General features: G+C 39.8%; 55 protein-coding genes (1 of these 55 running past the window's edge). 25 read left to right on the plus strand and 30 right to left on the minus strand.

Going from position 1 to position 57,671, the window contains the following annotated elements; genetic code table 11:
• The first annotated feature begins 175 nt into the window (after window positions 1–175).
• The 3 genes from EHO58_RS19080 (at window position 176) to EHO58_RS19090 (ending at window position 2,743) form a co-directional block, all read left to right on the plus strand.
• Window positions 176–1,336 (plus strand): glycosyltransferase, encoded by a 1,161-nt coding sequence (locus EHO58_RS19080; RefSeq protein WP_135680987.1) that lies wholly within the window; start codon window positions 176–178, stop codon window positions 1,334–1,336.
• Window positions 1,337–1,470: 134 nt separating this feature from the next.
• Window positions 1,471–2,013 (plus strand): DJ-1 family glyoxalase III, encoded by a 543-nt coding sequence (locus tag EHO58_RS19085; RefSeq protein WP_135680988.1) that lies wholly within the window; start codon window positions 1,471–1,473, stop codon window positions 2,011–2,013.
• Between the two features lies 1 nt (window position 2,014).
• Entirely contained in the window at window positions 2,015–2,743 is a 729-nt protein-coding gene (locus EHO58_RS19090) for an SIR2 family NAD-dependent protein deacylase (protein WP_135680989.1), read from the plus strand.
• Here the strand turns inward: EHO58_RS19090 and EHO58_RS19095 are convergent.
• Genes EHO58_RS19095 through EHO58_RS19105 form a run of 3 tightly spaced genes read right to left on the minus strand, consistent with a single transcriptional unit; the run spans window position 2,731 to window position 5,834 of the window.
• A complete protein-coding gene (locus tag EHO58_RS19095; RefSeq protein ID WP_135626323.1) occupies window positions 2,731–3,825 on the minus strand; it encodes a DUF1574 domain-containing protein in 1,095 nt (364 codons plus the stop codon). The two genes, EHO58_RS19090 and EHO58_RS19095, sit on opposite strands and share 13 nt — an antisense overlap.
• Window positions 3,826–3,838: 13 nt before the next feature.
• Entirely contained in the window at window positions 3,839–5,338 is a 1,500-nt protein-coding gene (locus EHO58_RS19100; protein ID WP_135680990.1) for an MBOAT family O-acyltransferase, read from the minus strand.
• A 4-nt stretch (window positions 5,339–5,342) separates the two neighbouring features.
• Window positions 5,343–5,834, minus strand: coding sequence for an NYN domain-containing protein (locus EHO58_RS19105; RefSeq protein WP_207797647.1), 492 nt, complete (start codon window positions 5,832–5,834; stop codon window positions 5,343–5,345).
• A 74-nt stretch (window positions 5,835–5,908) separates the two neighbouring features.
• Here EHO58_RS19105 and EHO58_RS19110 point away from each other — a divergent pair, with 74 nt between their 5' ends.
• Window positions 5,909–6,757 carry a hypothetical protein gene (locus EHO58_RS19110; protein WP_135680991.1) on the plus strand — a complete coding sequence of 283 codons (849 nt, stop codon included), beginning with the start codon at window positions 5,909–5,911 and terminating at the stop codon, window positions 6,755–6,757.
• Window positions 6,758–6,760: 3 nt separating this feature from the next.
• On the opposite strand, the gene EHO58_RS19115 is transcribed toward EHO58_RS19110, so the two are convergent.
• The gene (locus tag EHO58_RS19115; protein WP_100707290.1) at window positions 6,761–7,222 is read right to left on the minus strand and encodes a PaaI family thioesterase; all 462 of its coding nucleotides are present in this window, start codon (window positions 7,220–7,222) and stop codon (window positions 6,761–6,763) included.
• 97 nt (window positions 7,223–7,319) lie between these two features.
• On the opposite strand from EHO58_RS19115, the gene EHO58_RS19120 reads away from it, so the two are divergent.
• Together EHO58_RS19120 and EHO58_RS19125 are read left to right on the plus strand one after the other, a co-directional pair.
• A complete protein-coding gene (locus tag EHO58_RS19120; protein WP_135680992.1) occupies window positions 7,320–8,327 on the plus strand; it encodes a patatin-like phospholipase family protein in 1,008 nt (335 codons plus the stop codon).
• Between the two features lie 105 nt (window positions 8,328–8,432).
• Entirely contained in the window at window positions 8,433–9,011 is a 579-nt protein-coding gene (locus EHO58_RS19125) for a TetR/AcrR family transcriptional regulator (protein WP_020771550.1), read from the plus strand.
• A gap of 213 nt (window positions 9,012–9,224) precedes the next feature.
• On the opposite strand, the gene EHO58_RS19130 is transcribed toward EHO58_RS19125, so the two are convergent.
• From EHO58_RS19130 to EHO58_RS19140, 3 genes are all read right to left on the minus strand, one after another.
• Window positions 9,225–11,138, minus strand: coding sequence for an AMP-dependent synthetase/ligase (locus EHO58_RS19130; RefSeq protein WP_135680993.1), 1,914 nt, complete (start codon window positions 11,136–11,138; stop codon window positions 9,225–9,227).
• 80 nt (window positions 11,139–11,218) lie between these two features.
• Window positions 11,219–12,331 (minus strand): helix-turn-helix domain-containing protein, encoded by a 1,113-nt coding sequence (locus EHO58_RS19135; RefSeq protein WP_135680994.1) that lies wholly within the window; start codon window positions 12,329–12,331, stop codon window positions 11,219–11,221.
• A 46-nt stretch (window positions 12,332–12,377) separates the two neighbouring features.
• Window positions 12,378–14,012, minus strand: coding sequence for a glycerol-3-phosphate dehydrogenase/oxidase (locus tag EHO58_RS19140; protein ID WP_135680995.1), 1,635 nt, complete (start codon window positions 14,010–14,012; stop codon window positions 12,378–12,380).
• Between the two features lie 158 nt (window positions 14,013–14,170).
• Here EHO58_RS19140 and EHO58_RS19145 point away from each other — a divergent pair, with 158 nt between their 5' ends.
• Entirely contained in the window at window positions 14,171–16,180 is a 2,010-nt protein-coding gene (locus EHO58_RS19145) for a SpoIIE family protein phosphatase (protein ID WP_135680996.1), read from the plus strand.
• Window positions 16,181–16,314: 134 nt separating this feature from the next.
• On the plus strand, window positions 16,315–18,009 hold the full coding sequence (locus EHO58_RS19150; protein ID WP_135680997.1) for an FAD-binding oxidoreductase: 1,695 nt from the start codon (window positions 16,315–16,317) through the stop codon (window positions 18,007–18,009).
• 63 nt (window positions 18,010–18,072) lie between these two features.
• On the opposite strand, the gene EHO58_RS19155 is transcribed toward EHO58_RS19150, so the two are convergent.
• Genes EHO58_RS19155 through EHO58_RS19165 form a run of 3 tightly spaced genes read right to left on the minus strand, consistent with a single transcriptional unit; the run spans window position 18,073 to window position 21,697 of the window.
• The gene (locus EHO58_RS19155) at window positions 18,073–18,837 is read right to left on the minus strand and encodes an enoyl-CoA hydratase/isomerase family protein (RefSeq protein ID WP_135680998.1); all 765 of its coding nucleotides are present in this window, start codon (window positions 18,835–18,837) and stop codon (window positions 18,073–18,075) included.
• Between the two features lie 17 nt (window positions 18,838–18,854).
• Window positions 18,855–19,664 (minus strand): hypothetical protein, encoded by an 810-nt coding sequence (locus EHO58_RS19160; RefSeq protein WP_135626313.1) that lies wholly within the window; start codon window positions 19,662–19,664, stop codon window positions 18,855–18,857.
• 17 nt (window positions 19,665–19,681) lie between these two features.
• Window positions 19,682–21,697 carry a tetratricopeptide repeat protein gene (locus tag EHO58_RS19165; protein ID WP_135680999.1) on the minus strand — a complete coding sequence of 672 codons (2,016 nt, stop codon included), beginning with the start codon at window positions 21,695–21,697 and terminating at the stop codon, window positions 19,682–19,684.
• Window positions 21,698–21,812: 115 nt separating this feature from the next.
• On the opposite strand from EHO58_RS19165, the gene EHO58_RS19170 reads away from it, so the two are divergent.
• Entirely contained in the window at window positions 21,813–23,261 is a 1,449-nt protein-coding gene (locus EHO58_RS19170) for a hypothetical protein (RefSeq protein WP_135681000.1), read from the plus strand.
• Window positions 23,248–24,360 (plus strand): cysteine desulfurase family protein, encoded by a 1,113-nt coding sequence (locus EHO58_RS19175; RefSeq protein WP_135681001.1) that lies wholly within the window; start codon window positions 23,248–23,250, stop codon window positions 24,358–24,360. The genes EHO58_RS19170 and EHO58_RS19175 overlap by 14 nt, the downstream gene beginning before the upstream one ends.
• Before the next feature lie 18 nt (window positions 24,361–24,378).
• On the opposite strand, the gene EHO58_RS19180 is transcribed toward EHO58_RS19175, so the two are convergent.
• Entirely contained in the window at window positions 24,379–25,527 is a 1,149-nt protein-coding gene (locus tag EHO58_RS19180) for a deoxyguanosinetriphosphate triphosphohydrolase (protein WP_135681002.1), read from the minus strand.
• Window positions 25,528–25,649: 122 nt separating this feature from the next.
• Between EHO58_RS19180 and EHO58_RS19185 the strand changes: the two genes are divergently transcribed.
• From EHO58_RS19185 to EHO58_RS19195, 3 genes are read left to right on the plus strand one after another with little or no spacing between them, the layout of a single operon-like run.
• Complete coding sequence (locus EHO58_RS19185; RefSeq protein ID WP_135626308.1) at window positions 25,650–26,279, plus strand: DedA family protein; 630 nt, start codon at window positions 25,650–25,652, stop codon at window positions 26,277–26,279.
• Between the two features lie 47 nt (window positions 26,280–26,326).
• Window positions 26,327–26,878: an HNH endonuclease gene (locus EHO58_RS19190; RefSeq protein ID WP_135626307.1), complete on the plus strand. Its 552-nt coding sequence runs from the start codon at window positions 26,327–26,329 to the stop codon at window positions 26,876–26,878.
• Between the two features lie 24 nt (window positions 26,879–26,902).
• Window positions 26,903–27,394: an LIC11661 family lipoprotein gene (locus EHO58_RS19195; protein WP_208728877.1), complete on the plus strand. Its 492-nt coding sequence runs from the start codon at window positions 26,903–26,905 to the stop codon at window positions 27,392–27,394.
• Here the strand turns inward: EHO58_RS19195 and EHO58_RS19200 are convergent.
• From EHO58_RS19200 to fliS, 3 genes are read right to left on the minus strand one after another with little or no spacing between them, the layout of a single operon-like run.
• Entirely contained in the window at window positions 27,391–27,873 is a 483-nt protein-coding gene (locus tag EHO58_RS19200) for a molecular chaperone DnaJ (protein ID WP_135626305.1), read from the minus strand. The genes EHO58_RS19195 and EHO58_RS19200 overlap by 4 nt on opposite strands.
• On the minus strand, window positions 27,852–28,286 hold the full coding sequence (locus tag EHO58_RS19205) for a hypothetical protein (RefSeq protein WP_135626304.1): 435 nt from the start codon (window positions 28,284–28,286) through the stop codon (window positions 27,852–27,854). The genes EHO58_RS19200 and EHO58_RS19205 overlap by 22 nt, the downstream gene beginning before the upstream one ends.
• 6 nt (window positions 28,287–28,292) lie before the next feature.
• Complete coding sequence (gene fliS / locus EHO58_RS19210) at window positions 28,293–28,745, minus strand: flagellar export chaperone FliS (protein ID WP_100724678.1); 453 nt, start codon at window positions 28,743–28,745, stop codon at window positions 28,293–28,295.
• Between the two features lie 86 nt (window positions 28,746–28,831).
• Here fliS and purN point away from each other — a divergent pair, with 86 nt between their 5' ends.
• The 5 genes from purN (at window position 28,832) to fsa (ending at window position 33,093) form a co-directional block, all read left to right on the plus strand.
• Window positions 28,832–29,458: a phosphoribosylglycinamide formyltransferase gene (gene purN / locus EHO58_RS19215; RefSeq protein WP_135681004.1), complete on the plus strand. Its 627-nt coding sequence runs from the start codon at window positions 28,832–28,834 to the stop codon at window positions 29,456–29,458.
• A gap of 1 nt (window position 29,459) precedes the next feature.
• The gene (purH, locus tag EHO58_RS19220) at window positions 29,460–31,001 is read left to right on the plus strand and encodes a bifunctional phosphoribosylaminoimidazolecarboxamide formyltransferase/IMP cyclohydrolase (protein ID WP_086446381.1); all 1,542 of its coding nucleotides are present in this window, start codon (window positions 29,460–29,462) and stop codon (window positions 30,999–31,001) included.
• 1 nt (window position 31,002) lies between these two features.
• A complete protein-coding gene (locus EHO58_RS19225; RefSeq protein ID WP_135681005.1) occupies window positions 31,003–31,635 on the plus strand; it encodes a hypothetical protein in 633 nt (210 codons plus the stop codon).
• A 32-nt stretch (window positions 31,636–31,667) separates the two neighbouring features.
• The gene (locus tag EHO58_RS19230) at window positions 31,668–32,378 is read left to right on the plus strand and encodes a hypothetical protein (protein ID WP_135626301.1); all 711 of its coding nucleotides are present in this window, start codon (window positions 31,668–31,670) and stop codon (window positions 32,376–32,378) included.
• Window positions 32,379–32,448: 70 nt separating this feature from the next.
• A complete protein-coding gene (fsa, locus tag EHO58_RS19235; RefSeq protein WP_100707267.1) occupies window positions 32,449–33,093 on the plus strand; it encodes a fructose-6-phosphate aldolase in 645 nt (214 codons plus the stop codon).
• 16 nt (window positions 33,094–33,109) lie between these two features.
• On the opposite strand, the gene EHO58_RS19240 is transcribed toward fsa, so the two are convergent.
• From EHO58_RS19240 to EHO58_RS19250, 3 genes are read right to left on the minus strand one after another with little or no spacing between them, the layout of a single operon-like run.
• The gene (locus EHO58_RS19240; RefSeq protein WP_135681006.1) at window positions 33,110–34,147 is read right to left on the minus strand and encodes a DUF1574 domain-containing protein; all 1,038 of its coding nucleotides are present in this window, start codon (window positions 34,145–34,147) and stop codon (window positions 33,110–33,112) included.
• A 7-nt stretch (window positions 34,148–34,154) separates the two neighbouring features.
• Window positions 34,155–35,564 carry an MBOAT family O-acyltransferase gene (locus tag EHO58_RS19245; protein ID WP_135681007.1) on the minus strand — a complete coding sequence of 470 codons (1,410 nt, stop codon included), beginning with the start codon at window positions 35,562–35,564 and terminating at the stop codon, window positions 34,155–34,157.
• Window positions 35,561–36,316, minus strand: a complete 756-nt coding sequence (locus EHO58_RS19250) for a pseudouridine synthase (RefSeq protein ID WP_135626298.1) — start codon at window positions 36,314–36,316, stop codon at window positions 35,561–35,563. Before EHO58_RS19250 ends, EHO58_RS19245 begins: the two co-directional genes overlap by 4 nt.
• Before the next feature lie 105 nt (window positions 36,317–36,421).
• Here EHO58_RS19250 and lipA point away from each other — a divergent pair, with 105 nt between their 5' ends.
• Together lipA and EHO58_RS19260 are read left to right on the plus strand one after the other, a co-directional pair.
• Window positions 36,422–37,327: a lipoyl synthase gene (gene lipA, locus EHO58_RS19255; protein ID WP_135626297.1), complete on the plus strand. Its 906-nt coding sequence runs from the start codon at window positions 36,422–36,424 to the stop codon at window positions 37,325–37,327.
• Complete coding sequence (locus EHO58_RS19260) at window positions 37,312–37,650, plus strand: hypothetical protein (RefSeq protein ID WP_135626296.1); 339 nt, start codon at window positions 37,312–37,314, stop codon at window positions 37,648–37,650. The genes lipA and EHO58_RS19260 overlap by 16 nt, the downstream gene beginning before the upstream one ends.
• A 64-nt stretch (window positions 37,651–37,714) precedes the next feature.
• Here the strand turns inward: EHO58_RS19260 and EHO58_RS19265 are convergent, their stop codons facing one another.
• Entirely contained in the window at window positions 37,715–38,896 is a 1,182-nt protein-coding gene (locus tag EHO58_RS19265; protein ID WP_135626295.1) for a lipoprotein LipL45, read from the minus strand.
• Window positions 38,897–38,996: 100 nt separating this feature from the next.
• The gene (locus EHO58_RS19270; RefSeq protein ID WP_208728873.1) at window positions 38,997–40,196 is read right to left on the minus strand and encodes a PQQ-dependent sugar dehydrogenase; all 1,200 of its coding nucleotides are present in this window, start codon (window positions 40,194–40,196) and stop codon (window positions 38,997–38,999) included.
• A gap of 98 nt (window positions 40,197–40,294) precedes the next feature.
• Here EHO58_RS19270 and EHO58_RS19275 point away from each other — a divergent pair, with 98 nt between their 5' ends.
• Window positions 40,295–41,626 (plus strand): radical SAM protein, encoded by a 1,332-nt coding sequence (locus tag EHO58_RS19275; protein ID WP_135681009.1) that lies wholly within the window; start codon window positions 40,295–40,297, stop codon window positions 41,624–41,626.
• On the opposite strand, the gene EHO58_RS19280 is transcribed toward EHO58_RS19275, so the two are convergent.
• From EHO58_RS19280 to EHO58_RS19290, 3 genes are read right to left on the minus strand one after another with little or no spacing between them, the layout of a single operon-like run.
• Window positions 41,623–42,306 carry a TIGR00266 family protein gene (locus EHO58_RS19280; protein WP_135681010.1) on the minus strand — a complete coding sequence of 228 codons (684 nt, stop codon included), beginning with the start codon at window positions 42,304–42,306 and terminating at the stop codon, window positions 41,623–41,625. The genes EHO58_RS19275 and EHO58_RS19280 overlap by 4 nt on opposite strands.
• 4 nt (window positions 42,307–42,310) lie before the next feature.
• Window positions 42,311–42,985 carry a TIGR00266 family protein gene (locus EHO58_RS19285; RefSeq protein WP_100724692.1) on the minus strand — a complete coding sequence of 225 codons (675 nt, stop codon included), beginning with the start codon at window positions 42,983–42,985 and terminating at the stop codon, window positions 42,311–42,313.
• A gap of 23 nt (window positions 42,986–43,008) precedes the next feature.
• The gene (locus EHO58_RS19290; protein WP_135626291.1) at window positions 43,009–43,674 is read right to left on the minus strand and encodes a TIGR00266 family protein; all 666 of its coding nucleotides are present in this window, start codon (window positions 43,672–43,674) and stop codon (window positions 43,009–43,011) included.
• Between the two features lie 101 nt (window positions 43,675–43,775).
• Between EHO58_RS19290 and EHO58_RS19295 the strand changes: the two genes are divergently transcribed.
• From EHO58_RS19295 to ptsP, 3 genes are all read left to right on the plus strand, one after another.
• Window positions 43,776–44,435 carry an SDR family oxidoreductase gene (locus EHO58_RS19295; protein WP_135626290.1) on the plus strand — a complete coding sequence of 220 codons (660 nt, stop codon included), beginning with the start codon at window positions 43,776–43,778 and terminating at the stop codon, window positions 44,433–44,435.
• 261 nt (window positions 44,436–44,696) lie between these two features.
• Window positions 44,697–45,602 (plus strand): UDP-3-O-acyl-N-acetylglucosamine deacetylase, encoded by a 906-nt coding sequence (lpxC, locus tag EHO58_RS19300; protein ID WP_135626353.1) that lies wholly within the window; start codon window positions 44,697–44,699, stop codon window positions 45,600–45,602.
• A 104-nt stretch (window positions 45,603–45,706) separates the two neighbouring features.
• A complete protein-coding gene (gene ptsP / locus EHO58_RS19305; RefSeq protein WP_135681011.1) occupies window positions 45,707–47,449 on the plus strand; it encodes a phosphoenolpyruvate--protein phosphotransferase in 1,743 nt (580 codons plus the stop codon).
• Here the strand turns inward: ptsP and EHO58_RS19310 are convergent.
• From EHO58_RS19310 to EHO58_RS19320, 3 genes are all read right to left on the minus strand, one after another.
• Window positions 47,430–48,107: an LIC11631 family protein gene (locus tag EHO58_RS19310; protein ID WP_135681012.1), complete on the minus strand. Its 678-nt coding sequence runs from the start codon at window positions 48,105–48,107 to the stop codon at window positions 47,430–47,432. The two genes, ptsP and EHO58_RS19310, sit on opposite strands and share 20 nt — an antisense overlap.
• Before the next feature lie 119 nt (window positions 48,108–48,226).
• Window positions 48,227–50,266 (minus strand): AMP-dependent synthetase/ligase, encoded by a 2,040-nt coding sequence (locus tag EHO58_RS19315; protein WP_135681013.1) that lies wholly within the window; start codon window positions 50,264–50,266, stop codon window positions 48,227–48,229.
• A 166-nt stretch (window positions 50,267–50,432) separates the two neighbouring features.
• Complete coding sequence (locus EHO58_RS19320; protein WP_135626286.1) at window positions 50,433–50,939, minus strand: TlpA family protein disulfide reductase; 507 nt, start codon at window positions 50,937–50,939, stop codon at window positions 50,433–50,435.
• 102 nt (window positions 50,940–51,041) lie between these two features.
• Between EHO58_RS19320 and EHO58_RS19325 the strand changes: the two genes are divergently transcribed.
• Window positions 51,042–51,461, plus strand: a complete 420-nt coding sequence (locus EHO58_RS19325; protein ID WP_135681014.1) for a hypothetical protein — start codon at window positions 51,042–51,044, stop codon at window positions 51,459–51,461.
• On the opposite strand, the gene EHO58_RS19330 is transcribed toward EHO58_RS19325, so the two are convergent.
• The 5 genes in view from EHO58_RS19330 to EHO58_RS19350 are tightly spaced (at most 60 nt apart) and all read right to left on the minus strand, a layout consistent with a single transcriptional unit that may run on beyond the window.
• A complete protein-coding gene (locus EHO58_RS19330) occupies window positions 51,438–52,574 on the minus strand; it encodes a glycosyltransferase family 4 protein (protein ID WP_135681015.1) in 1,137 nt (378 codons plus the stop codon). The genes EHO58_RS19325 and EHO58_RS19330 overlap by 24 nt on opposite strands.
• Window positions 52,575–52,602: 28 nt before the next feature.
• On the minus strand, window positions 52,603–53,454 hold the full coding sequence (locus tag EHO58_RS19335; protein ID WP_135681016.1) for a 3'(2'),5'-bisphosphate nucleotidase CysQ: 852 nt from the start codon (window positions 53,452–53,454) through the stop codon (window positions 52,603–52,605).
• A gap of 9 nt (window positions 53,455–53,463) precedes the next feature.
• Entirely contained in the window at window positions 53,464–53,904 is a 441-nt protein-coding gene (locus EHO58_RS19340; RefSeq protein ID WP_135626282.1) for an LIC11625 family surface-exposed protein, read from the minus strand.
• Window positions 53,905–53,964: 60 nt separating this feature from the next.
• On the minus strand, window positions 53,965–56,166 hold the full coding sequence (locus EHO58_RS19345) for an ATP-dependent helicase (protein WP_135681017.1): 2,202 nt from the start codon (window positions 56,164–56,166) through the stop codon (window positions 53,965–53,967).
• A gap of 12 nt (window positions 56,167–56,178) precedes the next feature.
• On the minus strand, window positions 56,179–57,671 hold the 3' portion of the coding sequence (locus EHO58_RS19350; RefSeq protein ID WP_135626280.1) for a BamA/OMP85 family outer membrane protein. It continues 1,405 nt past the right edge of the window; only the last 1,493 of its 2,898 coding nucleotides appear in the window; its start codon lies off the right edge, out of view — the gene reads right to left on this strand; it ends in the stop codon at window positions 56,179–56,181.

A 57,671-nucleotide genomic window follows, 5' to 3' on the forward strand; every position in this document is an offset into this window, starting at 1 on the left:
ATGTAAGTCTTAGTATTACATTTATAAAAACTCAGCCGACCGTATTATAAAATTCGAATAGACCGATTTCTATTTTCACCCGGATACTTCGGTCGGTAACGAAAAATTACTAGTAAGTAATCAATTAATTACTTAAAATATTGAATTCAAAACTTCCGGATGGAAATTTGGTCTTATGCGACCATCCGTTTCCGTTATACTCCCTACATACAACGAAAGCAAAAACCTACCTATTGCGGCAGATCGGATTACTAGATCTTTATCTGATTACCGTCATGAGATCATCGTGGTGGATGACGATAGCCCGGATCATACTTGGGAAATTGCGGAACATCTTCAGGAAAAGATTCCACAACTCAAAGTTATCCGTAGACTAAGCGGAAAAGGTTTATCTTCCGCAGTTTTAACAGGTATGGGCGCTGCAGAAGGAGAAGTTTTCGTGGTGATGGATTCCGACCTTCAGCATGACGAAAAAATCCTTCCGGAGATGATCCGCTCCTTCTATGAAAGAGATGTGGATCTTTGCCTCGGCACAAGATACGCCAAAGGTGGATCGACCGGAAAATGGTCTTTAGCAAGAATCGGTATTAGCAGATTTGCAAATTTTTTGGCAAAAGGACTTTTAGGCCTTCCTGTTTCAGATCCGATGAGCGGATATTTCGGCATTAAACGTTCCGTGTATTCGGAAACTAAAAACTCAATCAACCCGAGAGGTTTTAAAATCCTTTTGGAATTTTTGGGAAGAAGTAAAGAAAATCTTAAAATAGAAGAAATCCCTTATACTTTCCAAACTAGAATGTATGGAGAAACCAAACTAAATAACTCTGTGATCAAAAGTTTCTTTTTGGCAATCCTGGATATTCGTTTCGGAAAATGGATCTCTCCAACGTTCCTACTCTATTCATTAGTGGGAGCAAGCGGTGTAATTGTTAATTTAGTCGGGTTTTTGATCGCAGAATTAAGCAAGTTTCCGGATATTCAAACTGGGATTTCCTTTTTGGATCCTTTCTCGCTTTCAGTATTTTTCGGGATAGAACTTTCAATCCTGTCTAACTTCTTCTTAAATAATTACTTTACGTTCTATGAAAGAAGATATTCGGGGAAAAATTTGGCCTTTGGATTTCTGTTATTTCATTTAGTGAGTATGGTGGGAATTTTAGTACAAATGTCCGTATTCCATTTTATCTATTATTCTATTTTCAAACAGTGGAATGGGGCTTCTGAACTTACCTTAAAATTCAGTGCAGATATCCTTTCCATTTTGACTGCAATGGTTTCTAACTATTTTTTGAATTCGAATCTTACTTGGTCCAAAAAACCGGAACTAAAGAGCTAAAAATCAGGCGGGGAATTTTTCTCGCCTAAGTTTTAATTGATTTCTTTTCCAAAATTCTAAATTATAAAAGCCTGCCTTGCAGGCGGTGAGAAGAAGGTTTATCGCCTTCGGAATACTTATTTTAGGAGAAGAATATGCCCAAGGTGCTTGTTCCTTTTGCGGATGGAATGGAAGAAATGGAAGCAGTCATTATAGTGGATGTGCTTCGAAGAGCAGGGATAGAAGTAGTTTCTGCGGGAATTTCCACAAATTCTATTACGGCTTCCAGAGGGGTCAAATTAGTCTCAGATTCACTTTTGTCAGAAATCGATCCTTCTTCTTTTGATATGATCGTTCTACCTGGCGGAAACCAAGGCACCAAAAATCTAAATGCAAGTCCCTTAGTTTCAGAAATATTAAAAAACTTTAAAAAAGAGGACAGATGGATTGGTGCAATCTGCGCGGCACCGAATGTTTTATTATCTCATAATATTCTTCAAAACCAAAAATTCACAGCGTTTCCAGGAAGTGTTCCGACAGATGAAAAATACACGGGAAACAGATTAGAACTTTCTGATAAAATTTTAACTAGTATAGGTCCAGGCTCTGCATTCGAATTTTCTTTAAAAATTGTAGAACTTCTGTCGGGACTCGAAAAAAGAAAAGAAGTGGAAAAGAATCTACATCTTCCTTTGTAAAATGCAAATATCCTCCCAATTAATCGAGAAGTTCAAAAATTCCAAAAACATCCTAGCGCTTACGGGAGCCGGAATTTCCGCTGAAAGTGGAGTTCCTACATTCAGAGGAAAAGAAGGTCTTTGGAAAGAATACAGAGCGGAAGAACTCGCAACTCCTCAGGCATTCCAGCGAGATCCTAGACTAGTTTGGGAATGGTATCTCTGGAGAATAGAACTGATCTCTAACAAGTCTCCGAATCCTGCACATTTTGCATTGGCGGAATTGGAAAAGAAAAGATCCGATTTTTATCTAATCACTCAAAATGTAGACGGCCTTCATAAAAAATCAGGTTCTGAAAGGATCATCGAGATACATGGAAATATTTTTAGGAATAAATGTACTCGTTGCAGTAAAACGTATGATTCGGATCCTTCTGAACTTAAAAATTCTACCGAATGTCGGAACTGCAAAAGTTTGGTCAGACCGGATGTTTTATGGTTTGGAGAATCATATGACACCGATCTCCTAAATCAAGCGGTCTACCTTGCAGAAAAATCGGAGATCGTTTTTGTGATAGGTTCTTCCGGAGCTGTGGGAATTCCGGTGGAACTTGCCAGGATTGCAAAAGAAAACGGAGCATTCGTTATCGAGATCAATATTGATCCAAGCGGTTACAGCAGATATTCAGACCTTTTCTTACAAGGAAAAGCGGGAGAAATTCTCCCGGAATTGATTCCTTATTTTGTATGAGTTTTTGGAAAAGTTTCTTCTAACTTTTTAAAGATATAATCTCCGAATACAGGGAAACAATTCGGGGACATATGACCTGGGTCTGCAAATTCTTCGCAATTACAATTAGGATCTTCGTTCATATTCCAAAATGCAGTTCCAGTTTCTTGGTTAAACTTCTCTACGATAGGTTTCCAAACTTCCATTGGAGTTTTAAGGCCTTCCGAAGTTTCGACCTTTCTAGTCATATATAGATTAAAATAAGGCCGAGCCACCTTCACCCAAATAGTGGCATAAGGAACATTATATTCTTTCAATATACGAATGGAATCCCTTTGCATTTCGAACATATTTGTATGAAATGTATAAGGTTTTAGATAAGAGGAAAAATCCGTCTCGGAAGCCTGAACTAGTTGTTCATCCGTATGTTTTTGGTTAACTAATTCTCTCGGAGTACTTCCCCTTTCTTCTTTTAATGCGGTAAGTATTTCTTGGACCGCCGCTTTATACACTTTTGCTAAAGCGGAAGAATTTTGCATTCTTTCCGAAATTCTCCATAACTTAGGCCTGTCCCGATAGGTATGAAATAGATGTTTAGAGATAAATACGGATAATTCTTCCCTAGAATACTTAGTCCAATGTCTCAATATAAATTCAGAGGAAAGCCCGTGAATTAGGACCTCATCTAAAGCAAGAACAGGAGTTTTATTATATATTTCTAATGATTGATCTAAAAGTACAAAATCCGGTCTTGTACCATCCGATTTAAATCTTTCTATCCAGTATAAGAAATAATCAGGAGATCCACCCGGAACTGAAAAATTATAAAGTATCCAGTCCGGATGTCTTTTTTCCAATTCCCTATTGGGAAGTAAAAGTGCTCTGGAATTTCCGAAAAAGACGATTATTTTTTTTCGAGAAGCTGGGTCCTTCTTCAGATATTCTTTGAGATCCGAATATAGATCTTCTTTGCTAATAAAATTCAGATGAGATAATGTATTTGAATAATAATATTGAAAAAACTCTAAGGTGAACAGGCGATCCAATCCCAAAGAGATCAAAAGAACAAGTAGAGGAAGAAGTAAAAATGTATTCTTTTTCATATTCATTTTCGACCTAGAACTGGCAATAGATACAGGCTCCGGAGTCCTCCGATAATAAGGCAATTGCGAATACTGTGACCACTCCGCAAGCAACAACCAGCCAATCTTTTCCTCTTCCCCACTGTAATAATAGATCCTTTCTGGATTGTATCCAATGGAATACTATAAATCCTAAATAAGAATATCCGATTTTTTCAATATTCTTCATGGATTCTAAGATAAAAGGAGAAGGCCCGGTTACCAAAGAAATCGAATTTTCTATCCAACCAAAACCTAAAGATTGCAAAGATGTAGAAAGATAATTTTGTGTATTAGTCGCTATTCCCACAACATGTTGGACCATTTTAGTTGCGGAGTTTGCCCTGAACAAGATCGCACTGAAAGAGAATAAACAAAATACGAATTGTATCCGTAAGAAATTGAGAATTTTACTTTTGGAATCTTCATCGTTCCAGCCGAACTTACCGACTAAAAATCTTTCGAACGCAAGTATGACTCCCCAATAGAATCCCCAAGCGATAAACGTATAATCCGCTCCATGCCAAACACCACCAACAGTCATAGTGATGATCAGATTTAGATAAGTGCGCCATTCTCCCTTTTTACTTCCGCCCAAAGGAAAATAAATATAATCCCTAAGCCAGAAAGAAAGACTCATATGCCATCTCTGCCATAACTCTCTTCCGGAAGGAGAAAATAAAGGTGCATTGAAATTTTCAGGAAGTTCAAATCCGAAATATAGCCCGACTGCTCTTGCCATATCCGTTAACCCTGAAAAATCACAATATACTTGGATCGCATATCCGAATGCTGCTAGTACAAGTGAAAGATTGTCATATTGTCCCGGACTTCCAAAAACAGGAGCAATCACTCCTGCCACAGGATCCGCGATCAGTATTTTTTTGATCAAACCTGAGATCATTAGATAAGAGGCACGTACGATCTTATCCTTATCAGGACTCAAATGTCCTATATTTATAAAATAATCCTTGGTCCTTAGGATCGGTCCCACGATCAACACAGGAAAGAATATTACAAAACCAAGATATTGTTTAAGACTGATCAATACTCCTTCCGGTTTTCTATAAGCGTCTACGGCTGCAGCGATCATTTGAAAACTATAAAAGCTCACTGCTAAAGGAAGAGAGATCTGCAATATTCTAGGAACTTCGTCAAAGAAAGGATATTTAGTAAGATCAAAAAGTATCCTATTCATAAAATAGAAATACTTAAAGAACCCCAAATTGATCGCATTCAGTAGAACGGCAAAAATCATCCAAGCCTTAGGCTTCGAGGAAGTTTTGATCTTAAAATAAGCGAAATAATTGAATAAAACTATGATTAAGAAATGGAGAAAAAAGTAAATACCACTTAGAATAGTGGAAGAAGCTACTATATAAAAGATCCCACTGGAAATGAGTAAAAAATCGGATCTTTTCCTTTCAGGAAGAAGCCAATAGATAGAATAAACGATTGAGAAAAAAACGAAAAATAAGATCGAATTGTAGAGCACTCTTTTACTTTCCCTTCTTGAATAGTTCCTTCCAGTAGAGAATCTCTCCCGGAGAAAGTTTTGCGCCCGAGTCCTTTTCTTCCCGAGTCGGTTTTTCCGCTAAGGCGCTTTCTATTTTTTTTACGAACTCTTCGGATAGTATAGGTTTTGTTCCTAGTCTTTTTGCAAAAGCCAAAATTTCCTGATCGGAAGTTACTACGAACAGATCCGCAGGCCTTGGAGCAAATTTGATATATTCCTTGATCAAATCGTCCGCCTTTCGGTCCTGGCTGAAATAAACGCGTATTTTTCCGTACGAATCTTCTTTGGTTTCGTTCCCTTTCTCTTTTTTACCATCGAAGAAAACATGGACCTTAGAACTTTTCAGTTTTGAAGAATAAGATTCCAAAATTCTCAAGAGGCCTACTCTGGCATCCCTCAAACGATTGGAATACATATACTCTTCCAATTCAGGAATTTTGTAAATCAGGTTGAAACCGTCTACGACTAAATGCATCCCTTTAAAACTAGTGACCAGAATGTATGTTTTGGAAAAACTTGTAAACACCGAACCGAATCGGACAATGGCACATGGCGGAAGCAAATTCCCAACCGGCAAAATCCTCTAAAATCCGAAACTTCATACGAACTGTAAAATATTGGAGAAGTGTTTTACCAGGTACGGCAAGAGATTATTTTCTTTTAAGCTTAGCGGCAATCGACGTATTCTTTCTATTATTCGTAAATTCGTACAAAGAATTCATACACAAGGATATTCCTGCCTACGTTCTTGCATTCGATCTATTCGTTATTTTTTTGTGGGGAATAGAAGTTTGGATCAAGGTCCGACAAAAAAAAGACATCAAAAAATATCTTAGGACAAATTGGTACGAATTAATTGGTATCGTCCCACTTTATTTCCTTAGACCATTCTTACTTTTAAGAGGAGTTAAACTTGCAATTGCATTTTATAGATTCGGAACTTCCGGTCAGAATGTAAGCGAAGTTTTAACTCGCGAGATCACATTCAGGTTCAGAGATGTGATCGTAGATACAATCGCGGATGCGGTTTTTCTACATTCTTTGGAACGAGTGGAAGAAGTGATGCTCCGACTAGATTATAGCCAACTTGCGAAAGAAGCAATTTCCAAACATAATGATCAGCTCAATTCCAAGGTAAATGAATCCTTACAATCCAAGTTTTTATTAGAAGAATTATCCAAGATACCGTTCATGTCCCAGATCTCTCATAAACTAGGAGAAGATATAGGAAGAATGATCGCGGAAGTTCTGGAAACGGAAGTGATCGGTGATATAATGAAAGATATCACCGCAAATATTCTGAAAGAGATGGCGGAACACGTAAAAAAACTTCCTTTAGAGAGAATCACCGAACCGAAAGAGGAAATTTCCTCTCCACCTTCGATTCCGGAAACTTAATATTTAAGCTGCTCCACCAGGAAGTCTTAAGATCAATACTTGGGTGGTCGATTTGGCAAGAAGTTTACCTTCTTCGTCGAAAGCTTCTCCTTCTAAGTAGATATGCTGATTACCTCGAGCGACTACTTTTGCCTGTACAGTTATCCTTTGGTTCTCTTTTACCATTCGAATATAGCTAACGCTTAATTCTAAAGTGGTGGTCGGCTTTCCTGCAGCCAAATAACATAATGGACCGAAAGTATTATCGAAAGCCGCGGCTAAAAAGCCTCCTTGGAAAACTCCCATGGGATTGGAGAATCTAGGCTCCACATAAAAACTGCAGACCATCTCCTTCTTCCTTACATAAGAAACGAACTCGCCGGACAATTCTTTAAAAGCAGGAGGGGGAACCTTCAAGCCAGGTGCGGCCTTGGAAAACTTCTCCCATTCTTTCTGCATATCTTCTAAATCTTTTTGATTCGCCAAGGTGGATCTCCTAGTCTATATTCCGATCTTGTAAAGAAATTGGATTCGGGCAAATTAAAATTGCCATGATTTGGAGACACAACCAATATGTAGGAAAATGAACCCGCTTTTTTCTATAGAAACTAAATTAAAAAACGGTATCCGGACCGCATGGCAAGAATTAGGGATCAAAAAGGAAATCGCTCTCGCAATCGCAGGCGGAGGGATCAAAGCGTTTTACGGATTGGGTTTTGCATATACACTAAGGACTTGGGGTCTAAAAATTAAGGAAGTTTCTGGAGTAAGCGCCGGAGCCGCAATGGCGATCAGCACCTTATCCGAAACAGAGGAAGACAGTTCGAATTATTTCCAAGAACTTACTAAACGAAATCCTAAAAATTTTTATTGGAATCGACTTCTTAGGATAAGTGCCCCCTTCCCTCACCATGGTATCGCGAGAAGAACTGTAGAATATTGCCTCCGATTTTCCAAACTTATCTCTAAGGCCGCAAAGATCAGGATACATACCGTAGAGATCCCGAATGAAAGTTTGGACAAAAACAAAAAGGGACAACCGATCCAAAGGATACTTTTTGCTAAGGCGGCTTCTATTATTCGTGCTTATTTTAAGGACGAAACCTTAAGAAGAAAAGGAGAACAACCTTATGAAGTATTACAAAAAATGAAAGATTGGGGATGGAGAGAAAAAGTTTTTACGGAGAAGGACCTAACCGATCCTGAAACAATCACTCAGATCGTAATGAACTCTTGCTCTGCCTTCCCGGTTTTGCCCCTTCAAAGTTTTAATGGAAATTATTATCTGGACGGCGGCTTAACGAATAATCTTCTGCTTGAGGACTTCTCCTCCGACCTGCCTAAGATAGGAGTTTTTTACGAGCCTACTACCTTAGTGGGAAAATCCGCCTCGGTCTTATCGGATACATTGCTTGTTTCCCCGGAAGGACCATTTATAGAGCAGGGGTTTGACTATACGAATCCAAACCTTGTGAGGCATGCATTCGAGACAGGACGTAAGGATGCGGAAGAACAAAAGGAAAGGATCTTAAGTCATCTGGACCCAAACTGGAAAAAACACTTGCATTCTTTTTTCGAACAAATAAAATAATTAACTTGCTCCTTAAATATGAGGGGGTTGCTCCCCTTCTCTCTCAAAGGAGCCTTAGAACTAGCGAAAACGGTAAATAGAAAAAAACTCTTCAGGACCCAAGAAATGCCCAAAATCGTAAACCACGAAAAATATAAAGCCGAGATTCTCTCCAAGTGTGTGGATATTTTGGCGAGGCGAGGGTATTCGGCTGTTTCTATGAGAGAAATCGCCACCGAATTGGATGTTTCCACCGGAACTCTTTACCATTACTTCTCAACTAAAGAAGATATATTTAAAGAACTCGTAAAGTTCGTACTTAATAAGGACATCGAAGAATTACAGGTCTATTCAAAGGGAGAAGATAACCAAACCATCGAAAAAAGAGTAGAAGCACTCTTCACAATGGTAAAGGATAGAGAGACCTATTTCCAAAATCTTCTCTATATCATTTGCGATGTTTCTAGATTAAAAAATCATGAAGAAGAAAAACAACTCATCGCAGAAGCGATGAAAGAATACGTAACCATCATCACAAAACATTTAGGGATTACTAACCCGAATCTGAACAGACTTTTGATCAGTATTATTTTAGGAACAGTGGGCCAAAGGATTGTGGACCAAGAATCCATCAAACTGGATGAGGTAGCCGAAGTAGTGAAAGACTTTATGGGAGTGGTTCTAGCGAACACATTCACTTTTTGAAGTTTTAGAGCCCAAGCCCATAAGCTTGCGGGAATTTTTTCTATATTGTAAGAATAAGCAGTTTGTTGGAATTCCAACAAGAGTTATATGTGAAAAATCGTTTGTAAAGATTAGAATTATATGATATAGGGACGGAGCGCTCCCACGAGCCACTCCCCGCCACCCAAAGCTAGGGTGGGGGCGGCACTTTATCCATGTTGGAACTCCAACATGTTATCTCAGAACTTCTTCTTTTTTGCCTGAATATATATCCCGAATTAAACCAGAATACTTATCTGTCACAACGTGTCGTTTTACTGAAAGTTTTGCAGTAAGTTCATCACCGGTCTCGAAAGGTTTAGGCAATAATCTAAAGTCCACTACCCTTTCGAATGATTTGAATCCATTCGTTGAAGAAATTGCATTTTTGATCACAGCTTGGATTTTTGCCGCACATTTTGTTTCTTCTTCCGCCGAACTAAAACCAACTCCCGGTTTGTATTCCGGGAAAAATTCCGGATTTGGAACGATTAGCGCAGAAAGATATTTTTGGTCCTGACCAATCACCATACATTGGAGTATGAATTCGGACTGGCTTAAAATATTTTCTATAGGAACCGGCTCCACATTCTCGCCACCCAATAGAACGATTGTTTCTTTTGTTCTACCTACAATTTTCAAACAATCATTATAAGTCATCAATCCAAGGTCTCCTGTGTTGAACCACTCACCGCTCATCACTTTACGAGTATTTTCCTCGTCGTGATAATATCCGGACATGACCTGATCCCCTTTTACATGGATTTCTCCCTTAACCGAATATCCCTTAGGCCCACCTTCTTCCGTAGTCCAAAGGATTTTAGAAGTATTTGGATCCACAACTCTAAGAGAAGTTCCTTTATACAAAGGACCTACTGTTCCCATTACCGCTTCATCCAGAATACGAACGGAGATAACAGGAGAAGTTTCAGTAAGACCGTATCCTTCCAAAACTTGGATCCCGATCGCGTTAAAAAATTTATCCACATGGATAGGAAGAGCTCCTCCACCGGAAACAGTTCCTTTCAATTTTCCGCCGGTTGCCTGGCGGATCTTTTTCAAAACGATCAGATCCAAAAGTGTAGCCGGAAGAATATTCAAAATATATTGTAGAACTTTAAAAATTCCTACAAAAGAAGAGACAATTGAACTTCTTCCGGTTAGATCCAATTCTCTAAAACCAAGCCAACGTTTTGCGGATTGGATATTTGAAGAGAAAAAGAGTGCCGCATGAAACAGACTTTGTTTTACGCCGGAAGACTTAGCTACTGTGGCATAAATCCCCTGATACACACTTTCCCAGAGTCTAGGGGCAGAAGCCATAAACGTAGGTTTTACTTTTTTAAGATCTTCCTTCAATGTTCTAACGGAAGAATAATACGTACCCGCTCCGAAATGGATACATACCATCTCAAACATTCTTTCAAAACTATGCCATACAGGAAGAATGGAAAGTATCCTTTCTCCTGCTTCTAGTTTGATAGGGATACGATTGATCTGAGACATTATATTTTTATGAGTTAAAGGAACTCCTTTAGGACGACCTGTGGTTCCAGCGGTATAGATCAGCGTAAAAAGATCTTCCTCTTGGATTTGGGATATCCTCTTCTCCATTTCACGGTTGCCTTTATCTCTTAATTCTTTTCCTCTTTGTACCAGATCCCAAAATCTGAGTTCTTTTCCAGTACCCTTAGAATTCTTATCAATTAGAATAATTGTATGTACGTTCTGGATTGCACTTTGGTTTTGATAGAGTTTTTTTAGGACTGAATCGTTTTCTGCGAATACGATCGTAGCACCGCTATGAGGAAGAATATGATTTAGATCGGAATCGGTGACATCCGTTCCTCTCGGAACATCCGCGCCACCCGCCATAACGATCGCATAATCGGTGATAATCCATTCCAAACGGTTATCTGCAAGAACGGCAGCATGTCCCTTATACGGAAATTCCAATTCTATAAGTGCAGTCCCAAGCTGTAATCCCAACTCGTACAATTCCGAATAGCCTACGGAATCGAATTCTCCCGAAGAATTTTTAGTTAGAAACGCGGGCTGATTCCCATATTTATTTTTGGACGATTGATATAAATCGGCAAGAGTTTTCATGCCACCTCCTAGGATGGAGGAAAGTATAGAGCCGACTTGCAAGTTTGTCGTCCTGGCGTATAACTCAGGACGTGCGAATTTTAAAATTTTAACGAAGCTTTGTATAAGACTGCGGTTTTTCTGAATTCGCTAGGTGTAGAATCCACAAATTTCTTAAATGCTTCATTAAATGCAGATTTAGAATTGAATCCAACTGATTCTGAAATCGCTAAAATAGAACGATCAGGATCTTCTAAGAGCAAAACTTTTGCTTCTTCTACCCTCCATGAATTGATATAATCCGAAAATTTCATGGATAGACGTTGGTTTAAAAATTCGGATAGTTGGTGGTTGGTTAGGCCTAACTCTTCTGCAAGTTGTGAAAGTGTAAGATCTTCGTCCGCATAAGCCTTCTCTCTTCTCATCAATGCTTCTAAACGATCTTTAATCTTAGATTCATCCATTCCTTTCAGTCTAGATTTTTTATAACGGACTTCTCTTAAACTTTTTCCAACAAAGCCAAGCCAATTCGGTTCCCGCTGAGATAGTAAAAAACCTACCACTAACAAAACCGGAAGGCTGAATATACTCTCTTTTACGAATTCAATTCTTCTTAAAATGGAACCAGTGAGTCCCCAGAAGATCACAAAACAAACGAGGCATATGAAGATTAAAAACATTCTTCTGGCTCTTTCTTCATTCTCGTCTTGTTCTGAACGGAATAAGTAACTTCTGTAAATCCAGAGCAAAGGTAGAAAATAGGAAAGGATCGAAATTTTAGGAGTGATCTGCAGGAACACAAGTATACTCGAGTAGGTTTTTCCTTGTGTGATCTCTTGTAATGTGCGAAGTCTAAATTCTTCTGAGCCGAGCCAAAAAGGTAAAAGTAAAATTACGGAAAATAGAATTGGCAGAAAATGAAGAAGGTTCTCTTTTTTAGAAAGTTCCAGTCCGAGTAAAGTGATCTGAAAGTGGATATATAGAAGAGGAGCAATTCCCAATGCAAAAGGAATATGGATCGCATACAAGACCGGATATGTTTTGACCAACCCGGAAAGGAATGTTGCAGCTCCCACAAGCCAGAAAGAAGAACAAAACATGATTAGAGAGGCTCTGGTCCTTTCTCCCAAAGAAGCGGGAGAAAGTAAGATCCCCAAAGACCAGATCCAACCGAAGGCAATCCCAAAAACTAAATAAGCAGTTTCTAAATCCATGTAACTAGCTTACTAAAGAGATACCAGATTGAAACTAGATGAAAAGTCAAAAATGATAACGAGAGAGTATATCCGAACTTTCCGCTTTTTTTCGCGCAGGGTTCCAACCCAGGGTTTTCCCCAATTCTTCGATGATCCTATGAAGTGATTCGGAAGAAGGTGCGCCAGGCACTCCTACTCCTGATCTACGGAAGAAAAAGTCCGTCCCCTTTTCAATTTTCTCTTCGGAGGCGATATAACGGATCTCAGCAGTATTGAACTCTTCTCCATTATTCAAGGTCACAAATTCGTCGTTCGTTTTTTGGTATTTAAGAACTTCGTAAGCCAAACTTCCATATCTAGCGCCTAAGGTTTCCAAATATTCCCCGGAGAGTTTCGGGTATTTTTTAGTAAGCCCTTTTACTAAAGAAGAATGGTCCGAAAATTCTCCCGAAGAAAGCGGGATCTGATCCGTTTCACAAGGCAAAAATTTTCCAGGCAGATACTCGCAGAGTTTGTCCGTAATCTTCTCCGCTAAATGCCTACTAGTCGTATATTTTCCGCCCAAAGCAGTATAGAATCCTGGAAGCCCTTTTTCTTTATGATCTAAAATTTCAGTTTTACGGGAAGCATTGTAAGTGTCCGATTTTTCACCGGGATCTTCTACCAAAGGCCTCATTCCACCATAATAAAAATCCACATCCGATTCAGTTAGATCCGAATATCCGAATGCAATATTAATTTCTTCTAATAAACCTTGGATATCGGATTTTGTGACCTTAAATTTATCCGGAGAATCCGAGAATACGGTATCCGTTGTTCCTATGATTGTTTTACCTCTCCAAGGAAGAACGAACATATGAGTTTTATCTCTTTTCTTTAAAACTATCGCCTTGGAAACGGTCAATGCCCTGGTTACAATATGGATCCCTTTGGATCGGACGAGCACCTTGTCCATTCCAACTCCTGCCAAAGATTCTACAAAATCCGCCCAAGGACCTGCGGCATTCACCACTGTTTTTGCAAAAACAGGATACGTTTTACCGCTTCTTTTATCTTTTAAGATTGCCTGATAAACTTCTCCTTGCTTAGAAATCGCAACTAGCTCCGTATAATTGAGAGCAGTTCCTCCTTTTTTTTCGGCGGAGAAGATGAATTCACATGTATGTCTTTCCGGATTCGTGTTCTGATAATCGTAATATAAAAATCCACCTTTAAGCCCGTTTCTAGGAAGACTCGGAGCTTCCATCACTACTTCTTCCGGTGATAAAAATCTATATTTAGGGATCCAAGAATCCGAACTGATATTTTTATTTCGATCGTACGAAAAATAATCATACATTCCAAGGCCGATATTGGTGATCCACTTTTCTGAATTAGAATATATCGGAATAATAAAGCCTAATGTTTTGAGAGCATGAGGACTGATCTTTGCAAGTATCCTTCTTTCTCTTAATGATTCTCGCACTAGCCCAAACTCTGCATTTTTTAAATATCTTAAACCTCCGTGAATTAATTTAGAGGTGGCTTGGGTTGTCCCGGAAGCAAAATCATTTTTCTCAACAAGAACTGCCTTTAACCCGCGTAAGGTGGCATCCCACAAAGTAGTGGCACCTGTAATCCCTCCCCCTATCACTAAGGTATCGAAAACTTGAGAAGAAATCGGAAAAGAAGGAGTTTTAGCGTCTTTTGTTTTGGCCATAGATTCACAGCTTGGATTCGAGAACTCGGTCGGTCAAGACATTAGAAATTACACAAGTTTCTTTACTCCAAATCAGTAGATGATAATTTTTGTTTAGACCCGGTTCTTATTTCCCACTTATTTTAGGGACTTGAACCGAACGGAGTTCGATTCAGTAGATGTCATATACTTCCTCCCGGGCAGGTAGTTTTCAAAACAAATGGAATTCTATTCTAGGTTTTTTTAAGAAGGACCCAGATCGAGAAGTGTATGAAAAAGAATACATTCATGATCTGAAAAGACAGAACCGCGCCATCCAGTATCCAGGTGCAGTACTTGCGATGTTTGTATGGTTGGGTTTCGCTTTTGGAACGGACCAAAAATTACATCCCGAATTTCCTGAACTTTTTTATTTCCGGATCGGATTCTCCCTAGTTGGAGTTCTTTGTTTAATTTTCCTTCTATTGGATACATTGTTTAGGATCCCCACTCGCAAATATAGTTTGGAAATGGCATATGTATTCATTGCCTACCTTCTACTTTGTACCTCCTTTTTCACGGGTAGAATTGCAGACGATCCAAATTACGTATCAGGACTACAGATCGCTCTTATCACGATCGTATTTGTTCCTCTTCCTAAAAATTCATATTTCGTATTTTTAATATTATCTTTCATTTCTTTCGTCAGTTCCGCCCTTATTTATTCTCCGAATTTGAGCACTCCTCAGGCTGCGTATTCCATGCAGAATCTTGGGATTGCATTCCTTCTGACCCTGGTCTTCTCTATAATCCTGGAAAGATATCGTTTCGTTAGCTTTGTAAGCAGATTTAAGATCCAAGAAAGTAATAAAGAAATTTCGGAAAAAATGCAGCAGATCCAGGCTTTAAAAGAAAAGCAGGACGGAGATTATTTTTTAACAGCACTTCTTCTCTCTCCTTTGATCAAATTAGACAATTCCGAAAATTCCGCGGTCAAAGTGGAATTCCTACTGGATCAATACAAAAAATTCTCCTTCAAGGAAAAAGATTACGAACTGGGGGGAGACTTCTTAAGCGCGTATATAGTAAAAATACAAGATAGAGATTACACTGCATTCATTAACGGAGACGCGATGGGAAAATCCATCCAGGGTGCAGGCGGTGCATTGGTCTTAGGTTCGGTATTTAATTCTATCATAAGTCGAACTAGACTTTCTCCGGAGATACAATCTAAGTCTCCGGAACGCTGGTTGAAAGAAGCGTTTATAGACCTACAAAATGTATTCGAAACGTTCGACGGTTTTATGTTGATCTCCGCGGTTTTGGGGATCGTAGAACATTCTACCGGAGCAATGTATTATATAAATGCGGAACATCCTTGGCCTGTATTATACAGGGATGGAAAGGCGATGTTTTTAGGAGCGGAATCCAATATTCGTAAATTAGGTATTTCCGAAATGTTCGGTACCAAGATCCAAGTCCAAACATTCCGAATGCTTCCTGGAGATACGATCTTCTGCGGATCTGACGGTAGAGATGATCTGGTATTAGAAGAGGATTTTTCAGGTAAAAGAGTGATGAACGAGGATGAGACAATCTTCTTAGCCTCTGTGGAAGAAAGTGGCGGAAAATTAAAAACGATCCGTAGATCCCTTATTAGTAGAGGAAAACTTTCGGATGATTTAAGTATATTATCTATTTCTTATAATCCTACCAGAAATCCTTATATGGAAGATAAAAAATCCATCTCGGAAGCAGAGTCCATTTTCCAAAAAGGAAACACAAAGGATGCAATACGAGTTTTGGAAGAAGGTTTAAATAAATCAGGCGTAGTTGGAGAACGTTATTTTCCTCAGGTTGCCAAACTTCTATCCAGATGGTACGATAAAATATCAGAATTCAAAAAAGCTGCAGAATGGGCGGAGAAGTCCCTATCCTGGGATCCTTCTGAAACAGAACTTTTATTTTATTCTTCTATACTTTGGAAGAAGGCTTATACGCAGAAAAAAGACTCTGAATATCTGAAATCAGCTGCGGAACTCGGTGAAAAGTTAAGGGTACGTTCTCCGAATCATTTGAAAAATCTGATCAACCTGTCGGATATTTATAGATTACTTGGCAATTCTTTCCGGGCGAAAAAATTATTGGATGAGGCATCTCTCCTTTCTCCGGATGATCCGAAGATCGCAGAGTTAAGAAAACGTCTATAGGATTTACTTTGGACTACCCATGTAGGAACTCCTACATCTGATATTTGATCTAGATCGAAAATCCTTTTTACCTTGCCCTCAGGGAAGATTCGTATTTATTGGAAACGTTTTTAATTAATCGGAGAAAGACTAAAATGTTCTACCACGAGCTCAATTCCAAAATCGACTATTCCAGATCCAATCTTAGATGGAATGCCTGGGGGGCAAACGATCAGGACTTCGGTAGAAAGGCTCAAATGCCTGAGATACTCAAACTTCTCCAAAGAGAATTTAAATTAGATTCTATCCGAGAAACACCTCCAGTTTCATTAGATGAGATCAAACTACCTAATGGCAAACTAAGCCCGAATGATATCAAAAGCCTAAGTGCAATCGTAGGTAAAAACAATTTCAAAAACGATAGATATGAGAGAATTTTCCATTCTGCCGGCAGAAGTTATTACGATGTATTAAGACTTCACTTCAATAGCTTAAAATCATTCGTGGACGGAGTAGTTTATCCTAAAAAAGATTCTGAGATTATTAAAATTTTAGAATACTGTTCTAAAAACAAGATCACTGTTATTCCGTTCGGTGGAGGATCTTCCGTAGTGGGCGGAGTCGAAGTGATCAAGGGCAAAGGACAAAAAGCAGTTCTTTCCTTGGACATGACAGAAATGACTGAACTTGTATCTTTTGATCCGATCAGTATGACTGCAACTTTCCAAGCTGGGATCTACGGACCTAAATTAGAATACGGACTCAACTTAAAAGGATACACCTTGGGGCATTTTCCTCAATCTTTCGAGTATTCTACTTTGGGAGGATGGGTCGCGGCAAGAAGTGCGGGACAACAATCCAATCGATACGGAAAGATAGAAGAGATACTAAGTTCCGTAAAACTCATCAGCCCGAACGGAACGGTAGAAACTTTAAGAGCACCTGCCGCTTCTATCGGACCAGACTGGAATCAGATCATCGCAGGCAGCGAAGGTCTTTTAGGAATTATTTCGGAAGTTACGATCAAGATCCATAAAATCCCGGAAACTAGAAAATATTTCGGACTAGTATTTCCAGATCTACTTTCTTCTATCAATTTTATCCGCAAAGCAAACCAAGAAGAGATCAAAACTTCTATGATGAGACTTTCCGATGCAAACGAAACTAGACTCTATGAATATCTAGGAGAACTTGGAAAGAAGAATACACCAATCCGCAAATTCAAAAAGTTCCTGCAGAATTCTTATCTAAAATCAGTAGGTATCGGTGAGAATAAATGTGTCGTTCTAGTAGGATTGGACGGATCAAGACAAGAAGTAGATCATTCTTTCGAAGGTCTCAAAAAACTTTGGAAAAAAGGCGGGGCGATCTTCGCAGGGGAAAAATTAGGTCAAAATTGGATCCATAGCAGGTACAATATGCCTTTCCTAAGAAATCATGTAATGCAGTACGGAATGGGAGTGGATACGATGGAAACTTCCAGTACTTACGATAAATTAGAGGATCTTCATAAAGCAGGAATTGAGTCCTTACAAAATTCCATCCCTGGCTCGATCGCTATGTGCCATTTATCTCATAGTTATCATGAGGGAGCTTGTTTGTATTATACGATCTTATTCCCGATGGATCCCAAAAAACCGGAAGAACAATGGTTTAAGATGAAAAGATCCGTTTCGGATACATTCACTTCTTTTAAAGCTCCGATCAGCCACCATCACGGAGTCGGTTTCGATCATAAAAAATGGTATGAGTCCAGCTTAGGAAAACCAGGTATAGAAGCTTTAAACGGGCTGAAAAAAGTATTGGACCAAAAAGAAATTCTGAACCCAGGAAAATTATTCCATTCTTAAAAATATGCCTAAAACGGCAGAGAGAAGCATAGAAGCCTGGGATTTTTCCCAGGCTTTTTTATTTTAGGTAAAGACTGGACGTCTTCTTTCCTGGATAGACTTCATTCCTTCCTGACCATTAGAACTAGCGATTGCTTGCGCAAGAAGATCCACATCTCTTTTTTCTAAAGTGTCAGCAAGCAAACGTTGAGAATCTCTAAGAGCAATTTTGACGCCTACTACTGATTCCATTGCCATGTCTTGGAATTGAGAGCACCATTTTCTTGCTTTCGGAATAATATCTTCCGGAGTTGCAGATTCTTCCACAAGTCCTACTTGAACAGCTTCGTCCGCTTTTAGGCCTCTTCCGCTATACAAAAGATCTCTTGCAGTTTTCATTCCGACTAGATCTTTTAAAACTGTTCCTGCTGTGGATGGAAAATTAATACCGATCAAAGACTCCGGAAAACCTAGTCTTCCTTTTTTCTCCACTAAAATTCTATAATCGGAGAATATAGCAATAACTGCACCCACTCCCATAGAGTGTCCATTCATTGCACAAACAACGGGTTTAGGAGAGAATAAAACTCTTCCGCAGGCACCGAGTGCTTCTCTGAGAACTTCTTTAATTTCTTCCAGATTTTTACCTACGAAAATCTCAGGATCGAATCCATTGGAAAAAAACTTATCATTTCTTCCGGAAAGAAGAATAGACTTAACGGATCTATCGTTTTCCGCCTGTTCGAGCACTTCCTTAAATTTGCGGAAAAACTCTCTTCCTAAAGAATTGGTCTCGTTTGTTTTTATATAAAGTTCTAAAATATGACCGTTTTTCTCTACGTCTAACATATTCATTTTCCTTAATATTAGAATCCGAACACTACTTGGTTCAACTTATCAGTTCGGGATACTTTTTTCATTTTAATTTCGATACGATTCTGGTCTGCCCCATCCGTTCTGGAGACGATACGAGTAATCGTGGTCTTAGGAGGAAATTCCACTTCTCCAAGAACACTTGTGACCGCCTTTACGTTTTTACCGCTGGAGTCCCATTCCACGGAACGGATCCCGTTTTCTGCGGTGTAGTAAGTCCATTCTTCTCCCGGTTTTCTGACCAGAACAATTCCATCGTTCGGCTGAACGAGCGTCCATTGTGGTTTGAATAATTCAGCATTTCTATTCGAAAGAAGATAGTAGATCACTGGGAAAGGAACTACCGTTTGTTTTCCGGTGCTAGGATCGGATAGAACGATATCATCCATAGTTTGTTCATGGATCTTATCCACGGAAACGGTTTTGATCCGAATTGTTTGGCCATCGCTAAACACTTTAGAAACACTGATCCCGAAAAGTTTGTCGGTTAGTTCAATTTGCATTTTGCCTGTCGGCTTATCATAGAAGATCTTCCCGGATAAAGAGAATACATCCTTCTTAGGGAAAAAATTCTGGATACGTATATCAAATTCTCCTGAATAAGAAGTATTCGATTCTTCTAATTTACGAAGGTTATCTAAGTATTTGGACCCTTCCTTGGATTTAGCGCTCCAAAATTTGATTTTCCCTTTTTGTCGGAAATTGATCTCTTCAATATCAGTGGTCACACAAAATTGAAATAATAGAATAAAACAGAATAATGATCCGAATCTAAAAATTCGAGTGAAATGGTTTGTTCTCAAAACAAGTCCTCCCGGTCTTAAGATTTATTTGAGACCGGATTCGTTCTTAACCTCTCCAATTTTTCTCGAATTCGAACTTTGTCTTCCTTCTTTTGGAAAAGAGTTTCTGATTTTTCCCAGAATCTTCTGGCATCCGCAAATTCTCTTCTTTCATGATGAACATCACCTAAATGTTCACAAATTGTAGGATCGTATTCGTTTTTATCCTGCAAAATTTGGAAGGCAAGATTCAAATGTAATAAAGCCTCATCTACTCTACCCTTTTTATAATAGATCCAACCCAAACTATCTTGGTAGGCTTCATTATCAGGAGCAAGTTCTACTGCTTTTCGGATAAGATCGAGTGCCTCATCCAGACGGATTCCTTTTTCGGAATAATGATAACCTAAATAATTATAAGCGATCGGATTTTCAGGATCTAGTTCCATAGACTTACGAAGATCCGCTTCCATTTCAGGAAGCCTTCCTAATTTTTCTAAAGTAGAAGCCCTGTAAAAATGATACACGGAAGATTTTGGTTCCAATCGAATTGCTTGTTCGAATGCACCTCTACTTTGTTCCAACTTTTCGGATTGGAATAGAACAATTCCTAAAAGATAATACGCATAATGATTATTCGGGTCATTTTTAAGAATATTTTGGATGATCTCTTCCGATTCCTGGACCTTTCCCGGAGGATTTCCTCTGAGCAAGAATGCAAGATGTAATTCATACTTTTTGGAATCTTCTGGAGAAGATGTAAATTGGATCGCTTTACGAACGGAAATGATGGATCTAAATACAGAACCGGATTGTTCGTAGACTCCGGCTAAAAAGTCATATTGTTCTGCGAGAATTCTTGGATCTAATTTTTCCTCTTCCGTAATCTTGATAGATTCCAGAAGTAATGTTTCCGCGAGTGTGGTTAATTGGGATTGCAGTGCGATCGAAGCTACTTCTACCAATTCACGGATATATTCTTTTTTATTAATATTTGGATCTCTTTTTTGGATCTCCAAAACCCCGAGTCGAATAGACAACCTTTTCGGAAATCTTTCTTTTAATGGGAAAAGTATCCTTCTTGCATCAGAGTATTTGGAATTCAGTACGGAATAAAGCCCGAATAGGACCCCGTCCTTATTCAGTTTTCCTTTTTTCTTTAGATCCTCAAAATAACCTGCCGCCATAGATCTACTTTCTATAAAATACATCTCTCCGAGCATCAATTCCACCGAGGAATTTCCCTGGATCTCTTGTAGAATTCTTTGTAATTGTTTTTTGGCCTGGGAAAACTTTCCTAACTGGTCTAAAATTTTTGCGAGAAGAAATCGGATCTCCCAATTTTCAGGCCTCATCTCCAGATAACCTGAAATATAAAAGAGCGCCTTCGTATTTTGGCCTAAGGCAAAGTATGTTTTTCCCAAAGATAAATATACGAATTCAGGATATTTCGGATTGGAATCTTTTTGTTTGATCAGATCACGAAGAGAACTTAAATACAAAACAGATTTTGCATCATTTTTCAGAGCAAGCTCTGCTGAACTTAATAAATAATAAAAATCAGGATCTTCTGAAAACTTACTCAGATGAGATTCTAAATAAGTAGCGGCCTTTTCATATTCTCCGCTGTTTAAAAGAATAGTTCCTTTTAAAATATAGGATTCCCTAAAATTAGGATCTGACTTTTCAGCCAAGTCTAGTTCGGAAACCGCGTCTTTCCATTGGCCCAAGTAATAATGTGCGAGTGCCTTATTCCAACGGAATACTGCGGAAACAGGAACTCCTACAGATTCAGAACATCGAATATAATCTTGGAAATTTCGGACTGCTTCTATGATTTCTTCCGTTCTTTCTCTTCCTTCAGAGTTTCTGGCCTTATTCAAATTCTCTAAACCGAGAGAATAATAATAGGCCGGCCAAACGGATTTAGCCCTTCCGGAAGAATCAACATCCCTACATACAAAAACGGAGTCAGTATTTTGGGGAGAAGCAAATAAACTGCCTGCATCCAGCACGGATACCAGAAGGATCGGAATAATGCTTGCGTGTTTCATAATCCCCGGACTTGTATAGGGTTTGGAATCGAAAAAAGCGAAATCTTCACTCTCTCTACTCTCAAGCGAGGGACTCTATTCGTCTAACGAATTTTCCGGAACTTAAGGAAAGAAATTGTTCAGCATTCTAAAAGAAAAGAAAAAGTTATTCTTAACACTTTTGTTGATTTGGACCCTGGCAGCGATCTATATCTATCCCAGGAGATTCCAGATTTTACGTTCCTTCGCACTTTGGTTGGAACCTCCTGTCTTAAATCCTTCCCTTTCCGCAAAATTGCAGTCCAAGGGAGACGATCTATTATCCGAAAAAGTAGAATACAGACAGATTGAACATTACCTGAGGACCGATCAATTATCCAGAGCCTGTGTCCGTGCCTTTAGAATAGGAAAAGAAGGTACTGGAGATATTTTCAGGGTACCAAGCTGGATGGAAGCGAAGCACCAAGGTTGGACCATTGAAAGGCTTGCAAATCCAAGCGAGACCAAATTTTCCACGGGAGAAAAACCTGTGGATCCTTTCGAATACTGGAAAGAATTCTACCAAATCCCTTTAGAAGCTTTAGATTATTATAAAAGAGCCTTAAACTATAACCCTTTTGACGGCTATAATTCTCCTCCAATCCAGGCAACTCTTGGAAAAGATAAACCGGAAATCGCAGGTAAAAGTCTTTTGGAGAAGATCAGAATTTCTTCTTTCGCTTCTTGCCGCCCGGAAGAAGCAATACTGGCACATTTCCAAGCCATCCAAAGAATAGAAGAACTAGTATTTGAAAAACTAAAAGAAGTAAAACCTCCATCCATTCCTTGGTGGAAAAAAATCCTGAATTTTTTCAGTTTTAGCTGCAATAAAGAAGAAGATGTGAATATAACTGAAGATCTTCCAAAAGAGATCCGGATCTGGAAAAAGATCACAGAATCCCAATCAGACCCAATTGTATTCTCAGAAGATTATCCGGATACTACTACATTAACAGCAAATAAGTATAAAACACTTCTATTAAAAACATTGGAATTGCTGAGATTAAGAACGGATGAATCCCATCCTTCTCTTTCTCCGGAAGAATCGGTTTCCTTATTCACAAGAGTTTTGTATTTTTCCTGTTCTAAAAGAACCATTCCTGCAGAAGCAAAATATTGGGGAGCAAGTGCAATCGCTGCAATACCATGTGAAGTTTCCGATACGGAAGGCGCAAAAGTATTTTATTCCAACTTGAACCGAAATGCTCAACTATTCTATAAATTAGGAGAAAGAGATTCTAATTATAGAAAAAAAGCAAAGGATATGTTCGAAGCGGTTTATCGATCCTCTTCTACAGATTTAGGGACCAGATTCCAAGCAAAATTAATGAGAGTCAGATGTCTATTGCACGAATCCGATTTTGACCAAGCACTCAAAGAATTGGATGCCTTGGATACCGAAGTCTATACGGTTGATCCAAATTATCGCAATGATAAGTCCGGCTATGAAGATCTGATCGAAGATAAAAAGAAACTATTGCAGTATACACTCCGTCGAAAAGGAAGATACGAAGAAGCAGACGATATTTTCGATGAAAAGAATTAAATACTTCGATTATAATGCGACCCATCCTCCTATTCCAGGTTTATTAACTAAGATCTTAGAAGAATATGAGGAAGATTTTTTTAATCCTTCCGGGCCTACTCGATTTTCTTTAGCAAGACAAGGCAAAATTGAAGAAGCTAGAAAAGTATTAGCTAAACTTACAGGAAAAGATCCTAAAGGGTTCGTATTTACATCTTCCGGAACGGAAGCGGATTATTCCCTTATATACTTTGCAAAACAATTTGTTAAAACTATAGCCTATTTATCTCCTTTTGAACATGCCGCCATGTATTCTTCTTTTAGAAGTTTAGGAATTCCTTATAAAGTTTTAAACACCGATAAATCAGGACTTGTCTCGATTTCGGAATTAGAATCCAATCTGAAGAATGAGCCGGGACCTGTATTTGTTCTGCATGCAGGCAATGAAACAGGAGTGATCCAACCGATCCAAGAATTAGCGGAAATTTCCACAAAATATGGAATGCCATTTTATTCCGATCTGATCCAATCATTCTCTAAAATTCTGGTTCCTTTTTCGGTTTTGAACGGATTTACATTCTCCGGACATAAAATCGGCGGTGGATTAGGATCTTCCGTTTTATGGTTCGATCCAAAATTTCTACCGGAAGGCGGAGTCTTCCAAGGAGGAAATCAGGAGAATGGACATAGAGCGGGTACGGAAAATTCTCCTTCTATTTTAGCTTTGGCAGAAGCGACAAAAATACAATTCGCCGAAATGGAGAATAAAAACAAAAGATTGGAATATTACAGAAATAAGATAGAATCCAAACTCAAAAGTTTAGGTGCAGAGATTGTCGCGGAAAATTCTCCAAGACTATTTTCCACAACATTTGCACTACTTCCCTTGGACGATCTTGACTTTTTTATGATGGGAATGGAAGAGAAAGGATTTGCAGTTTCTACAGGATCTTCTTGTAAATCTAGATCAAGAGAAGCGGCTCCTTCCTTATTAGCAATGGGCTATTCTAATGAAGAAGCTTTGAGAGCGATCCGTATCTCTACCGGTCTATATACTACGGAAGAAGAAGTGGATTCTCTTTTGGTTGTTCTAGAAGAAACAATTCTTTCTATTCGCTAATAATCTGCAGACTGAAGATTATTTTCCTAGACTGGATGCCATTTCTTCTGCGTATCTGTCGGTCATTCCGGCCACGTAGTCGCATACACATCTTTCCAGACCTTCTTTTTGGATCCTTCTCTTATAGGTTTCCGGAATAGAATCAGGCTGCTTTCTAAAATGAAAGAATAATGTTTCTATCATATCTCTTCCTTTATCGCTTGTGACTACAACGGAAGGATGTCTATACAACGTTTTGTACAGAAAAGATTTTAATTCCCTGACCTTTTCTCCATAAGATGGTTCATAGGTCGCGATCCTTTTTCCTTCTTGGTAGGCAAGGTTCAGATCAGAACGATTTGAAATTTTCCAATCAGATATCCTGGATTCAATTGTCGAGATCATATTAGAGACCATACTATTCGTTAGTTCCCGAATGATTGTACGAACAAAAACTTTCCCATCTAGTTTAGGGAACTTACCTTTTACCATTTCAGAAGTTTCTGCCCAGAGAGAAAGAGAATCCAGATCTTCCGCTTTTAGATAACCCATTTCCAAACCGTCATCGATATCATGGCTTGTGTATGCGATCTCGTCCGCTACATCTGCGCATTGTGCTTCTAAACTTGGACCTTCGTTTTTTCTTTCTTTTCCCAACATAGAGCCGTCATATTCCGCCCCATGTTTCATCATTCCTTTTAAGGTCTCTTTGGAAAGATTGAGTCCAGGGAATTCCGGATAACGTGTCTCTAATATAGTAACAATTCGAACCGATTGTTTATTATGTTCGAACCCGCCGAATTCTCCCATTAGGTCGGAAAGCATATCCTGGCCTGCATGTCCGAAAGGTGTATGCCCTAGATCATGAGCGAGTGCAATCGTTTCTGCAAGTAAAGAGTTGAGCCCTAATGCTGAGGCGATCGTTCTAGAAATCCCTGCAACTTCTAGAGTGTGAGTGAGTCGATTACGATAATTCTCCCCTACCGAATAAACGAATACTTGGGTCTTATATTGTAATCTTTTGAATGCACTTGAATGAACTACCCTATCTCTATCTCTCTGGAAAGGGATACGGTACGGGTGTTCTTCTTCCTTGTATTCTCTTCCGCCAGTTTCGTCCTGCAAAACTGCATACCCTGCTAGTAGAGAATTTTCGGCTTGGATAATCTGGTTTCTGTTTTTTTGCACCTGAAACCAATTTGGAACCTAAAAAGACCAAAAGCAAGTCAAACAAATCTAGTTTTTCGATTCCAATTTGTTTAGGAAAAGTTTCACTGGTGCAATTCTAGTCGGAACAAATAGAAGCATTCATGGATCTAGTTAATATCCCGGATTTAGTCAATTTTTTTTCCCGCTTTGGGAATGAGTTCGCTTACTTAGCGGTTTTCTCCACTCTTATTCTTTGTGGTTTCGGTCTTCCGATTCCGGAGGATATCTCCCTGGTTTCCGGCGGAGTTCTAGCTGGTTTAGGATACGCTAACGAACATGTAATGTTCGGTGTAGGTATGGCCGGAGTTCTTGTAGGAGACGGTTCTGTATTTTTACTCGGAAGAGTTTTTGGTGAGAAGGTACTACAAATTCCTTTTATCGCCAAATTTTTAACCCCGGAAAGATTTTCCAAAGTTCAGGAGAAGTTTTCCCAATACGGAAATTGGGTCGTTTTTATGGCTAGGTTCATGCCTGGGCTTAGGATGCCAATCTATCTAACGGCTGGAACCTCAGATCGTATCTCCTTCTTTCGGTTTTTGTTTTTGGATATGTTCGCCGCTGCGATTTCGGTTCCGATCTGGGTTTATCTAGGCCATTATGGTGCAAAAAATTTGGACCAGCTTAGCAGCTTGGTCCACCAAGGACAAATTACAATCTTTGCATTATTAGGAATTCTTGTATTAGGCCTCATTCTATATTTCACGATCAAAAAGAAACGTTCCGGGAAATAATACTTTTACTCGACATAATTTTGTGAATCTATACAGTTTGGTTAGATATGGATGTTCTAACCCAACCTGTGTTGGTGCTGAACGCGACCTATGTCCCGGTTGCGATCCGAACCGTTAAAGACGCCGTAATCCTTCTAATTCTCAGAAAAGCAGAACTCATTCGAGACGAAAAAGGCCTATTTATCAGGTCTGAAAAACTTAAATTCACAACTCCTAGGATCATCCTACTTACAGACTATTATAAGGTCCCTAAACGTAAGCATAAACTCTCTAGAGAAAATATATTCTTGAGGGATGATCACGAATGTGTGTATTGCAAACGTAAACTGCCTTCTTCCAAACTTACCTTAGATCATGTAATCCCTAAAAGTCGTTGGGAAGAGATCCCTCGGGAAAAAAAACCAAAGGACTATCATACCTGGGAAAATCTGGTCACTGCCTGCAGGGACTGCAATAGCAAAAAAGGAAACAAACTTCTGCAAGAACTCAAGTGGGAAGTACCTGAAAATCGGTCGACAAACAAGAGACGTTTTCCACAATTTTCAGTATCCACCCAATTGGTCGAAAAATTCGGCTGGGCGGACTATATACGCAGCTAAATGAATCTTTTTTTATCCAGAAGAATGAGCAGATTCTTCTCTACCTTACTATTCATCTTTTCCTTATTCTCTTGTTATAATTATTCCACGAATCGGATTGTAACCACTCCACCTACCTTGGTAGGAATTACTTTGATCGGTACCGGAGTATATGAACTCAGACTGAGAGCCGGAAATCCGGAAGCATTTTTTAGCGGTTATACTTTATATACTGGAAGTACTTCGGACGCATCTAGGAACCCTGCCGATTTTTCTTCCGGAAAAGCATGCCAACTTCCTTTGAACTTACTTCCAAACCAACCAAAAGAATATTCTATAGAAGTAAATCCGACTGCAGGTCCACTTGCAGTTCCCGGAGCAGGAGAAAATACAAACAGAGTATGTAAGATTGTGGCTACTTTAAATTCGGGAGATTACTTAACTCTTAGATCCTCTGTGATCTCTTTGGATTTAAATAGTGGAACAAAAGATATTTATGTATTCTCCATGCCTTCGAATACATTACAAGTTCCTTAATCTTTAAACCAGACGTTTATCTTTTTAAGAGTAGTTTCGGTATCTTCTTTCCAGATACTTTTGGGAAACTTTTCCAAGAACCCTTCTAATTCATTTTTAGCCGTTTCTAATTCCTCTCTTAAACGTAGAAGCGCAGGATTGTCTTCCTTTTTGAGATATACCGGATTTCCATCGGTGAACTGAAAATATTTTTCGATCGCTTGCGCGGCTTTTTGTTTGGCTAGTTTATAAAACTGAAATCCTTCCGGATCTTCTTTAGAATTTTCTAAAATTACAAAAGGGTCATTTTGTAGGGAAGAAAGTAAAACATCCCTCAGTTGGACCAATTCCTTGAATAAAATATCCGTTTCGTATTCGCCTGAATCCGGATGATATTTACGAGAGAGTTCCCGGAATCTGCTCCGGACTAGATTTGCGTCGAATTTTTTGGGGAGTCCGTAAAAGTCCAGGGCACGGCTTAGCAGGTCCCCGTCTTCCAACCTAATTTCCTATGAGCTAGGAATTTTTTGAGTTGGATCTTGGATTGAACCAAGTTTAACTCTTTGCGATATTCCTGCAAAATGATCTCCATCTTTTCCCCTACTTGGGAATTCAAATCCCTGGACTCCTCCAATTTTTGGAAGATTGTATCAGAGAGTCGAATAATTTCTAAGGTTTGCGGAGAAGATTCTTCTAATTGTTCTATCTTGCGGTCCAGTCGTTTCATCTTTTCGACAAGGTCCGAATTTTGGATTTCCAATTTGGCAGTGCCTTCTCCGTCTCCGAAACCAAGAATTTCTAATTGGCGTTTTTGAAGTTGGATCAGTTTATCCAAAAAGGAAATTTTTTCCTCATAATAGGAGGAAAGTTTTTCTTCCATAGAATTTAGACTTTTAGAAACCCTTCCCGCCATTGAATTTTAACCTTGGAGGGAAAGTCCAGTTCCTCTAGAACCGGCGGAAGGCATAGGGACCACGGAAGAAGTTTTTTCCTTCTTCTCAATTTCTTCCCAAGCAAGTTTTAGGTCTTCCAGATATTTGATGATTTCGGAAAGGATCTCGCTGTCCTTCTTCATATTGGCTTCTAATAAGCGCTTTTTAATATAAACGTAAATGCCAAGAAGGTTGTTTGCAACCTCTCCCCCGTTTTCCATATTGAGGGCAAGCATTAGCTCAGTCACTATCTCTTGGGCTTTTAGGATATTATTATTCACCACGTCGTACTTGCGGGGTGTATTATTCTCGATGGCAACGTTCAGGAAGCGAATTGCTCCTTCATATAACATCACGATAAGCCGGCCCTGACTCACAGTAGAAATTTCATTGGATTTATACTGTTCGACGGACGCCGTCGATTTTCTAGCAAGTGACATGTGTCTCTCCTGAAATACTTTTCGACAAAATTCCGGACCGCCTTAACGTGGACTGGTAATTCTTAGCGTATCGGATGCGAAAATTCTTGGCAAGCCTGATTCCCAAACCCAGAAAAAAGCTTGTCTTTTTGGCCTCCGGGCGGGGGAGCAACCTAGAAGCTGTCCTTCAGGTAATCCAAAAGGGAAAAATCCCCGGAAATCCGGCTTTTTTAGTCACTGATAACCCTGAGGCCCCTTCTATCCAGATCGCTGCCCGCCATAATGTCCCGGCCAAAATTTTAGACTTCAAATCTTATTCCAAAAAAGAAGAATACCATCTGGACCTTCTCCGCACCCTGGAAGAGATCTCTCCGGATCTGATCGTGGCCTGCGGGTATATGAGAATCCTTAAGCCGGAAATCATCCGAGCCTTTCGTAATAGGATTATCAATATACATCCTTCTCTGCTTCCTTCCTTTACCGGTTTGCATGCTCAAAAACAGGCATTCGATTATGGAGTGAAGTTCGCGGGTTGCACCGCTCATTTTGTGGACGAGGGTGTGGATTCAGGTCCTATCATTTTGCAGGGAGTTGTTAAAATCGAGGAAGGAATGACCGAAAGAGAATTGACTCTTGCCATTCTCAAAGAGGAACATAAAATCCTGCCCCTCGCGGTTAAACACTTCTGCGAAGATCGGCTCCTCATTAAAGACAGGAAGGTCTCAATCCTCTAGCATGATCAAAATCACTCGCGCCCTTATTTCAGTTAGCGACAAAACAGGACTTATCGGATTCGCTAAGTACCTGGAATCTAAAGGAGTGGAAATCATTTCCACTGGTGGAACCCTCAAAACACTTACCGAAAACGGAATCAAAGCAATCGCAATAGACGATTATACAGGGTTTCCAGAAATTTTGGATGGAAGAGTAAAAACTCTCCACCCTAAGGTCCATGGAGGACTCTTGGGTGTGACCTCCAAACCGGAACACAGACAGAAGATGGAAGAATTAAAAATTCCTAAAATCGATCTGGTAGTTGTGAACTTATATCCGTTCGTGCAGACTGTTTCCAAACCTGGGGTTCATCTGGACGAAGCAATCGAAAATATCGATATCGGCGGACCTTCTATGATCCGTTCCGCTAGTAAAAATTACAGACATACGGTAGTGGTTACGGATCCGAACGATTATAAAACTGTCGAAGAATCCATGAAGGTAAACGATGGTTCCGTGGATGCGGACACTTCTTTCCTTTTAATGAGAAAAGCATTCTCTCATACTGCAATGTATGATACCGCAATCTCTTCTTGGTTCAATAAGCTTGCCGGAGAGAAGTTCCCGGACATCCTGAATCTTTCCTTTACCAAAAAACAAAAACTCAGATACGGAGAAAACCCTCACCAGGGGGCCGCATTCTACGAACCTTTGTTTACCAAAAGCGAATTTTCTCCACTCCAAGGAAAAGAATTATCTTTTAATAATATGTTGGATTTTGATGCGGCATTCCATATCTCCGCACTTCTTCCTGACAATACCGTATGTATCATCAAACATTTGAATCCTTGCGGGATCGCTTACGCGGATGATACACTAGAAGCTTTCCGTCTAGCCAAAAGAACTGATCCTATTTCCGCATTCGGCGGGATTATAGGGATCAAAGGAACGGTCACCGGAGAATTGGCGGTTCTTATCGGAGAGACATTTGTAGAAGGTGTGATCGCTCAGAAATTCGAACCTGCTGCTTTGGAATATTTCTCTAAAAAGCCGAATGTTCGTTTGATTGAGATCGCAGATTTCCAAGAAGCATTGGATGAAATGGATCTCCGACCGATCCATCATGGAATTCTTCTACAAGATAGAGACTATGCAACCATTACGGAAAAAGATCTGAAGATCGTTTCTAAAAAACAACCTACCGAAGAAGATATCAGAGGTTTGATGTTCGCTTGGTCTACCGTAAAATTTATCAAGTCAAACGCGATCGTTTATACGGAAGAGAACGCAACCTTAGGAATTGGCGCAGGGCAAATGTCCAGAGTGGATTCGGTTCAACTGGGTGCAACCAAGGCTCTAAACGTAGGACTTTCAGTTGTAGGTTCTTATGTAGCGAGTGATGCATTCTTCCCTTTCAGAGATGGAATAGATGCGATCGCAAAAGTAGGAGCAAAAGCAATCATCCAACCCGGAGGTTCTATCCGGGACGAAGAAGTGATCAAGGCGGCCGACGAGCATGGGTTGATCATGGTGTTCACCGGCATGAGGCATTTTAGGCATTAACATGGAATTCTTTCTCTACCTGATCTATTTAGTTATCACGTTAGTAATTGTTTCCTTAGGAGACTATTATTTCGGACTTATCTACCTGAGCGGGAAAGATACTTTCGAAAAACAGGAACTTACTGATTGGGCGAGAATTATTCCTTCTAAGATCGTTTCCATTTTTGAATCTGCGGGAAGTCTTCAATATGGACTTCTTGCATTCGGACTTTCCGCTTTCTTCGCATATGTCTGGACTCTTACTGGAGGGCTTATCGGCTCTCCTCATTATACGGATTCTTTTGGAAATTATTTCTTTCTGTCCTTTTTAATGCCTGTATTAGTCCTCGCATTCTACTCTTTTATTTCTTCCGAAGTTTTAAGAGCTGCCAGGATTTCTAGAAACAGCGGATCCTTTCTAGCAAGACTACTGAACCAAGAGATCCCCCTACTTTCCGGGATATTTATCTCAGTGATCGCCTCCAATCTGGCGGTTTACGGCCTCTATCATGAGATTTCCTTTTTATTCGTTCTTCCGAATGTACTGATCTTACTGGTCCTTCTTATCTTAAGATGGAACGGAAAGGTGAAATTCGGCGGAATTCGTGTAGATAGAGAGGAAGAAGATATAGAGGATTTGGGGGAAGATTCCTAATTCTTGTTTGGTTTTCTGCCGATAGTTAAAGAATGAAAGGGCAATCCATCTACCTGTTCTTATTCTCCTTACTCCTGCCTTGGAGTTCAGTATTCTCACAATTTCCGGGAGATAATTCCAGAAATAACGGCTCCAAGCCGACCTTAGACGGATTTGCAGAAGTCTCCTGGGAAGCATCTTATGGGCAAGTCAGAGACAAGTTTTTATCCTTAGCAGCCAATCCTCAAAGTGACGAAAAAATAGAAGTAGTTCATGAAGATAAGGAGAAGTCCCTACTTGTAAGAAGAAATGGGATCTTCTATCTATACCGTTTTTATTCCACTCCTAAATTGGTGCTTGATTCCCGTCCAAAAGACAAGAACCAACCTCGCCCTGAAAAAGAAACTTCTCCCGACGAAGACGAACATCTGGAACCAGGTAAATTATTCTCTGTTGGAGTTTCTTTCCGTTATCTTCCAGGCAAAGAGGTTCAGTCCAAGCTGGAGAATAAATACGGAAAACCCAAAAAAGAGACCTTCGATGATAAAAAAATCGGTGGGGCTGTAATTTGGGAATTAACCGACGAAAGACAGGCACCTCCCGCAGGTGGATTTATTGTCCAGTGGAAGGAAGCTTATAAAAAACAACCTTTTACCAGAAGAGTGGATTATTTCAGCTCCAAGGTAAAGGCACAGATCGAAAAAGAATACAAAGAGTTCTTCTCTGCGGAAGAAATCAAAACTTTAAGAGATCTGATCCCGTAAGAAATCCTTGACCGAAGGCACCTAAGGCCGCCACTATCCAGAGAGATTCAAAATCTTTCGGAGCATTTACGTGGAATTATATTTAGATACAGCCAATGTGGACGAGATCAAAGAGATCGCGTCCTACGGTCTTTTGGACGGAGTTACTACAAACCCATCACTGATCGCTAAGTCAGGTCGTAGCTTTAAAGAAGTGATCAAAGAGATCTGTGCGATCGTACCTGGTCCTGTAAGTGCGGAAGTACTCGCAACCAAACATGAGGACATGTTAAAAGAAGCAGACGAATTAGTAAAGATCGCTCCAAACGTGGTCATCAAAGTTCCTTTAATTCCGGAAGGATTAAAAACTGTAGTAAAACTGACTGAGAAAGGAATTCCTACAAACGTAACTCTTTGTTTTTCCGCACCTCAAGCACTTCTCGCAGCAAAAGCGGGAGCAACTTATATTTCTCCATTTATCGGTCGCGTAGACGATACATCTTGGGATGGAATGGAACTTATCTCCGAGATCAGAGAGATTTATGATAACTACGGTTACGAAACTAAAATTTTAGCTGCTTCCATTAGAGGACCAATCCATTTGAAAGAGTCCGCTCTTCGTGGAGCTGATTGCGCGACTATGCCGATTTCCGCTTATCAGCAGTTATTCAAACATCCGTTAACTGATATCGGTTTGGAAAAATTCTTAGAAGACGCTAAGAAACTGAAGTGGTGATTTGCTGCGTGATTTCTCAGGGAAGTTTTTTCTTCCCTGTAAAATCATTCATCAGAATTTCAGACTGTTCTAATATACAAAGTACACTTTGGTGAGAACCGTCATAATATAAATCACAAGAACTTAAAGTATTCATGTCCGCTGCAGAAGCACCGTATGCTTCGGCAAGCTTTTGTATTCTTGGCCACCAGGATTTTTCGAGTCCTAATTCGTAATACCCGGCCCTATATCCCGGATATACTTTAGGCCAGATTAGATAGGTTTTGACCCCTTCTTCTTTCGCTAATTTTAAAAATTCTTCAACGAAATAAAATTCGTTTTCTCCTAAGGTAAATCCTGAGAGATAAATACTCTTTAATCTAAGTGCATCCTTTGCCAGTTTTTTAGGATTATTACTGACACTTGCATATCCGAGTTGTTCCCCGTTCCCCAATTCCAAAATTAAATTTTCATGATTTTGGTCGGCTCTATACTGTTTTAGTTTTCCACCTGTCAGTCTGGACCAAAAAAGTTTGAATCCAGGTCGGATCTTTCTGATAGAAAAGAAATTTTCTTTAAGGATCTCTAATTTATCGGAATCGGAAAAATGATCCCAATATGTTTGTCTAAACTCCTCGTCAGCTCCTATCCTTAAGAACGGTTCGTATAAAAGTCCTCTCGAATCGTCTACGAAACCTTCGGGACTAACAACATAAAAGACTGCCTTAGGTTTAATCCCGGATTGGATAATCTTACGAAACCAATAGAAACCGTAAGCTGGTACCGCTTGTGGGCCGGAAAAATTATAAACGGTCCAATCCTTTTGTATATTCTCGGGAAGAGTTTTTATACTATAAGGATAAGCTCTCGAATCTCCGAAGGCCAAGGTTAGATTTTTCTCTTTTAAAGAAGGATCGTTCTTTAATTTTTCGAAAAGATGATTTCGATGAGTGTAATAGACAGGATTCCCTTCTTGGTAAAAGGATGTTTTGAAAAAATCCAAGAGAAAAATTTTATCCGCAAAGAACAGGAAAACGATAAAAATTAAAGGGATATAGATAAATTTCTTTTTCATGATCTTATTAAAACTGCCCGTAAAAGAAATCCGCATTACCCGTAGGTAAAGCTAGGAGAACTAGGATCCAAACGATAGGAAGAAGTATCGTTTTCCATCGCAAATCCACTTTAAATCTTTCAGGCCATTCCTCCACACAATGGAAAAATAAAGCCACAAAGAGTGCAAAAATACAAGGTTCCATATTCGGGAAATTTACTCCAGGGGCCCAAACGAGAATTCTATGTACAGCAGCGACTGCGGAGCTGAAATCCGGAGTGAAAAATAGGATCCAAGATACTATATATATATGCAGAACGAATAGATAAGTGATCGTTCTCTTTACATACGGTATTTCTGGTATCAATTTTATATTCCAATCCTTAAATGCTCTTTCGGCGGAAAGATAAAGCCCGGTCAAAGCTCCCCAGGTCAGATAATTTAAATTAGCCCCATGCCAAAGACCACCTAATCCGAACGCGACCAAATAATTGAAACAGGTACGCAATGTCCCACTTCTTGAACCACCAAGCGGAATATACAAATAATCTCGGATCCAAAAGGAGAAGGTCAAATGCCATCTTCTCCAGAAATCCCCGAAACCGTTAAAGAAAAACGGAGCCTTGAAGTTTTGAGGTAAAGTAAAACCTAAAAGTTTTCCCATTCCTCTTGCAAGATCGGTAAGTCCGGAAAAATCCAAATAAAGATAGATCGCGAAAAAATAAATCGTACTGAGTAGCGCTTGTCCGGAAAAAGAAGAAGTTTCCGCAAAAACCTGAAAAATGGATCCGGACATTAAAGCGGTAACTACGGATTTTTTAAACAGACCGACTACTACCAACCATAACCCATCAACCATATCTTCCTTTTCCATTTTAGGAGAATCGAATTGAGTAGAAACGTCGGAATATCTTAGGATAGGCCCTGCAATCATTACCGGAAAAAGAAAAATATAAGAAGCAATCTTTAAAAAACCTAGATCCTCTTGTATCAATCCCTTCTTCTTATCCACAAGTAGAGAAATTAACTGAAAAGTATAATAGCTGATAGTAAGCGGAAGTACTACTTCAAAACCGGCCCATTCCAGTGATTTGGATAAAATGCCGTCTAGGCTGATCTTATTTTGGAATTCGGGGATTCCTAAAAATATTCCGAGAAGATCCGCGAAAAAATAGAAATATTTAAAAAAAGCTAAATTAAGAACATTGAATCCTATAGAAACCGGCAAAAACCATTTTTTATTCAAAAAGAATCGAATAAAAAACCAATTGATCGAAACGACAGCGATCAAATGAAACAGGAATTTCCAAGAAGCGAATGCGTAGAAAAATCCTGAACTTAGGATTAGAAAAAATTTCTTCCATCGATCAGGAAGATTCCAATACACCAGAAATACTAGGCAGAAAAAAAATAAAAATTCTAAACTGGTAAAATTCATGGTCTCCAAACTTTAGGATCCAGTAAGACAAACTTACCTTCTCCGATTTTCAATTTTTCCAAAGAAAGTTTTCCGATACGGATTCTTTGTAGGTCGATCACTCTTCCTCCAAGGATTGAGAACATCCTACGGATCTGACGTTTTCTTCCTTGTTTTAAGATCACTCTAAACTTGGAAGATCCTTCTCCTTTTACTAAGGATGTAACCTTCTCCGCTTTTAAAAATTCTCCCTCGTCCATAAACCCTTTCGTGAATCTGTCCTTCACTTCCTTGGAATCCAATTCTTCTTCTAAGATTACTTCGTATTCTTTTTCGGAACCTTCGGATGGATGTGTGATCTCTTGGACTAAATTCCCTTGGTCGGATAAAAGAAGAAGTCCCCTGGAATCCAGGTCTAGTCTCCCTGCTATAAAAAGTTTTCCGTACTTTTTAGGGAGTAACTCAAAAACCGTATTAGAATGAAAACGATCGCTATGGGAGCAAAGAAAACCTTTCGGTTTGTTTAAGGCCAAAAATACGGCTTCTGTAGGCGGTTCTAATTTTTTATTTCCTACCTGAACGGAGTCCAGACCTACTTTGATTTTGGTGCTCAGATTCTTTTCAATCACACCATTGACTCTTACCTTTCCGGAAAGAACCAATTCTTCGACCTTTCTGCGCGAACCAAGACCGCAGTCTGAGAGAAACCGATTGATCCGGATCTCTTTTTGGGGTTTTTCCCCTTTTTTCACTTTCGCGATATTTTCGCTCAAACTTTCCCCAGTCCTATACCGATATCCCTCCAGAATCGAACACCCACCTATTTCCGGCTACCCAAAACACTTGACTCTTTGGAGACTCGGGCAGAGGCTTTAAGGGTGAATCCACTTAAAAAGAAGCCCAGATCCAATGCTTACCAACCAGCTCCCGAAAAACCGGATTGGTTAAAGGTCAGGCTTCCTTTCCGTGAAAAGGAAAATCCGGTAGATTTCGTTCGTAGTTCTGTCGAGGGTGGAAAACTCAATACAGTCTGCGAAAGTGCTTCTTGCCCCAACCTAAACCATTGTTGGTCTAGAAAAACCGCTACTTATATGCTTGCAGGAGATATCTGCACGAGACGTTGTTCCTACTGTGATGTCGCCTTTGGAAAACCTCTCGCATTAAATCCGGAAGAACCTTTAAGAGTAGCAGAATCCGCAAAAGCTTTGGGCTTAAACCATGTGGTAATCACTTCAGTAAACAGAGACGATCTAGCGGATGGAGGAGCGGCTCATTATAAAAAAACGGTAGAGTTGATCCGAGAAAGACTACCTGAATGCAAAATTGAAATTTTAGTTCCGGATTTCAAAATGAGAGAAGAAAACTTAGAGATCGTTTATTCTTCCAAACCGGATATATTCAATCATAACCTAGAAACAGTGGAGAGATTATTTCCCACTGTGGCTCCTGCTAAAAAATATGAAAGATCATTAGATGTTCTGGAACATGCATCTAAAAAAGGACTTTTAACTAAAAGTGGACTCATACTTGGACTTGGCGAAACATTAGAAGAAGTCCACCAAACTCTGAAAGATCTCAGATCCGTAGGAGTTCAGATGATCACTTTAGGACAATATTTGCAGCCAACTCCTACACATCTTCCTGTGAGCGAGTATATTCGCCCTGAAGTATTCAAGGATCTAAAAGAATTCGGAAAAGCCTTAGGATTCAGGACAGTATTCTCAGGACCTTTGGTCAGAAGTTCTTATCACGCGGACGAGCAAGTGCCGTGGTTCGAAAATTAAAAAGAGCCAAAGATAAATTTCCGGATATTCCGGATTCTGGAGAGATGAAAAAGATCATCTTTCATTCTATTCTATCTTATCTTTCCAAACAAGACGGTCATGTTTCTAAAATGGAGATCAAAGATCTTCTTTTTGATGCGATTAGTTTAATCCCAGGTTTCAGAGTGGAATGGGGAGAGATCCAAAAATTCGGTAAAAGTAAATTACTAGTAAATTATAAAGATAAACTTCTGATATTAGATCTAGAAGAAATTTCTAATATGATCCTAAAACTTTGGGATCATTACCTGGATACTCATCCACATCATAAACCCCATAAATAGAAAAACCCGAGCTGCCCTTTAGAGCAACCCGGGATTTTTCCACCTTTAAGCTTGTGCCTGTGGATTAGTTTTCGGATTTAGTTTGGAAGTCGTAGATAACTTCTTTCACATCATCCTGATTGATCTTCTTGATACCGTCTTCGGTATGGACGATCATTGTACTACCTTGCTGGTCTACTATCGCTCCGATGATGGTAGTTTTGCCATCAGCCAATACGATTTTTTCCAGTTTTTCGTAGTAGTTTACAAGATCCTTATTGGTTTTCAGGTTTTTAGGAGCGGAAACAAGAACGTTCTTGAATCTTTTCAGCTCATCAGCCTGACGCTTAGCTAATTCTTCTTCGATTTTCTTTCTCTCAGCTTCGTTAGCAGCGTTTGTAGCTTCGTCAACTTTACCGGACTTAGGATCGATATTTAGTTTTGCTAATTTATCGGTAGTCTCTTTGTCCAGAGTAACGATGGTTCTGATCTCTTCTTCTTCGGTTTTGGATACCCCAGCGCCACTTAGTTTAGTAACCGCTTTAGGAATATCTTTCTCCAAAGTAGCATCTAGCTTAGTAAGTTCTTTCTCACCGAATTTTTTATCAGGAGCTTTTACTATAGAAGATTCATCTTTTTCTAAGATAACTTCAGCTTTGTCTAAAGAAGCTTTGATCTTTTGCAATTCTGCATTCGCAGAAATTTCTTCAGCAGTTGCACCTTCCAGAGCGCGAACTCTTGGAGATACTGCAACGGATCCTTCTAATACTTTCACGACAGATCTGTCGTTTTTAGTACGATCCACAACGAAAGAAGTTCCTCTAACTCCCGCGATTGCGGTCGGAGTTACTACAGAGAACTGATCGTCTTTGCTTGCTTTATTTACTTTAGCGAAAACTTTTCCGGAAACTAAGGACAATCTAGTGTCAGTGTTTCCTTGGGTATTCAAAGCTAGAGCAGAGAATTCCAAGCTTGACTTTTCAGCTAAACGAACAGCCGATCCGTCGGAGAATTGGATATCAACTTTTGCTTTTGCCTTGGTTTCAATCTTGTCCCCTTCTTTCAGGACAGTTCCAAGACTAGCTTTGTCTTCAGTTAAGTCAGCGTGTTGGATTTTTGCTTCTCCAACGCTAAATACTACGATTGCCGATGGTTGGCTCTGTTTTGCGTTCGCGGAATCCGCGTTCTCCGCAGGCTTTTTACAAGCTCCGGATGTCAACAGACCGACCATTAGGACGGCTGATGCAACGGAAATGATCTTATTCATACCCCTATCCTTCTTTGATCGAGATTAATCAGAAACCGCGGTGGAGGCAGTCCGATCTATATTGGGTTAACATCTATGGATTTGGGATTTTCAATTTATTTCAATTTTTTTTTCCAATTTGGAAGATATTTCCTGAACTAAAATCACCAAAATACAGCTCACCTGTGGAATCTTGGCCAAATGTGCTGATTAAGAAATGAGTATCCCCTAATATAGTTAGTTTCCTTTTACCTTCTGTTTCGGTGGAAAAACCTAGGAGCTTTCCTGAGATAAAGTCCGCAAATATATACCATCCATAGAATTTGGAAAGATTTTTACCTCTGTACACGTAACCACCGGTAATAGAACGACCCAAATCATGATCGTATTCCAGTATTGGGTCAGTTAACCCCGGTTTTTCGCAATTTGCCTTAGGTAAAAAGCAGTGGAATCCTTCCTTTATATTCCAGCCGTAATTTTTACCTTTTAGAACCAGATCTACTTCTTCCCAATCATCCTGTCCTACATCTGCAAGATACAGATCTCCTGTTTTAGTATCGAAGGAGAATTTCCAAGGGTTTCTGAATCCGTACGCCCAGATCTCAGGCAAAAATCCGGGTGAGTTTTTGTAAGGATTGTCTTCCGGGATTTTATAAGGAGGGGCATTCGTATCCAGGTTAGGCGTTATTCGGATCAGAGTTCCTAGATAAGTAGAAGTGTTTTGTCCATGTTTATAAGGATCTGCAGCTGCTCCTCCATCCCCAAAACCGATATATAATTTTCCATCCGGACCAAAACCGAGTTGGCCTGCATTATGATTGGAATAAGGCTGATCCACTCTAAGTAAGATCCTTTTACGATCTTGCCAACGTATTACTTTCGAATCATCCCAACGAAATTCTAAAATGAATGTTTGGTCCTTCCCGGATTCTTTAGAAACTGCATTGATATAGAAGAGTTTATTTTCCGAAAACTTAGGGTGAAATGCGAGACCCAGTAAACCTTCTTCCGACCTTGTTTCCACACTCCCGGTAAAATCAGCGATTAGTTTGGATTGATTGTTGGCAAAATTCCAGAGAAGGATTTTCCCCTTCTTCTCCAAAACTACCATCTCACCCGGTAGGCTCGGATGAAATTGTATATCCGTGATTTCTTTAAATCCGGAAGCAACCTGAGTCCAACCGAAAACGTATTCTACGTTGCTTTCCGTTTTAGGTTTTTGTTTTTTAGTTTTGGCGAGAAGATAGGTGCCCTCTCCCGTAAAGAGTAAGAGTCCCAGAAATAGAAAGAAGGTTAAGATCCTGTTGCGAAATCGTATCATTCTGGCAGAAAAAAATACAGTTTGAAATCGCTCAGTCAAGGATGAAAAAGCCAAAAACTAGATGCCAAAACTCACCCACAAACCAGTCTGGAGTTAAGATGAGCACGAGCACCCTTCGCCCCGAATCTTCCATAGCCTTATTGGAGGAAATGGAAAAAAAATATAAACAGATCCCATTCGAAGCAATTCTGAAACAGGATATTCTGAGGCAAGGGATCCATTTTCTTCCTGAATCTTTTCAAGTAGGGGAAGATTATAAGACAAAGGATTATTTCATCTTCTCCTTTGATCATATTCCACTTGCAGATATGAAAGAAGGCACCGACTCTAAAGCTCCGGAAGAGATCAAAATCACCGGCGGTTATTTCAATTTATTACCGACCGTAGTTTCTACCCGTAATAATCCGGATTCACCTTATAAAGTGAAACGTATTCCTGCCGGAGAAAAAGACGAAGGAAGACCAGGTCTTTATTTAAACGAAACATTTTTAGGAAAGTTAGAGTATCCACCTAAACCTGCTTGGTACAGACATAAAACGAAGTCCGGAAAAATTCCGGGAGAGATCGCACCGGTTATTGAATGGGGATATCTGATCTATCTAACCGTATTTCGTAACTGCCAATACTTCGGTAAAGACGAAGAATGTGCTTACTGCGATATCAATCATAATTATAGACAACAGAAGAATGCAGGCAGACCTTATACCGGCGTTAAAGACATCGAAGATATTTTAGAAGTTCTGTCTTGGATCGATGCAGAAGACGAGATCGCAAAAGTGTATACGATCACAGGCGGATCCGTAATCACTTCTCTCAAAAAGAAAAATGAAATAGATTTTTATTTAGAATACGCGCAAGCAATCGAGCAAAAATTCCCTGGAAGATGGATGGGCAAGATCGTTTCCCAAGCCTGGGAAAATGATGACTGCAAAAAATTCAAAGACGCAGGTATCCAAGTTTATCATCCCAACTACGAGGTATGGGAACCGGAACTATTCAGAAAAATTTGTCCTGGAAAAGAAGCGTATATCGGTAGAGATACTTGGATCAGAAGGATCGTAGACTCCGCAGAAATTTTTGGGCCTTCTTATGTAATCCCGAACTTTGTGGGAGGAGTAGAACTTTCCCAACCTTGGGGATTTGCTACAGTCGCAGAAGCGATCAAATCTACCGGAGAAGGTTTAGACTTCTTCATGTCCAAGGGGATCATGCCTAGATTCACTGCATGGTGCCCTGAACCTTATACAACTTTAGGAACTCAGGCAGGTCCTCCTCTAGAATATTTCTGCGAATTACTCACAGTCTGGAAGTCTACATTCGAAAAATATAATCTACCAGTGCCTCCAGGTTATGGAGAACCGGGACCAGGAAAGGCGGTATTCTCCGTTTCCGCCTTTATGGATGTGATCGGTTATACAGGAAGGGCTTAATCCCCTCCACTGGTAGAACGTTCCACTCTTCTCCAGGCGTTTGCCCAAGAAGCAAAAGAGTTTTGGTTTCTAGTCTGCAGATAAAGTTTGCCCTTACCGGAAAATTTTGCGACGATTCCTTCTCCTGATAAGAAGAGGGATTTTAAGCCGCCTACCTTATCCAAATGATATTCTAGGCTTGGCTCAAAACCTACGATATGACCCGTGTCTACGATGTACATTCCTTCCACATCCACAGTATGAATTGCTCCAAAACTAGAAAAGAAAAGGTCTCCTGCTCCGGAAACTTTTAGGAAGAATAAACCTTCTCCCGCGAAAAATCCCTTAAATCCTCCCCATTTACTGTCAATGACGAGTCCCGTACTTCCTGCAACATAGGCCCCTCTACTTAGGATCAATTCTTCATTTTGTAGGGTCCGATGTTCTAGGTCTCCTTGTGTGGCAGAAGTTAAAAATAATTCTCCGGAACCTTCTGCAGTAAACGTATTCTGAAAGAAAGATTCTCCGCTGAATAAGGCTCTTTTTGCAGAGGCGAAGATGCCCCCCTGTGCCTTTGTCTCCATTTTGATCTCAGGAGACATTGCGACCATCGCACCTGATTCGGCACGGATCGATTCTCCAGAATTCATTTGTAATTTAATAAGAGGAAAATCAGGTTTAGCTAATATTTCAAATTTCATATTCTTATGATTCCTTTTTAGGAGGTAATTTATCTCGGAACCATGCGCCTAAACTAGGCACGTTCCTGGATTGGAGCCAAAGCCTTCCTTTCCCTCTAAACTTTGCCACGAAACCTTCCCCGCCCAAAAAGAAGGATTTCCATCCACCGAATTTAGTGATCTCGTATTGCAAACCTTCTTCGAATGCGACGATATGTCCTGTGTCTACGATGAACTCACCTTCTACATCGAGTAATTCTATTCCTCCATAACTGGAGATAAGAACGGGTCCACTCCCTGTGAGTTTTAGGAAGAATAAAGACTCTCCACTGAAAAAACCTTTAAGCCCTTGGAATTTGGTATCTATGTCTATATTCGGTTGTGACGCGAGAAAGGAACTGGATTGGATAAAAATAGTCCCGTTCAGATCTAGTTTTTCTATATCACCAGGCAATGTAGGAGCAAGTAAAACTTCACCAGGTTGAGAAGCGCTGAATGTGTTCATCCAGAAGGATTCTCCGCCTAAAAAAGCCGCCTTTAAGGATTTGAAAAGTCCTCCTTGCTGCGCCTTACTCGTTTGCATTTGGATATGGGAACTCATACTCATAAGAGCTCCTGCTTCCGCCTTGATGGATTCTCCCGAATTCAGATTCACTTTCGCTACAGAATACGAGGGCTTATATAATAGTTGGATATTCATTATAAATTCCTAATTTAAAAACCTTATAAAGGAAGAAGTTTCGTCAGCCATCCGATAAAACTGGAAGGTACTCTGGATTGGATCCAAAGAGTTCCATGACCAGAAAAATTTGCGACGAGCCCTTCTCCGCCCAATAGAGTGGATTTCCAATTTCCACCTGCCTTTCCTACTTTGAACTGCAAAGAGTTTTCAAAAGCGACGATGTGGCCAGTATCCACAGTATAATTTCCTTGGACCTGGATCGGAACGATCGCGCCATAAGAACTTAAGAATAGTTTTCCTGTTCCGGAAATTTCTAATAAGAACAAACCTTCTCCGCCTAATAAGGAACGGATCCCTCCGAATTTAGAGACCACTTGGATCCCGGAATCTGAAGCAAGATAAGATCCGGATTGAACAAAAATACTTTTGCCTCCCAGATCCAAGTCCACGATATCTCCCGGAAGATCCGGAGCAAGGCCGATCTCTCCTCCGGAAGAAGGAGCAGTATACGTGTTGAAGAAAAAAGATTCTCCGCCGAAAAATTTACGAGCGAGTGCGGAGAAAAATCCGCTTCCCATTTTAGTTTCCACTCCCATTCCGGAACTCATGTAGACCATGACGCCTGCTTCGGATTTAATCGATTGACCCGAATCCAAACGGAGCTTCAATAAGGAGAACGAAGGTTTATGCGAAATCTGGTATTGCATACGAAAGGAAAGTTTGGAAAATATTTTCCAATGCGTCAATCGATTCCCGTAATTCCATATGTCTTTCTAATGTATTCTATTCCATAAAGAAGAACTTTCAAATGAAACAAGTTTTGATTACAGGTGCAAATCGAGGAATCGGTCTAGAGCTCGCTAATTTATATTCGGAAAAAGGTTACACTGTTTATGCAGCTTGCAGAAAAAGTTCGGAACCTTTACGCAGGCTGGGTGTAAAAATTTTTGAAGGTTTGGACCTTACACAAAGCCAAAGTTTCGAAACTCTCTCCGGTTTTCTGACCGGGGTCAAGCTGGACATTCTCATCAATAACGCAGGTATCCTGATCCCTGATAATTTGGAAAGCGTGGACTTTACAGAATTAGAAACCCAGATCCTGGTAAATGCAATCGGACCTATACGATTAAGTCGTCTACTTCTTCCTAAACTTGGCCCTCATTCCAAACTGATTTTTATCACTAGCAGAATGGGATCCATCGCGGACAACACTTCAGGTGCTTATTATGGATATAGAATGTCCAAAGCCGCCTTGAATGCAGGTGCCGTTAGTCTTGCACGCGATCTTGCACCTAAAAAGATCTCTGTAGGTATTTTCCACCCAGGAATGGTAGCCACCGAAATGACAGGAAGACAAGGAATTCCGCCTAGAGAGGCGGCCGAGGGACTAGCCCATTTAGTGGAAAAACTCTCCCCGGAAAGGTCCGGAAGATTCTTTCATCAAAACGGGGAAGAGTTACCATGGTAATTGGATTCTGTCTCCCTAAAACAACACTGTTGTAAAAAAGAGACAGAAGTACAGAAATTTCTTTCAAATTATGTCTAGTTGTCTCTGTACCGAGCTATAATGCCCGTCTAAAATCATCTTTTTGCACTGCACCTGGCATGGATATTGCTTCTATAGTCCTAAAGGGTTAATTTTAATTGGATTTCACAGACGTCCAATCTAGAAAGAACCCGGTGCAAAGCGAATGGATTCCGGAACCGAAAGTTTCCGGGGTAGGAAATGATGAATTTCACAGAACATAGAAAAACTCTTAAAGAAACAGTTAGAATTAAGGGGATTGGATTACATTCCGGTAAGGAAGTAAATCTGGTCGGGCACCCTGCTCCTGTTGGAACAGGTATAGTTTTTGAATATAGAAAGGGAGAAGATAAAGCATCTATCCCTGTAGAACTAAGCAACGTAGTAGATACGAGTAATGCTACCACACTTGGAGACGGACTCCATAGAGTCCAAACCGTTGAGCACCTAATGGCAGCGGTATTCTCTCTAGGAATTACTGATATGATCCTGGAAATCGACTCAGTAGAAGTTCCGATCATGGACGGATCTTCCCTTCCATTCCTAGAAGCTTTCGAAAACACGGGTTACACTGAATTCGAAGAAAGAATCGAACCTATTTATGTAAAAAACCCGATGTGGGTGGTAGATGGGGACAAATACCTTGTGATCCTTCCAAGCGAAACCTGGAAAGTGACCTACACAATCGACTTCCCTCACCCTCTTCTTAAAGGCCAGAATATCACAATCGATCTGGACCGAGACATCCTCAAAAACGAAATTTTACCAGCTAGAACCTTCGGATTCCTAAAAGATGTAGAAGCACTCCAAGCAAGAGGACTTGCTATGGGAGGATCCTTGGACAACGCAATCGTTCTTACCCAGGACGGATACTTAAATGAATCCCTCCGATATGAGAACGAATGTGTCCGACACAAAATTTTGGACCTGGTAGGTGATCTTTCCATCGCAGGAAGACCTATCATAGGACATTATTTGGCTTCCAAGGCGGGACATGCACTGGATGTTTCCATGGCTAAGTTAGTCATGAGTTCAGTAACTGGAAACGAACTGGGCAAATACAAAAGCCGTCGTATCCCACTTTTCAACAGAAAAGCGGCGATGGTCTAAATATGTACGATTTTCCCGCCTATGTTCAGGCGGGAAGCTCCAAATTTATAAAAGACTTGTCGATTCACTAAACTACTGTATTTCTACCAGCGGATATTCATTCTATGAATGGCGGCGGGAAAAGAAGTACATATATGGGGATAGTCGCTTTTCCCGGCAGATTTTACGGTCGTTGCGTAAAAGTCGGGACAAAGAGAAGACATCTAGCTCACGGCGCCTATATTCATGAGAGCCAAAAACCGGAAGAGCTCAAAAAATTATCCAACGCACTCGATTCTTCCAAAATTGAATTAAAATCTATTATCACTAGTCTCAAAACAAGAGAACAAGATAGAGAACTAAAAGAAATTTTAGAAACCCAGGTCACGATCACAGAAGACCCGGGGCTACAAGATTCATTCAGAAATCGGATCAAAGAATATAATGAAAACGCATTTTTAGCGGTCCAAAATACGATCAACGAACTCACAGATAAGTTCACTCGTATGGACAATCCATTCTTCCGGGAACGATCGGATCATTTCCAAGACATCTCCAATCGGATCTTAGAAAACCTATTAGATAAAAAGGAAGAAGTTTCATTCTTAGCGGATCAATCAGAAGACGTGATCCTAGTCGCAAGACAATTGACTCCATCACAGATGATACTCATGGATAAGAGTAGAATCAGAGGAATTGCAACTGACCTGGGTGGAAAAACCGGTCATATGGCAATTCTCGCCAGAAACTACGGAATCCCTACTATAGTTGGCTTAAAAGAATTTTATAGAAATATTAACGATTTCGAATATGTTTTCCTGGATGCAGACACAGGACAGATAGTAAGGAATCCAACAATAGAAGAAGTGAAATATTATGGTGCTTCTTCCCCTTTAAGTTTCGAGACAAAGGTAATAAAACCTAAAAAAGCAGTCACAAAAGACGGAGTCAAGATCAGACTAAAATGTAATTTGGAATCGGATACCGACTGTGATATTGCTAAAAAAGCGGATGTTGACGGAGTGGGACTTTTCCGCTCAGAGTCATTATTCTTAAAATACCAGGATAAAAACGTATCAGGCGAAGAACAATTTTTAGCATATAAAAGGATCGCTGAAGGAATGGATCCGAATCCTGTTTATATCAGGACCTTTGATATAGGGGCTGATAAATTTTCCACGGGAGAATTCGAGGAGAATCCTTTTCTAGGAAATAGAGGAATTCGATATAGCCTTCAGAATCCGGATTGGTTCAAAGAACAATTGATTGCTATACTCAGAGCTTCTGCTTATGGAAATCTGAGTATTATGCTTCCTATGGTAACAAACCTAGGAGAAATCAAAAAAACAAAAGAAATATTAGAAGAATGTAAAAGAGAACTTACTGCCAAAAAGGAAAAGTTCAACAAAAAGATCAAACTAGGAGTGATGGTAGAAACTCCTTCTGCTGTGTCCTCCATGGATGTTTTGGCAAGAGAAGTGGATTTTTTCTCCGTAGGAACTAACGATCTATTACAATATCTAATGGCAGTGGATCGAAATAATGTGAATGTTTCTTCCTTATACAATCCATTCCATATTTCTTTTTTAAGAGCTTTGGTCCAAATTGTAGAAACAGCTTGGAAATATGAAAGACCATTAAGTATTTGTGGAGAACTCGCCTCGGATACTAATTTTACGATCCTACTTTTGGGAATGGGATTCAGAGAACTTTCCATCTCCATACCATTCGTAGCGCCCATCCGTAAAATTTTAGCCTCTGTCAGTTTAAAACAGGCGAACTTTCTTTTGAAAAAGATTTTAGAACTTTCAGAGAACGAGGATTACGAGGCGATCGAAGCCTTCCTATTCAGCAAACACTTGGAGTAACTGAATATTCCAGACTCAAAAATAAAAACGGATCCTGGTCTATCTTCTTCTCTTGTAAAAATAATGGACCCAAAGATTCTTTCGGTTTCAGAAAATTCAAATACGACTGTTTTTCCGTTCTTAGGAAAAAATTCCCTGCTGATTTTTTCTCAGAATGGAACTGAGAGATCTTCTTGATTACTGAAGGAAGATTTCTATCTTCCGAATATATATTGGAAAATAAGATCAGATAATTTTTATCTTTCCAAATTCCTCTGAATACGAATCCTTCTCGGGAGAAAAATTCGCGAAAAGGGATTTCTTCGGATACATCTTCCAATCTTGAATATTGGAAAACATCTTCCGTACCAAGCACCTTAGGTAAGAATGAATCAATTTTAAGTCCGGGAGCTTCTTCCCAGCCTGCACTTAAACAAATCCCTTTTTTAAAACTTGGGTTTAGGTTTTTGATTTCCAGCTCCGACTGAAGTTTCTTCCAAGTGAGTTCTGCTCTGGCGAATATAAATCCTAAATTTAAGGCGGAAAATTCTTTTACTCTGGAAAAGTCCCAGACTTCTCTCTCTTTTAATGTGGAAAAGTAAAGATTGTCCAAAGCATATAGGTCCGAATGACCATAAGGTTCGAAAATACTGGTTTTGGAGAGTGTCGTTTTCGCCATACAGGATACATATCGGCGGCTTACAAAATTCTCCTCAGGGTAAAAAAAAAGCCCCGGTTTCAACCGAGGCTTCTTCATTCCTTTTTTAAAGGCTCTTTTAAGCCCTTATTAAGAGAATTTTATTTATCTGTATAGACCTTCTTGATCCTATCAGCGTATTTTTCAGCGATCACGTGACGTTTCATCTTCAACATATTGTTCAACTCATCTCCCACCTCAAAAGGTTTGGAAACGATAAAGAATGGAGTCACTTGCTCAAAGGATTTGAATCCGTTCTTAGCATTATTAAGAGCTTTGATCTCTTTTCTGAATAGATCCACTACTTTGGCGTTTTCGTTCAAAGCATCTTTATTGGAAATATCCACTCCGTTTTCTTTTGCCCATTCCTGTAACTTTTCGAAGTCAGGAACAATGATTGCCCCTAGGTTTTTCTGGTCTTGGCCTATGATCATACACTGGCTGATATAAACGGACTCTTGGAGTTTATTCTCGATAGGAACAGGCTCCACGTTTTCTCCGCCTAATAGAACCACGGTGTCTTTCGCTCTTCCGGTAAGCGTTAGGGTATGTTTGAAGTTGATCATCCCCATATCACCTGTGTTCATCCACCCGTCTACAAGAGCCTTAGAAGTAGCTTCTTCATTTTTGAAGTAACCTTTCATGACCTGAGGTCCGTTTACGAATACAACACCTTTGCGACCAAGTTTACCTTTGATCACTTTTCCGTTTGCGTCGATCTCAGTCAGAACTTCGTTATTATCATTTCTGATCTGAAGATGAGTTTTAGGAACGATAGAACCTACAGAACCTATGATCAACTTTTGGAAAGTTCTAACGGAAAGTACAGGAGAAGTTTCAGTCATACCGTAACCTTCCAATACATTGATCCCGATATTATTAAAGAACTCATCTACGTGACGAGGAAGTGCTCCTCCTCCGGAGATAGAAGCTTTCAATCTTCCACCGGTAGCAGTTCTGATCTTGGAAAGAACAATTTTGTCCAAGGTTGCACTATTCAAGAATACTCCAAGCCCTGCCAGAATATATAGAGGCAGACTCAAGAAAGAAAACTCAGTAGTAGCAAGTAGATATGCTGCAATGGAAGAAGCCACGGTCAAAGTGAAAGGTCCTGTTAATACTAACTGGACCAACATTAAGATCCCGTAAAATAGGGAAACGATCGGATTTCTTCCGTGATAATCCACTTCTTTGCCTGTAAGAAAACGAACTGCAGCGTTTTTCTTGTCTGAGAAGAAATAAGCCAATTTAAATAAACCGCGGCGAAGCGCAGGAGTTTGGCTCGGATCATTAATTCTTGTATAAATACCGTTATAGATATTTTCCCAAAGGCGAGGAGCAGAACCCATAAATGTAGGTTTCACAGTTGCCAAGTCTTGGCGAAGATCCCTAACATTAGTATAATATGTAGCAGCTCCGATGCTGATACAAACATATTCCACTACCCTTTCGAATACGTGCCAAACAGGAAGAATAGAAAGTAGTTTAGCCTCCGCACTGATCTTTAACATAGGGGTTACGTTCAATACTTGGTGCATCATATTAGAATGTCTTAATTGAACACCTTTGGGAAGACCGGTTGTTCCGGAAGTATAGATCAAAGTAAAAAGATCCTCAGGTTTGATAGCTGCAACTCTATCTTCTACCTTACGAGATCCTGAAGCTCTAAGACTTTTTCCTTTTTCGATCAGGTCATACATTTTCAGAACGCCTGGAGCCTCGGATTCTTTATCCATTACGATAATAGTTTTAACTTTTCCGAGCTGGGATTTGTTTCTGTTGAATTTCTCCAACATTTTATCATTTTCAATAAAGACTACTTCGGACTCGGAGTGGCTAACGATATATACGATCTCTGAGTCGGTGATATCAGTTCCTCTTGGAACGTCGGCCGCACCGGTCATGATAATACCATAATCTGCGATGATCCATTCTACGCGGTTATCAGCGAGTAACGCGACATGATCTCTGGATTGAATACCAAGTTCGATCAAAGCCTCGGCAAGATTCACACCTGCTTCGTATAACTCCGAATAGTTGATCGGCAAATAATTCTTTTGCGCGTCTTTGTATAAGAAAGCAGGTTTATTTTTAAATTTTTCTGCAGACTCACGAAATAATTGGGCGAGATTCTCAGCCATGTATGGAAATTCTCCTGAAATGAAATGGAATGATGGATGTGTCCGGCAGCACCTACCGGGAATCTGATTCCAGATTCAAACTAAATGCTTAAAGATAAATCCTTTTTTTAAAAACCAGTCTGAGTTTGGTTTTTTATTGCACGATCGTTATGGATAAAGCTCAATTCTATGGAGATTCGAGCCAGTTTTTTAGTCTTCCGGTCAATATTGGTAGATCTTTCTCTGAAATTCCATATTGGGAATGAAGTTTCTTTCCGGATTTGCTAAATACGAATAAAGCGGGTTGTCCCTCTATCTTAAGAGGAGTTACAAGTTCCCATTTCGGGTCTAAAAGGCTTGGGTATAACATTCCAAATTCAGAAGCTGCTTTTCTGATCTCTTCTAAACTTAGATCGTCTTCCGTATTCACTCCTAACACGATAGCAGGAGAATCTTTCAATTTACCTCTTAATTTTTCAACCACAGGGACCGCTTTTTTGCAAGGTTCACACCAACTTGCCCAGAAATCCAAGACGACTAATTTTCCCTTGTCCTCTGAAAATTTATGAGAATTCCCGTCCCAATCTTGGAGGGTTACCTGATAGAGCAAAGGTTGCTCATCCGATCTGCAATCGTTTAAGAATAAAATGGAAAAAAGAAGAAGTAAAACTGGCCAGGCTTTTCTAAAAACCATACTTCCAGATTACAAATAAGAATCAAAGCTACAAGTCATTTACGTCCAATTCTACCTTGCTTTAAAGAGTGCGGATCAAAAACTTGTATAGAGTTTTCAGCCTTGGAAGAAACTAGGATCTATAATTACTATTTCCAATTTTCAGAATTCCAATCTTATTTGGAAGGAAGAAGGTTCCAAGGAGAAGGGATCCAGTTTGATTCCGGATCCCCTCAAGGAAGTAACAAACCCCCGTCTCTCTTAGCATTTCTAGAGCCTAAAAAAGGATTTATACTACAATTAAGATCCGGTAAAAATTTGGAAAGGATCTGCAATGACTGGACGGACAGTTCCTGGGAAAGAAAAGAAGATCTATTCGTTTGGAACGTAAATCCTACAGAGCAAATTTATTTCCAAGCCTTGGATAGAAATCGGATCCATATTCACTGGAAAGCTTCTACTGATATTATTTTTTCGGGAACGATAGAAGTAAGGGCTAAATCTATTTTCCAAAAGATTTTAGGACCTTTTGGAAGAAACTAGATCCCTAAAAATTTTTTTAACTAGAGCGGCAGACTTCTTTCTTTCAAATCTTTTCAGATCTGCTTTCGGAAATTTAAATTTTTTCTTTTGAAAGTCTAAAAGGGCTTTTTTCCAGTCTTCCACCGATTCCGAAGAAATATATATACAGGATTTTTTTCCTATTTCTCTAAATACTTCTAGATCGGAAACGATACAAGGAATAGAATAAGCAAGCGCCTCTAAAAGTGGGATCCCAAACCCTTCATAAACGGATGGGAATATAAAAAGACTCGCTTGAGAGTATAAATATTTTAGCTCTTCTTCATTTACAAAATCGAACCAGTAAAGCTCTCCAGATCCGGAAAATTCTTTGAACTTTTCTAGAAACTCTGGAGATTCCCAACCTTCTTTTCCGGCATGGACCCAAACCAGGTCAGATCTTTCCTTTCTGGCTTCTTGGTAAGCTTTTAAGAGTGTTCCGAAATTTTTACGAGGTTCTAACGTAGAAACCGTTAGGAAAAATTTTTTTGGAAGTTTAGAGATCCGTTTTGTAGGAGGAACTTTTATTTTTTTGATCTCTTTAGGATCATAACCTGGATAGATTATATCTATTTTTTCTTTAGAAAATGAAGAATATTTTAAGATCTCGGAAGATGTGAATTCCGAGTTTGCTAAAATAAAATCAGCTCTTTGGATACTTCTTCTTAAATAAAAAAGCTGCTGAAATCTTGCGATAGGCCTCATTGTTTCCGGAAAACGATAGGCTACAAAATCGTGATAAGTCAAAACTCCCGGAATACTTCTAGATAAAAAAAGAGGAAATACCTGCTGTGTTCCCCAAAATAGATCAATCTCATATTTTCTGAGTTGAAAAGGAAGGTAGAATACAAAGTAAATCCCTCCTATTTTAGAGAACAGACCTTGTCCGATCACAGGTTTTATATTCGGATTTCTGAATAGATCCTTATAACCTTCATGGATTGGTTTGTGAGAAAAAAGATAAAATTCAAAATCAGGATCTTTTTCGAAACCTTTCAAAACGGATTCGATCAATCTTCCTACTCCCGAAACAGGAGTGGATAAAGGCCTTGCATCCAAGGCGATCTTGTATTTTTTTTTGTTTAGATTGGACAAGCTAAGAATGGCCTTTTCTAAAATTGATTTACCAACGATCTCTAACGGAACCTTGGAGGGAAGTTTTAAACTTTTCCCAGAATTGAGTCACAAGTTCTGAATCTCCTGCGAGTAACCCTATTCCCAATTTAGAAGTTAAAAATGGATAATCTTTGCCGGAACGGATTTCCAGATCTTTTCCTAAGGAGGCTCGTAGTATCGCAATCCCACCTGCCACATCCCAATCGTTTTTAGGTCGGAGAGAAAGTGTTAAAGGATATTTTCCGACTGCAACCAAGGCAAGTTTATAAGCAATGGAACCTTTTGGCTCTAATACAAAATCATTTCCATAATCTAATTTTTTGAATAGTCCTGCTTTTGTTTCAGAAATGGAAACTAAAATTTTAGGAAGTTCGGAAGATTCAAGTTTCGGAAGATAGAAAGTATTCTCCCAATCGATCTGATTTTCCAGATAAGGGGACTTTAAGATTGTATAATATGCGCCCTTACCTTCCGCTCCCCAAAAAAATTCTCCAGTAGCAGGATTCATTACTATCCCAAAAACTGGTTTACCTTCTTCCAAAAGGCCGAGGCTAATCGCAAACTCCGGATTTTTAGCTACAAATTCTCTGGTTCCGTCGATCGGATCCAAGATCCAAACTCTTTCTCCTTGTAGGGAAGAATGAGAGAAATTCGAATCTTCTTCTGAATAAACTTTGTCTTTTAGGATTTTGCGAATGCCGCCCGCAATGATCTCGTTTGCTTGCAGGTCGGCTTCAGTGAGAGGATCACCTTTGGATTTTTCCATCACATGGAAATTTGTTCCATAGATGGAAAGTATCCGATCTGCGGCTTCCAGAACAAGTTTAGAAACTAATTCCGCTTCTTCCGGAAATCGCATGAAAAGGGATTATTTTCCGGTAGTTGGCTGAGCCGGTTGTTTATCTTCCTTATGAGGTTCTTCTTCCAAAGTATCTGGACGAACATAGAACACTTCATTGATAGGAGTTTGAAGATAAATTTCCGGATCCATTAGATAACTGTAAAATACGATATAAGTTTTGTATTTTACATACACTCCGAAAGTTCCCTTTTGAGGCTCATAAGAAATAGAATCCGCTTTTAGATCCTTGGTGTATTCCTTATAATCCAGGTATTTACGATGAAGGCTGTATTTTAAAGCGGAGAGAAGATTTTTTTCCAACATCGCTTTTTTAGCGGATTCGGAAACTTTTCGATTCTTATTAAATTCTTCTACTTTATTAAATTCTTCTACTAAACCGCTGACTTTTCCAGCAAACAATGGGGTCCCGAGGCAGATAGCCAAGGCTAGTATTACGATCCGTTTCATTGTTTCTCCTATGTTCCTGTGAATAATATCGGTATTTTAGGGGGTGAACTTTCCCCCTTGTTATAATTTCTCTAAGGGAGTATAGGCAAGGAAAAAGTTCTTCTCCAGGCCCCCGAACTTGATTTTTACCTTCCGGTTTTTGCCGCTTCCTTGGACAGAAATCACTTGCCCCAGGCCAAATTGGGCATGTTTGACCCTATCTCCTTCCCTGATATCCGCCTCTTCTCCTAAAGGTTTGGAAGAATCTTCCCTTTCCCTAGGAGTTTCCGGGATTTTATACGCTCCAGAAGAAGCAGCCGGAGGCCCGGATGGTCTGCGGACTCCTTTTTGGGCGAGAATACCTTCTTCTCCAAAACATTCCGACGGGATTTCAGGAAGGAATCTAGAAGGGATCCGGTCCTCAACTTTTCCGAATTTACGGGAGGTCCTCGAATAGCTTAGGTATAATTTCACTCGAGCGCGGGTCAAGGCTACGTAAAAAAGTCTTCTTTCTTCTTCCTCACCGTTCGGTTCTTCCAAACTCATGGAATGAGGGAAGGTCCCCTCTTCCAGACCGGTCAGAAATACCGTAGGGAATTCCAGTCCTTTTGCATTATGGACTGTCATGAGATGAACATAATCTGTGAGTTGAGCTGAATCCTCTTCGGAAGTAAGAAGGCTGATCTGATTCAGATATTCTTCTAAGTTAGGAGATTCTTCCCTGGACTCGTATTCTTCGATTGAGTTCACAAACTCTCGGACGTTCTCCACTTTAGAGATTGCTTCCTCATCGTGGATATCTCTTTCCATATAGTCGATCCAACCGGATCTTCCTACTATTTCCAAAGCGATCTTAGAAGGAAGTTCTCCTTTTTCCTTTCGATCGATAAGATCGTCGAATAAATGATATAGTTCTTTTGCTTTTCCTAAACTTGCTTTTTTTAGAGGAAGATCAGGATGCCCAATCGCTTCCAAAAATGAAATCCCTTGGTCCAAGGAAAATTTACGGATTTTCTCTATACTTGCCTCACCGATACCACGGGGAGGTGTATTCACAATTCTTAATAAAGAATTGGAATCCATAGGATTTGCTACCACGTTTAGATACGCGATCATATCCTTGATCTCAGCTCTATCGAAAAATCTGAAACCACCGAAAATTTTATATGGGATACCGGAAGCCCTAAGTCCTTCTTCAAAATATCTGGATTGCGCATTTGTTCTATAGAAGATCGCAAAATCCTTGTATTCAGATCCTCTTGCGGAACCTGCTCTGATCTTTTTGACTATATCGTAAGCTTCTTCTGTTTCATTCTCGAATTGAGAAACGCCAATTGGTTCTCCCAATTCATTATTCGTGAATAATTCTTTCTCTTTTCTTCCGCTATTATTTGAAATTACTTTAGATGCAGCGCGTATGATCCTGGAAGTAGAACGATAATTTTCTTCTAACTTTACGACGTATGCATTCGGAAAATCACTTTCGAAATTTAAAATATTCGAAATATCCGCCCCTCTCCAGGAGTAGATGGACTGGTCGTCGTCACCTACCACACAAAGATTTCCTCTGTCGCCGGAAAGCAAACGTACTAATGTATATTGCGCCTTGTTTGTATCCTGATACTCATCCACCATGATATAATTCCATCTATCTTGGTAGGACTTAAGGACTCCCGGATTCTCTCTGAATAATTCTACGGTTTTTTGGATTAGATCCCCAAAATCCAATGCCTGGTTTTTTTTCTTACGTTTCTCATATTCTTCATAGATATTCGAGATCATCTGAGATCTGTGCGAAAAATTCTCTTTTCGGATATAAAAATCAGAATCGGAAAGTCCATCTTTCCAAGATGAAAAGATCCCTGTCAAAGAAGAAGGTTTATACTGTTTAGGATCCTCATGTAGATCCTTAATCACCTGTTTGATTAAGGATTCCTGTAATACCGAATCATATACTGTAAATCCGGAAGGCATTCCAAGATAAGAGGTTTCTTTTCTCAAAATATATAAACAAAGAGAGTGAAATGTTTTGATCTGCACATTCCATGGGATGGAAGGTACAAGTTTACCTACCCTTTCCAACATTTCTGCCGCAGCTTTATTGGTAAAAGTAAGCGCACAAATTGAATCTGTTCTTTTGTTCAGGATCAAATTTGCGATCCTGTGAGTGATTACCCTGGTTTTCCCGGAGCCAGCACCTGCTAAAATTAAAACAGGGCCTTCCAATCTTTCAACTGCGGCTTTCTGCGGATCATTTAAGCCTTGTACTAGATCAACTGACAAAGCAAAAACTCCTTAAAATCTATAATCACCGATACCGAATACGAACTGGAATGCGTTGTCAGATTCATATCTTTCGAAAGGTGCCCAGAAATTTCCGGTAGGTTTTAACTTTTGAGCAAAGTAAATACGCAAAGGAAGTACAGGGATCTGAACTCTCAAACCCACACCCCAAGAATATCTCATTCTATCCATTGCAACGTTATCCGATGATAGGATCAATCTCCCAGGGTTATTCAATTCGTCATAAGTTACGTCGGCCTTACGTCCATTCTGCAAATTGAAATTGTTTTGGATATACCAACCGATCGGGTTTGCGGCAATCTGATCCGCCTTATTCTTATCATAAGATTCGAAATAATCTTTTTTCGTTCCTACGGCACGGTTCGTCTGTTCGTAAAGTGCTCCTCCGTCCAAGAAGACCACAAGCCAGAGTAAACTTGGTTCTATTGGAATACGTATCTCGGTATCGAAAAGAATACGATGTTGGGCACCGTCTCTCCATTCTACAGGATACTTTTGGTCGTTATAATACCAACCTCTTAAGGATTCATAACCACCTATGATGAGCAAATCCTGAGGTCGAATATAAGGATCCTGGACAGGGTCCTGGTTATGAGACCCTCCCGCAGGAGCTCTTTGGAAAATAAAGGTATCGGAGGTCCTGAATTCCTGGACCACTCTCCATCTACGAAGAGCGTTGTTTCGGATCAAACCTCCGAATGTAAAGTCGAACCAAGTATGATAATATTCCGCTAGGATCCTATATTGGTCGAAGTGAGAAGATCCGCCCAAATACTGCCCCACGTTATCCACCTGGAAGAGTAGATCATAACCTCTAGTAGGAGCGAATACGTTATCTCGGATATCATAAGCGAGACCGTTCGTGACCTGGGAACGGAATTGCCATCCCCTTCTCACGTTAGCCAAAACCGCATCGGATACAAGCGCAGTCGGGTTTGAATAAGAATAAAATGCAGGAGTATATCTATGGAAGTGAGTCCAATTGGTCCCAAGTCTGTGAGCCAGTCCCATGGTAACCCCTAAACCGTTGTTATCATAAGTGGCATTCTCAACAGTTGGAGAAGTTGTACTATCCGAAATAGAGATCGTAGAAGTAGAACCTAAGAATATGGTTCTTGAGAAATAAAACATGGAAAGTGAAAGAGACCAAGGAGTATCATACATCCAAGGTTCAGTCCAAGAAATTTGGAAGGATCTACGATAAGGTCCGAATTCCAAACGTCCCGAAACTTTTTGACCTGTTCCGTTTAAGTTGTTCTCACCGATCTCTGTGAAGATCGTAAATCCAGTGATTGTTCCATAACCACCACCCATGGAAACTGTTCCAGTAGGCTGTTCTAATACTTCAATAACCAGGTTCATCTTTGTATCATCTGAACCTGGTCTCATGTTAAAGTTTACTTCTTTGAAATAACCTAGGTTAAAAATCCTTTCCCTGGAACGGTTTACTAAAGTAGAATCGAATAAGTCTCCCGATTTGAAGA

Origin of the sequence: Leptospira selangorensis (assembly GCF_004769405.1) — a bacterium.
Classification (GTDB): domain Bacteria; phylum Spirochaetota; class Leptospiria; order Leptospirales; family Leptospiraceae; genus Leptospira_B; species Leptospira_B selangorensis.

What these genes read in the sequence shown, in the direction of transcription:
- EHO58_RS19140 (WP_135680995.1), bottom strand. Translation starts at nt 14,012, where the DNA reads ATGGCCAAAACAAAAGACGCTAAAACTCCTTCTTTTCCGATTTCTTCT.
- EHO58_RS19270 (WP_208728873.1), bottom strand. Translation starts at nt 40,196, where the DNA reads ATGATACGATTTCGCAACAGGATCTTAACCTTCTTTCTATTTCTGGGA.
- EHO58_RS19280 (WP_135681010.1), bottom strand. Translation starts at nt 42,306, where the DNA reads ATGAAATTTGAAATATTAGCTAAACCTGATTTTCCTCTTATTAAATTA.
- EHO58_RS19150 (WP_135680997.1), top strand. Translation starts at nt 16,315, where the DNA reads ATGTTCTACCACGAGCTCAATTCCAAAATCGACTATTCCAGATCCAAT.
- EHO58_RS19275 (WP_135681009.1), top strand. Translation starts at nt 40,295, where the DNA reads ATGAGCACGAGCACCCTTCGCCCCGAATCTTCCATAGCCTTATTGGAG.
- EHO58_RS19155 (WP_135680998.1), bottom strand. Translation starts at nt 18,837, where the DNA reads ATGTTAGACGTAGAGAAAAACGGTCATATTTTAGAACTTTATATAAAA.
- EHO58_RS19130 (WP_135680993.1), bottom strand. Translation starts at nt 11,138, where the DNA reads ATGAAAACTCTTGCCGATTTATATCAATCGTCCAAAAATAAATATGGG.
- EHO58_RS19175 (WP_135681001.1), top strand. Translation starts at nt 23,248, where the DNA reads ATGAAAAGAATTAAATACTTCGATTATAATGCGACCCATCCTCCTATT.
- EHO58_RS19340 (WP_135626282.1), bottom strand. Translation starts at nt 53,904, where the DNA reads ATGAAACGGATCGTAATACTAGCCTTGGCTATCTGCCTCGGGACCCCA.
- EHO58_RS19125 (WP_020771550.1), top strand. Translation starts at nt 8,433, where the DNA reads ATGCCCAAAATCGTAAACCACGAAAAATATAAAGCCGAGATTCTCTCC.
- EHO58_RS19145 (WP_135680996.1), top strand. Translation starts at nt 14,171, where the DNA reads ATGTCATATACTTCCTCCCGGGCAGGTAGTTTTCAAAACAAATGGAAT.
- EHO58_RS19285 (WP_100724692.1), bottom strand. Translation starts at nt 42,985, where the DNA reads ATGAATATCCAACTATTATATAAGCCCTCGTATTCTGTAGCGAAAGTG.
- EHO58_RS19095 (WP_135626323.1), bottom strand. Translation starts at nt 3,825, where the DNA reads ATGAAAAAGAATACATTTTTACTTCTTCCTCTACTTGTTCTTTTGATC.
- EHO58_RS19205 (WP_135626304.1), bottom strand. Translation starts at nt 28,286, where the DNA reads ATGGCGGGAAGGGTTTCTAAAAGTCTAAATTCTATGGAAGAAAAACTT.
- EHO58_RS19230 (WP_135626301.1), top strand. Translation starts at nt 31,668, where the DNA reads ATGAAAGGGCAATCCATCTACCTGTTCTTATTCTCCTTACTCCTGCCT.
- EHO58_RS19245 (WP_135681007.1), bottom strand. Translation starts at nt 35,564, where the DNA reads ATGAATTTTACCAGTTTAGAATTTTTATTTTTTTTCTGCCTAGTATTT.
- ptsP (WP_135681011.1), top strand. Translation starts at nt 45,707, where the DNA reads ATGAATGGCGGCGGGAAAAGAAGTACATATATGGGGATAGTCGCTTTT.
- EHO58_RS19335 (WP_135681016.1), bottom strand. Translation starts at nt 53,454, where the DNA reads ATGCGATTTCCGGAAGAAGCGGAATTAGTTTCTAAACTTGTTCTGGAA.
- EHO58_RS19120 (WP_135680992.1), top strand. Translation starts at nt 7,320, where the DNA reads ATGAACCCGCTTTTTTCTATAGAAACTAAATTAAAAAACGGTATCCGG.
- EHO58_RS19110 (WP_135680991.1), top strand. Translation starts at nt 5,909, where the DNA reads ATGGCGGAAGCAAATTCCCAACCGGCAAAATCCTCTAAAATCCGAAAC.
- EHO58_RS19240 (WP_135681006.1), bottom strand. Translation starts at nt 34,147, where the DNA reads ATGAAAAAGAAATTTATCTATATCCCTTTAATTTTTATCGTTTTCCTG.
- EHO58_RS19105 (WP_207797647.1), bottom strand. Translation starts at nt 5,834, where the DNA reads ATGCATTTAGTCGTAGACGGTTTCAACCTGATTTACAAAATTCCTGAA.
- EHO58_RS19315 (WP_135681013.1), bottom strand. Translation starts at nt 50,266, where the DNA reads ATGGCTGAGAATCTCGCCCAATTATTTCGTGAGTCTGCAGAAAAATTT.
- lpxC (WP_135626353.1), top strand. Translation starts at nt 44,697, where the DNA reads ATGAATTTCACAGAACATAGAAAAACTCTTAAAGAAACAGTTAGAATT.
- EHO58_RS19195 (WP_208728877.1), top strand. Translation starts at nt 26,903, where the DNA reads ATGAGCAGATTCTTCTCTACCTTACTATTCATCTTTTCCTTATTCTCT.
- EHO58_RS19165 (WP_135680999.1), bottom strand. Translation starts at nt 21,697, where the DNA reads ATGAAACACGCAAGCATTATTCCGATCCTTCTGGTATCCGTGCTGGAT.
- EHO58_RS19265 (WP_135626295.1), bottom strand. Translation starts at nt 38,896, where the DNA reads ATGAATAAGATCATTTCCGTTGCATCAGCCGTCCTAATGGTCGGTCTG.
- EHO58_RS19290 (WP_135626291.1), bottom strand. Translation starts at nt 43,674, where the DNA reads ATGCAATACCAGATTTCGCATAAACCTTCGTTCTCCTTATTGAAGCTC.
- purH (WP_086446381.1), top strand. Translation starts at nt 29,460, where the DNA reads ATGATCAAAATCACTCGCGCCCTTATTTCAGTTAGCGACAAAACAGGA.
- EHO58_RS19320 (WP_135626286.1), bottom strand. Translation starts at nt 50,939, where the DNA reads ATGGTTTTTAGAAAAGCCTGGCCAGTTTTACTTCTTCTTTTTTCCATT.
- EHO58_RS19225 (WP_135681005.1), top strand. Translation starts at nt 31,003, where the DNA reads ATGGAATTCTTTCTCTACCTGATCTATTTAGTTATCACGTTAGTAATT.
- EHO58_RS19090 (WP_135680989.1), top strand. Translation starts at nt 2,015, where the DNA reads ATGCAAATATCCTCCCAATTAATCGAGAAGTTCAAAAATTCCAAAAAC.
- EHO58_RS19085 (WP_135680988.1), top strand. Translation starts at nt 1,471, where the DNA reads ATGCCCAAGGTGCTTGTTCCTTTTGCGGATGGAATGGAAGAAATGGAA.
- fliS (WP_100724678.1), bottom strand. Translation starts at nt 28,745, where the DNA reads ATGTCACTTGCTAGAAAATCGACGGCGTCCGTCGAACAGTATAAATCC.
- EHO58_RS19080 (WP_135680987.1), top strand. Translation starts at nt 176, where the DNA reads ATGCGACCATCCGTTTCCGTTATACTCCCTACATACAACGAAAGCAAA.
- EHO58_RS19190 (WP_135626307.1), top strand. Translation starts at nt 26,327, where the DNA reads ATGGATGTTCTAACCCAACCTGTGTTGGTGCTGAACGCGACCTATGTC.
- EHO58_RS19295 (WP_135626290.1), top strand. Translation starts at nt 43,776, where the DNA reads ATGAAACAAGTTTTGATTACAGGTGCAAATCGAGGAATCGGTCTAGAG.
- EHO58_RS19135 (WP_135680994.1), bottom strand. Translation starts at nt 12,331, where the DNA reads ATGGATTTAGAAACTGCTTATTTAGTTTTTGGGATTGCCTTCGGTTGG.
- EHO58_RS19310 (WP_135681012.1), bottom strand. Translation starts at nt 48,107, where the DNA reads ATGGCGAAAACGACACTCTCCAAAACCAGTATTTTCGAACCTTATGGT.
- EHO58_RS19185 (WP_135626308.1), top strand. Translation starts at nt 25,650, where the DNA reads ATGGATCTAGTTAATATCCCGGATTTAGTCAATTTTTTTTCCCGCTTT.